This is a genomic window from Stenotrophomonas sp. SKA14, from assembly GCF_000158575.1.
Lineage (GTDB): Bacteria > Pseudomonadota > Gammaproteobacteria > Xanthomonadales > Xanthomonadaceae > Stenotrophomonas > Stenotrophomonas forensis.
Genome location: NZ_DS999412.1, coordinates 340537 through 397343 on the forward strand (window position 1 = coordinate 340537; position 56807 = coordinate 397343).

The 56807-nt window shown below is 62.0% G+C and carries 49 protein-coding genes and 2 pseudogenes (2 of these 51 only partly in view); 18 read left to right on the forward strand and 33 right to left on the reverse strand.

The annotated features are described in order from the left end of the window. A protein-coding gene (locus tag SSKA14_RS01745; protein WP_008268209.1) for a DUF4785 domain-containing protein crosses the window boundary here: on the reverse strand, positions 1 to 603 show its beginning. Its footprint begins 606 nt before the window's first position; the window shows 603 of its 1209 coding nt (coding positions 1-603); it begins with the start codon at positions 601 to 603; the stop codon falls past the left edge of the window. A gap of 11 nt (positions 604 to 614) precedes the next feature. Continuing rightward, positions 615 to 1493, reverse strand: a complete 879-nt coding sequence (locus SSKA14_RS01750) for a hypothetical protein (protein ID WP_008265695.1) — start codon at positions 1491 to 1493, stop codon at positions 615 to 617. 261 nt (positions 1494 to 1754) lie between these two features. Between SSKA14_RS01750 and SSKA14_RS01755 the strand changes: the two genes are divergently transcribed. Further along, positions 1755 to 2594 carry a phosphatase PAP2 family protein gene (locus tag SSKA14_RS01755; protein ID WP_008265685.1) on the forward strand — a complete coding sequence of 280 codons (840 nt, stop codon included), beginning with the start codon at positions 1755 to 1757 and terminating at the stop codon, positions 2592 to 2594. A gap of 112 nt (positions 2595 to 2706) precedes the next feature. Here the strand turns inward: SSKA14_RS01755 and SSKA14_RS01760 are convergent, their stop codons facing one another. Next, on the reverse strand, positions 2707 to 4977 hold the full coding sequence (locus SSKA14_RS01760; protein WP_008268576.1) for a TonB-dependent receptor: 2271 nt from the start codon (positions 4975 to 4977) through the stop codon (positions 2707 to 2709). A 159-nt stretch (positions 4978 to 5136) separates the two neighbouring features. On the opposite strand from SSKA14_RS01760, the gene SSKA14_RS01765 reads away from it, so the two are divergent. Both SSKA14_RS01765 and SSKA14_RS01770 read left to right on the forward strand, forming a co-directional pair. Then, the gene (locus tag SSKA14_RS01765) at positions 5137 to 6150 is read left to right on the forward strand and encodes a TIGR00266 family protein (RefSeq protein WP_008267259.1); all 1014 of its coding nucleotides are present in this window, start codon (positions 5137 to 5139) and stop codon (positions 6148 to 6150) included. Positions 6151 to 6333: 183 nt separating this feature from the next. Beyond that, the gene (locus SSKA14_RS01770; RefSeq protein WP_040006761.1) at positions 6334 to 7326 is read left to right on the forward strand and encodes a patatin-like phospholipase family protein; all 993 of its coding nucleotides are present in this window, start codon (positions 6334 to 6336) and stop codon (positions 7324 to 7326) included. Between the two features lie 46 nt (positions 7327 to 7372). Here SSKA14_RS01770 and SSKA14_RS01775 read toward each other — a convergent pair whose 3' ends face one another. Beyond that, entirely contained in the window at positions 7373 to 8116 is a 744-nt protein-coding gene (locus SSKA14_RS01775) for a hypothetical protein (RefSeq protein WP_008264887.1), read from the reverse strand. Positions 8117 to 8272: 156 nt separating this feature from the next. After that, on the reverse strand, positions 8273 to 8758 hold the full coding sequence (locus SSKA14_RS01780; RefSeq protein ID WP_008267464.1) for an Lrp/AsnC family transcriptional regulator: 486 nt from the start codon (positions 8756 to 8758) through the stop codon (positions 8273 to 8275). A 125-nt stretch (positions 8759 to 8883) separates the two neighbouring features. Between SSKA14_RS01780 and phhA the strand changes: the two genes are divergently transcribed. Then, positions 8884 to 9777 (forward strand): phenylalanine 4-monooxygenase, encoded by an 894-nt coding sequence (gene phhA / locus SSKA14_RS01785; RefSeq protein ID WP_008268674.1) that lies wholly within the window; start codon positions 8884 to 8886, stop codon positions 9775 to 9777. Between the two features lie 101 nt (positions 9778 to 9878). On the opposite strand, the gene SSKA14_RS01790 is transcribed toward phhA, so the two are convergent. Then, positions 9879 to 10934: a LacI family DNA-binding transcriptional regulator gene (locus SSKA14_RS01790; RefSeq protein WP_008265855.1), complete on the reverse strand. Its 1056-nt coding sequence runs from the start codon at positions 10932 to 10934 to the stop codon at positions 9879 to 9881. A 238-nt stretch (positions 10935 to 11172) separates the two neighbouring features. Here SSKA14_RS01790 and SSKA14_RS01795 point away from each other — a divergent pair, with 238 nt between their 5' ends. From SSKA14_RS01795 to SSKA14_RS01810, 4 genes are all read left to right on the forward strand, one after another. Continuing rightward, positions 11173 to 11763 (forward strand): cysteine dioxygenase family protein, encoded by a 591-nt coding sequence (locus tag SSKA14_RS01795; protein ID WP_008268540.1) that lies wholly within the window; start codon positions 11173 to 11175, stop codon positions 11761 to 11763. Positions 11764 to 11880: 117 nt separating this feature from the next. Continuing rightward, positions 11881 to 12519 (forward strand): bifunctional 4-hydroxy-2-oxoglutarate aldolase/2-dehydro-3-deoxy-phosphogluconate aldolase, encoded by a 639-nt coding sequence (gene eda / locus SSKA14_RS01800; RefSeq protein ID WP_008266379.1) that lies wholly within the window; start codon positions 11881 to 11883, stop codon positions 12517 to 12519. Positions 12520 to 12615: 96 nt separating this feature from the next. Continuing rightward, positions 12616 to 13644: an alcohol dehydrogenase AdhP gene (gene adhP / locus SSKA14_RS01805; protein ID WP_008267156.1), complete on the forward strand. Its 1029-nt coding sequence runs from the start codon at positions 12616 to 12618 to the stop codon at positions 13642 to 13644. Positions 13645 to 13771: 127 nt separating this feature from the next. Continuing rightward, positions 13772 to 14164 carry a hypothetical protein gene (locus SSKA14_RS01810; RefSeq protein ID WP_008267223.1) on the forward strand — a complete coding sequence of 131 codons (393 nt, stop codon included), beginning with the start codon at positions 13772 to 13774 and terminating at the stop codon, positions 14162 to 14164. Positions 14165 to 14235: 71 nt separating this feature from the next. Here the strand turns inward: SSKA14_RS01810 and ligD are convergent, their stop codons facing one another. The 3 genes from ligD to SSKA14_RS01825 form a co-directional block, all read right to left on the reverse strand. Then, entirely contained in the window at positions 14236 to 16722 is a 2487-nt protein-coding gene (gene ligD / locus SSKA14_RS01815; protein WP_008266796.1) for a DNA ligase D, read from the reverse strand. Between the two features lie 3 nt (positions 16723 to 16725). Beyond that, on the reverse strand, positions 16726 to 17646 hold the full coding sequence (locus SSKA14_RS01820; RefSeq protein WP_008267665.1) for a Ku protein: 921 nt from the start codon (positions 17644 to 17646) through the stop codon (positions 16726 to 16728). A 166-nt stretch (positions 17647 to 17812) separates the two neighbouring features. Further along, on the reverse strand, positions 17813 to 18211 hold the full coding sequence (locus SSKA14_RS01825) for a hypothetical protein (protein WP_040006764.1): 399 nt from the start codon (positions 18209 to 18211) through the stop codon (positions 17813 to 17815). Between the two features lie 147 nt (positions 18212 to 18358). Between SSKA14_RS01825 and SSKA14_RS01830 the strand changes: the two genes are divergently transcribed. After that, the gene (locus SSKA14_RS01830) at positions 18359 to 18703 is read left to right on the forward strand and encodes a hypothetical protein (RefSeq protein ID WP_008267970.1); all 345 of its coding nucleotides are present in this window, start codon (positions 18359 to 18361) and stop codon (positions 18701 to 18703) included. Positions 18704 to 18814: 111 nt separating this feature from the next. On the opposite strand, the gene SSKA14_RS01835 is transcribed toward SSKA14_RS01830, so the two are convergent. Beyond that, positions 18815 to 20905 (reverse strand): TonB-dependent receptor, encoded by a 2091-nt coding sequence (locus tag SSKA14_RS01835; RefSeq protein WP_008265147.1) that lies wholly within the window; start codon positions 20903 to 20905, stop codon positions 18815 to 18817. A gap of 171 nt (positions 20906 to 21076) precedes the next feature. Here SSKA14_RS01835 and SSKA14_RS01840 point away from each other — a divergent pair, with 171 nt between their 5' ends. The 3 genes from SSKA14_RS01840 to SSKA14_RS01850 all read left to right on the forward strand — a co-directional run bounded on the left by SSKA14_RS01840 (position 21077) and on the right by SSKA14_RS01850 (position 24449). After that, the gene (locus SSKA14_RS01840; protein ID WP_008268265.1) at positions 21077 to 22279 is read left to right on the forward strand and encodes an amino acid aminotransferase; all 1203 of its coding nucleotides are present in this window, start codon (positions 21077 to 21079) and stop codon (positions 22277 to 22279) included. Between the two features lie 338 nt (positions 22280 to 22617). Next, positions 22618 to 23634 carry a class 1 fructose-bisphosphatase gene (locus SSKA14_RS01845; protein ID WP_008265475.1) on the forward strand — a complete coding sequence of 339 codons (1017 nt, stop codon included), beginning with the start codon at positions 22618 to 22620 and terminating at the stop codon, positions 23632 to 23634. A gap of 107 nt (positions 23635 to 23741) precedes the next feature. Next, positions 23742 to 24449, forward strand: coding sequence for a 2OG-Fe(II) oxygenase (locus tag SSKA14_RS01850; RefSeq protein WP_008265923.1), 708 nt, complete (start codon positions 23742 to 23744; stop codon positions 24447 to 24449). Positions 24450 to 24539: 90 nt separating this feature from the next. On the opposite strand, the pseudogene SSKA14_RS01855 reads toward SSKA14_RS01850, so the two are convergent. After that, positions 24540 to 25394: pseudogene (locus SSKA14_RS01855) on the reverse strand (PA0069 family radical SAM protein); the annotation flags it as partial. 137 nt (positions 25395 to 25531) lie between these two features. Then, entirely contained in the window at positions 25532 to 25990 is a 459-nt protein-coding gene (locus SSKA14_RS01860) for a protein-tyrosine phosphatase family protein (protein ID WP_232281424.1), read from the reverse strand. A 988-nt stretch (positions 25991 to 26978) separates the two neighbouring features. Between SSKA14_RS01860 and SSKA14_RS01865 the strand changes: the two genes are divergently transcribed. The 4 genes from SSKA14_RS01865 (at position 26979) to SSKA14_RS01875 (ending at position 31314) form a co-directional block, all read left to right on the forward strand. Then, positions 26979 to 28166: a DUF262 domain-containing protein gene (locus SSKA14_RS01865; protein ID WP_198283594.1), complete on the forward strand. Its 1188-nt coding sequence runs from the start codon at positions 26979 to 26981 to the stop codon at positions 28164 to 28166. 15 nt (positions 28167 to 28181) lie between these two features. Then, a complete protein-coding gene (locus SSKA14_RS23705; RefSeq protein ID WP_143567687.1) occupies positions 28182 to 29219 on the forward strand; it encodes an MAE_28990/MAE_18760 family HEPN-like nuclease in 1038 nt (345 codons plus the stop codon). 321 nt (positions 29220 to 29540) lie between these two features. Further along, positions 29541 to 30287: a serine protease gene (locus SSKA14_RS23210; protein ID WP_157635904.1), complete on the forward strand. Its 747-nt coding sequence runs from the start codon at positions 29541 to 29543 to the stop codon at positions 30285 to 30287. Between the two features lie 136 nt (positions 30288 to 30423). Further along, positions 30424 to 31314 (forward strand): hypothetical protein, encoded by an 891-nt coding sequence (locus SSKA14_RS01875; protein ID WP_050413326.1) that lies wholly within the window; start codon positions 30424 to 30426, stop codon positions 31312 to 31314. Positions 31315 to 31707: 393 nt separating this feature from the next. Here SSKA14_RS01875 and SSKA14_RS01880 read toward each other — a convergent pair whose 3' ends face one another. The 5 genes from SSKA14_RS01880 to SSKA14_RS01895 all read right to left on the reverse strand — a co-directional run bounded on the left by SSKA14_RS01880 (position 31708) and on the right by SSKA14_RS01895 (position 39442). Next, on the reverse strand, positions 31708 to 32178 hold the full coding sequence (locus tag SSKA14_RS01880; RefSeq protein WP_040006772.1) for an NIF family HAD-type phosphatase: 471 nt from the start codon (positions 32176 to 32178) through the stop codon (positions 31708 to 31710). 813 nt (positions 32179 to 32991) lie between these two features. After that, the gene (locus SSKA14_RS01885; protein WP_008267343.1) at positions 32992 to 35019 is read right to left on the reverse strand and encodes an integrase; all 2028 of its coding nucleotides are present in this window, start codon (positions 35017 to 35019) and stop codon (positions 32992 to 32994) included. A gap of 36 nt (positions 35020 to 35055) precedes the next feature. Beyond that, complete coding sequence (locus SSKA14_RS23215) at positions 35056 to 36885, reverse strand: hypothetical protein (RefSeq protein WP_008267958.1); 1830 nt, start codon at positions 36883 to 36885, stop codon at positions 35056 to 35058. Positions 36886 to 36908: 23 nt separating this feature from the next. Next, on the reverse strand, positions 36909 to 38228 hold the full coding sequence (locus SSKA14_RS01890) for a tyrosine-type recombinase/integrase (RefSeq protein ID WP_040006774.1): 1320 nt from the start codon (positions 38226 to 38228) through the stop codon (positions 36909 to 36911). A 323-nt stretch (positions 38229 to 38551) separates the two neighbouring features. Then, positions 38552 to 39442 (reverse strand): hypothetical protein, encoded by an 891-nt coding sequence (locus tag SSKA14_RS01895; protein ID WP_040006776.1) that lies wholly within the window; start codon positions 39440 to 39442, stop codon positions 38552 to 38554. A 164-nt stretch (positions 39443 to 39606) separates the two neighbouring features. Between SSKA14_RS01895 and SSKA14_RS01900 the strand changes: the two genes are divergently transcribed. Beyond that, positions 39607 to 40155: a 3'-5' exonuclease gene (locus SSKA14_RS01900; protein ID WP_040006778.1), complete on the forward strand. Its 549-nt coding sequence runs from the start codon at positions 39607 to 39609 to the stop codon at positions 40153 to 40155. A 491-nt stretch (positions 40156 to 40646) separates the two neighbouring features. Here the strand turns inward: SSKA14_RS01900 and SSKA14_RS01905 are convergent, their stop codons facing one another. From SSKA14_RS01905 to SSKA14_RS01920, 4 genes are all read right to left on the reverse strand, one after another. After that, positions 40647 to 42410 carry a ThiF family adenylyltransferase gene (locus SSKA14_RS01905; RefSeq protein ID WP_232281357.1) on the reverse strand — a complete coding sequence of 588 codons (1764 nt, stop codon included), beginning with the start codon at positions 42408 to 42410 and terminating at the stop codon, positions 40647 to 40649. Then, the gene (locus SSKA14_RS01910; RefSeq protein ID WP_008267594.1) at positions 42403 to 43662 is read right to left on the reverse strand and encodes a nucleotidyltransferase; all 1260 of its coding nucleotides are present in this window, start codon (positions 43660 to 43662) and stop codon (positions 42403 to 42405) included. Before SSKA14_RS01910 ends, SSKA14_RS01905 begins: the two co-directional genes overlap by 8 nt. Continuing rightward, positions 43659 to 44861, reverse strand: a complete 1203-nt coding sequence (locus SSKA14_RS01915) for an SAVED domain-containing protein (protein ID WP_040006780.1) — start codon at positions 44859 to 44861, stop codon at positions 43659 to 43661. Before SSKA14_RS01915 ends, SSKA14_RS01910 begins: the two co-directional genes overlap by 4 nt. A 716-nt stretch (positions 44862 to 45577) precedes the next feature. Continuing rightward, a complete protein-coding gene (locus tag SSKA14_RS01920; RefSeq protein ID WP_008264802.1) occupies positions 45578 to 46669 on the reverse strand; it encodes a PA0069 family radical SAM protein in 1092 nt (363 codons plus the stop codon). Between the two features lie 566 nt (positions 46670 to 47235). Here SSKA14_RS01920 and SSKA14_RS01930 point away from each other — a divergent pair. After that, positions 47236 to 47460, forward strand: a complete 225-nt coding sequence (locus SSKA14_RS01930) for a helix-turn-helix transcriptional regulator (RefSeq protein ID WP_040006783.1) — start codon at positions 47236 to 47238, stop codon at positions 47458 to 47460. Positions 47461 to 47611: 151 nt separating this feature from the next. Here SSKA14_RS01930 and SSKA14_RS01935 read toward each other — a convergent pair. The 12 genes and pseudogenes from SSKA14_RS01935 to gyrB all read right to left on the reverse strand — a co-directional run. Then, positions 47612 to 47857: pseudogene (locus SSKA14_RS01935) on the reverse strand (radical SAM protein); the annotation flags it as partial. 144 nt (positions 47858 to 48001) lie between these two features. Beyond that, positions 48002 to 48745, reverse strand: coding sequence for a pyridoxine 5'-phosphate synthase (locus tag SSKA14_RS01940; RefSeq protein WP_008267827.1), 744 nt, complete (start codon positions 48743 to 48745; stop codon positions 48002 to 48004). Between the two features lie 9 nt (positions 48746 to 48754). Beyond that, positions 48755 to 49024: a hypothetical protein gene (locus SSKA14_RS01945; protein ID WP_008264607.1), complete on the reverse strand. Its 270-nt coding sequence runs from the start codon at positions 49022 to 49024 to the stop codon at positions 48755 to 48757. Positions 49025 to 49064: 40 nt separating this feature from the next. Next, positions 49065 to 50525 carry a cardiolipin synthase gene (cls, locus tag SSKA14_RS01950; protein ID WP_008266629.1) on the reverse strand — a complete coding sequence of 487 codons (1461 nt, stop codon included), beginning with the start codon at positions 50523 to 50525 and terminating at the stop codon, positions 49065 to 49067. Positions 50526 to 50627: 102 nt separating this feature from the next. After that, positions 50628 to 51041, reverse strand: a complete 414-nt coding sequence (locus SSKA14_RS01955) for a biopolymer transporter ExbD (protein ID WP_004153330.1) — start codon at positions 51039 to 51041, stop codon at positions 50628 to 50630. Positions 51042 to 51044: 3 nt separating this feature from the next. Then, the gene (locus SSKA14_RS01960; RefSeq protein ID WP_040006786.1) at positions 51045 to 51470 is read right to left on the reverse strand and encodes a biopolymer transporter ExbD; all 426 of its coding nucleotides are present in this window, start codon (positions 51468 to 51470) and stop codon (positions 51045 to 51047) included. A gap of 57 nt (positions 51471 to 51527) precedes the next feature. After that, positions 51528 to 52289 carry a TonB-system energizer ExbB gene (gene exbB / locus SSKA14_RS01965; protein ID WP_008265438.1) on the reverse strand — a complete coding sequence of 254 codons (762 nt, stop codon included), beginning with the start codon at positions 52287 to 52289 and terminating at the stop codon, positions 51528 to 51530. A gap of 93 nt (positions 52290 to 52382) precedes the next feature. Beyond that, on the reverse strand, positions 52383 to 52940 hold the full coding sequence (locus tag SSKA14_RS01970; RefSeq protein ID WP_170871767.1) for an energy transducer TonB: 558 nt from the start codon (positions 52938 to 52940) through the stop codon (positions 52383 to 52385). 254 nt (positions 52941 to 53194) lie between these two features. Continuing rightward, positions 53195 to 54385, reverse strand: coding sequence for a tetratricopeptide repeat protein (locus SSKA14_RS01975; protein ID WP_040006789.1), 1191 nt, complete (start codon positions 54383 to 54385; stop codon positions 53195 to 53197). Positions 54386 to 54517: 132 nt separating this feature from the next. Beyond that, positions 54518 to 55324 (reverse strand): M48 family metallopeptidase, encoded by an 807-nt coding sequence (locus SSKA14_RS01980; protein WP_006479406.1) that lies wholly within the window; start codon positions 55322 to 55324, stop codon positions 54518 to 54520. A 71-nt stretch (positions 55325 to 55395) separates the two neighbouring features. Further along, a complete protein-coding gene (locus SSKA14_RS01985) occupies positions 55396 to 56241 on the reverse strand; it encodes a CPBP family intramembrane glutamic endopeptidase (protein WP_040006793.1) in 846 nt (281 codons plus the stop codon). Between the two features lie 67 nt (positions 56242 to 56308). Continuing rightward, positions 56309 to 56807, reverse strand: partial view of a DNA topoisomerase (ATP-hydrolyzing) subunit B gene (gene gyrB / locus SSKA14_RS01990; RefSeq protein WP_008266199.1) — the 3' portion only. Its footprint extends 1961 nt past the window's final position; the window shows 499 of its 2460 coding nt (coding positions 1962-2460); its start codon lies off the right edge, out of view; its stop codon occupies positions 56309 to 56311.

Below are 56807 nucleotides of genomic sequence, written 5' to 3' on the forward strand. Positions count from 1 at the left end.
CAGCACCTGCGCCTGGTTGGCCTGCACTTCCAGCCGCAGCGGGCTGTTCGGTTCCAGCACCTGCACCACGTAGCGGCCCTGCGCCTGTGCACTCTGCAACGTGTACGCACCGGCCGCACTGGTCGCGCCGGTACGCAGCATGCTGCTGCCATCACGCACCGGCATCCCGGCCTCCTGCAGTGCGCGTGCATCGACACTGCGCGCCACGCTGCTGCGGCCAGCCGGGTCGCGCACCTGCAGGGTGTTGGCCGGCACTGCACGGGCACCTTCGGCCGGGCTCAGCTGGATCACCGCATCGGGCGCCGTCAGCGGCAGGTCCAGGCCGCGTTGCAGCTGCGCGCCATCGACCTGCTGCCAGTAGCTGCGACTGACTGCGGCATACGGCGTGGCGGCCTGCAGCGGTTGTGCCGGGTCCAGCACCCAGGCAAACGACAACGGCGCGTGTTCGCTTTCATCAGCAGGCAGCGGCGCGGCCACCAGTGCGGAAGGCACCTGATCGCCTGCGCGGGCGGCTTGCAGCGGCTGTGCGGCCTGCGCCGGGGACAGGGAAAGGGACAGCACCGCCAGCACCGCGCTGGCCAGCAAGGTGGAATGGATCGTCATGGTCGTCTCCCTCACTGGGTCAGGTCGTTGCGCAGGATCGTGCCGAGGCCGAAGCACTCGCGGCGGCTCTGGTTGTGGCTGAGCGGCTCGGCATCCTTGGTGCGCTGCGTGTCGGTGAACCAGGTGGTGCCGGCGGCCTTCTGGCTGCTGCACTCCAGGAAACCATCGGAGCAGGACGACAGCCAGTTCTGGGTGAACTCCAGGCCGACATTGGCGGCATAGCCGCCGCAGTAGCTGTTGCTGTCCCACACCGCCGATTCGACATCACTGCCGACCACCGCGCGGAAGGGTTTGGGCAATGCAGGGCGGCCGGCAGTGCCGTACAGGTTCTGCGCGTTGTAGGTGGCCATGCTCGCCACCTGTTGCTGGCGCACCGCGTCGTTCTTGTAGCCCAGCAACCAGCCCAGCGAGGTTTCGAAGGTGTTGCCGTTGAGCACCGCATCGGCCAGCGGCGTGCCCGCCGAAGACGGTGCCAGTGCGTTGACCTTGCGCACCGTGCGGATGATCTTCGGATAGCGGCTGTCGTAGGTCGGGTTGGACAGGATCCAGCGCATCACGTTGCCGCCGTTGGAATGGGTGATCACCACCAGCTGGGTGATGCCACGGCTGTCGATGAAGCTGGTCAATTGATTGGCCAGGCACCCGGCGGCCTCCGGCTTCCACATGTACTGGGTGAAGTCGCAGTTGATGACGACGTAGTTGCTGCTGTTCGGCAGGCCCTGGCGCACGGTATCGATGATGGCCGGCTGCCAGTAGTCCTGGGTGGCATTGGTCTGCGCGCCGGTACCATGCACGAAGGCCACGCCAACCACATCGGCGGCCTGTGCCGGCAGTGTTGCCAGCCCAACGAGCAGGGCCAGGACGGTACTTCCTGTTGCGGTGCTGCGCATCGCTTCTCTCCCTCTGTCAGCGGATCCCCCCGACCCGGCTGTAACTGGACGGCCCTGGTGCCTGCCGTTGTGCCGATGCTCGCGGCGCAGGCGCGTGAAAGTCCGTGCGCTGCGCCCGGATTCAGGAGACTGACGTCAAACGATGACGCTTTTCATATCGCTGCAATGACCGTGCCGGGTCTGGCGGTATGACCGATGGCCACTGCGGTGTCGTCTGGGGGCTGCGATCATGGCGCGAAGTTTTCTCCCCGGAGCCTGTCCATGTCGCTGATTTCCCCCTCCGCCCGCCCGTTGCTTGGCCTCGCCGTTGCGGTGGCCCTGGCCGGTTGCGCCGCCACCGCCGCCAAGCCGACTGCCGTCGAAGCCAACATCACCACCAAGGCGGTGGGTTACCTGGACAAGAGCGCGGTACCGGCCAGCCTGGACCTGGTGCCGGCGCCGCCGGCGGCCGGTTCGGCTGCCCTCGCCCTCGACGAACAGGTCAGCCGTGAAGCCCGCGCGCTGCGTGGCAGCCCGCGCTTCGCCCAGGCCGGCATCGATGCCGAACTCGGCTTCCCCGAAGGCGCCAACCACTTCTCCTGTGCCGCCGACATCGACGTCGATGCGGTGAAGACCCCGGCCCTGTACCGCCTGCTCGAGCGCAGCCGGATCGACGCCAGCGCCGCCACCAAAGCCGCCAAGAACCACTACCAGCGCCCGCGCCCGTTCATGGTCAACGGTGAGCCGACCTGCTCGCCGAAAGACGAGGACGGCCTGCGCAAGAACGGCTCCTACCCGTCGGGCCACACCTCGATCGGCTGGGCCTGGGCGTTGATCCTGTCTGAGATCGCGCCGGATCGCGCCGATGCCATCCAGGCCCGTGGCCGCAACTACGGCGAGAGCCGCCTGGTGTGCAACGTGCACTGGCAGAGCGACATCCTCGAAGGCCGCTTCATGGGCGCCGCCGCCGTTGCACGCCTGCACGACAATGCCGCGTTCCAGAAGGATCTGCTGGCCGCACGCAGGGAGATTGCCGCCGCACGCAAGGCCGGCCTGCACTCCAGCCGCGACTGCGCCACCGAGAATGCGGTGCTGAAGGTGCGCCCGCAGAGCGCGCTGTAAGCGCGCGCCGGATCAACCGGTGCCGGCCAGCGGCCGGCACTACCGGTGGGGTTGAAACAGAAGGGCCGGCATTGCGCCGGCCCTTCTTCATTGCACTATCGCAACAACCGCATCAGAACTTTGCGGTGAACTCCACGCCCCAGGTACGCGGCTCGTTGAGGAAGCCGGTCAGGTTGTTGAAGTCGATCGCACCGACCACGCGGGTCTGGTTGGTCAGGTTGCGGCCGAACACGGCCACGTCGTACTGGCCGTAATCCCAGTTGTAGCCCAGGCGCAGGCCGCCCTCCAGCGTGCTACGGCCGCGGAATTCCGGCGACTCGTAGATGAAGAAGTTCACCGCGCTGCGGTAGGCCCAGTCGGTGTAGGCATACAGCTCGCTGCCATCGCTGAGCGGGAAGCCGACGCGCAGGGTCGCGTTGTGGATCCACTTCGGCGCCTGTGGCAGCGGGTTGCCGTTGACCAGCGCATAGGTCTGGCCACCGATCACGGTGGTCGGGTCGGTGATGGTGCAGCCACCGCCACAGATCGCCACCGCCAGGTTCTTGTCCTTGATCTCGGTATCGTTGTAGCTGCTGCCGAAGGTCAGCAGGACGTTGTCGGCCAGGTAGGCCTCCAGGTCCAGCTCCACGCCCTGGCCGATGGTCTTGTCGGCGTTGAGCAGGGTGGCAGTGTTGTTGCTGCCGCCCACCGCGATCAGCTGCTGGCCATCGACGTTGTAGCGGAACACGCTCAGGCCCAGGCGTGCACGACGCTCGAACAGGTCGGCCTTGATGCCGGCTTCATACGAGATCACCTTCTCCGAATCGGCCTGCGACAGGCCCGGGGCGAAGGCCAGGCGGCCCTGGATCGACGGCGCGCGGAAGCCCTTGGCCACGCGGGCGTAGGCGTTGATGTCGTCGGTCAGCTTGTACACGCCGCTGACATCCCAGCTGACGTCGTTGACGTCGGTGTTGGCCAGGTACGGGCCGCTGACCGGGGTACCGAACGGAACGGCCTGCAGCACACTGGCGCTGAAGTCCTTCTTGTCCTGGGTGTAGCGCACGCCGGCACGCAGCTTGAAGCGGTCGGTGACGTCGAAGTCACCCGAGGCGAACACCGCCCAGGCCTTGTTGCGCTGGTTCTGCACCACGTGACCGGTCTGCGGATTGCCCGGGGTCAGCGAGTCGTAGTTGAAGTTGTTGATGGTCACGTCTTCATCGAAGTAGAAGACGCCGGCCTGCCAGTCGAAGCGGCCCCACTCGTTGGACTCGATGCGGACTTCCTGCGTCCACTGGCGGTGGTGCGGCAGGCCGTCGGCAGACTCGGACGAGAACGGGATGAAGCCCGGGCCGTAGTTGCCGGCACCCAGGAACGCTGCACCGTAGCCACCGTCGATGTCGCCACGGTTGAGCGATTCGGCGGTTTCATAACCGGTGATCGAGTGCAGGGTCACCGAGCCGAGGTTCCACTGCAGGCGCGCGCTGCCGCCCCAGGTCTTCAGGTCGGAGAAGTTGACGCCGTCGTTGGCCACCTTGTCGCGGTCGAAGTCCTCGACCAGCGAATTGCCACCCTTCTGGATGATGTTGGCGCGGAACAGGCGGGCGGTGCCGTTGAGCTTGCGCTTGTGCAGGTTGAACAGCGCTTCGAAGTCATCGCCTTCGTACAGGAACTGCACGCGGCCGGCGGCTTCGTCGTAGCCTTCGAAGCCGCTGTTGGGCGCGCCGACGCGGGTGTTGTCGACCCAGTCATCGCGACGCTGGTAGATCGCCGAGACGCGCGCCGACCAGCGGTCGGTCAGCGGGCCACCGTAGGCGCCCTGCACGTTCCAGCTGTTGTAGCTGCCGTAGCCGACGCGGATGTAGCCATCGGCATCCTGCGACGGACGCGCCGAATCGAACTTGACCACGCCGGCCGGGGTGTTGCGGCCGAACAGCGTGCCCTGCGGGCCGCGCAGCACTTCCACGTTGGCCAGGTCGAACAGCGGGAAGCCCTTCAGCAGCGGGCTTTCCTGCACCACGTCGTCATACACCAGCGACACCGGCTGCGAGGCATTGAGGTCGAAGTCGGTGTTGCCCAGGCCGCGGATGTAGAAGCGCGGGAAGGCACGGCCGTAGGACGACTCGATGTTGAGGCTGGGCACGCGCGCGGCCAGGAAGCGGATGTCATCGCCGGCCGAGCCGAGCACATCCAGCTTCTCGCCCTGGATCGCGCTCAGTGCGACCGGTACGTCCTTGGCGTTCTCGACGCGGCGCTGCGCGGTCACCTGCAGGGCATCGAGGGCAACCGGATCCTTGGCAGCGGGGGTTTCCTGGGCGGCTGCTACCAACGGCAGCAGGGCGGAAAGAGCGGCAACGAGGGGGCGCGCGACCGGAAATCGGCCACGGGAAGTGCGGGTCGGGGACATGGCGGTAGGCTGTGTTTGGAGGGGTGGTAAAACGGCGCTACCAGATAATTGTTGCAATACAGCACCTGCCTCGCAAATGCCTGCCGTTCATGGCGCCGTCGCCCGCGCCCCGGCGCGCTCGCTAGACTCGGGGTTTTCCAGCCCCGCCGAGCCGTCGCGATGACCCAGTGGTACTTCCATGCCTCCGCCCAGGCCGACCGCGTCGGCCCGCTCGATGACACGGCCGCGCGCCGCTATGCACAGGCCAACCCGCGCGCGCTGGCCTGGTGCCAGGGCATGAGCGGATGGACCCCCATCCCCGATGTGGCCGAGCTGCAGGTACCGGCGCCGGGCATGCCCACGACCCCACCGCCAGTCCCCGCCGTCTCCAGCGGCCGCGCCGACGACATCGACTTCCGCATCGTCGGCCATGAAATGCAGTTCGTGGAGATCGAGCTCGACCCCGGCGAGAGCGCCATCGCCGAGGCCGGCGCGCTGATGTTCAAGGACGCCACCGTGCAGATGGACACCGTGTTCGGCGCTGCAAACGGCGACCAGGGCGGCTTCATGGGCAAGGTGATGGCCGCCGGCAAGCGCGTGCTGACCGGCGAGAGCCTGTTCGCCACCGTCTACACCCAGAGCGGGCATGGCAAAGGCAAGGTCGCCTTCGCCGCGCCCTACCCCGGCACCGTGCTGGCGATGAAGCTGGACCAGCATGGCGGCCGCCTGATCTGCCAGAAGGACAGCTTCCTGGCCGGCGCGCGCGGCGTGCAGATCGGCGTGCAGTTCCAGCGCAGGATCATGACCGGGCTGTTCGGCGGCGAGGGCTTCATCATGCAGAAGCTGGAGGGCGACGGCTGGGTGTTCATCCACGCTGGCGGCTGCGTGATCGAGCGCGAGCTGGCCGCCGGCGAGCGCCTGGACGTGGATACCGGCTGCGTGGTGGCCTACCACCCGACCGTGGACATGGATGTGCGCCGTGTCACCGGCGTCAAGAGCATGCTGTTCGGTGGCGAGGGCGTGTTCCTGGCCACGTTGACCGGCCCGGGCAAGGTCTGGCTGCAATCGCTGCCGTTCTCGCGCCTGGCCGGACGCATGTGGATGGCTGCGCCGCAGGGCGGTGGCCAGAGCCGTGGCGAGGGCTCGGTGCTCGGCGGGCTGGGCCGGATGCTGGACGGCGACAACCGGTTCTGACCGACTCCGGTAGTGCCGGCCGCTGGCCGGCAACCTCATGGACCTCTGCCGGCATCCCAGCAATTGCCGGCCAGCGGCCGGCACTACCTTTATGAATAGGTAACTCCCCCACCCTGCCCGCCCCGCCAGCGCTTCGGTATGCTGGCGCCCTTTCCAGAATCCGGCGCCGCGAGCGCACTGCCGATGAGCCTGTTCCGCCCCCGCATGCTGCTGTCCGTCGCCCTGATCGGCCTGCTGGCCGGCTGCGGCGGCGATCCGGTCCGCCCCACGCCGCCGCCGGCACCGACCGTGGTGCCGCAGGCCAAGCCGGTGAAGATCGGCATCGCGCTGGGTGGCGGCGCGGCCAAGGGCTTCGCTCACATCGGCGTGATCAAGATGCTGGAAGCCAACGGCTTTGAACCGGTGGTGGTGTCCGGCACCAGCGCCGGCAGCGTGGTCGGCGCGCTGTATGCCAGCGGCATGGACGCGTTCCAGATGCAGAGCAAGGCGGTGGCGCTGGACGAAGCCAGCATCCGCGACGTGCGTCTGTTCTCCGGCGGCCTGGTGCAGGGCCAGAAGCTGCAGGACTACGTCAACGAACAGGTGGCCAACCGCCCGGCCGAACGCCTGAAGAAGCCGTTCGCCGCGGTCGCCACGCAGCTGGAAACCGGTGAGCGCGCGATCTTCGTGCGCGGCAACGTCGGCCAGGCCGTGCGCGCGTCGAGCAGCATCCCCGGCGTATTCGAGCCGGTGAAGATCGGTGGCCACAACTACATCGATGGCGGCGTGGTCAGTCCGGTGCCGGTGGATGCCGCGCGCCAGCTCGGCGCCGACTTCGTGATCGCCGTAGACATCTCCAGCAAGGCCAGTGGCAAGGCGCCCACCGGCATGCTCGGCATCGTCAACCAGTCGATCTCCATCATGGGCCAGCGCCTGGGCGAGCAGGAACTGGCGCGCGCCGACATCGTGATCCGACCCAAGGTATTGGACATCGGCGCCGCCGATTTCAGCCAGCGCGGCACTGCGATCCTGGAAGGCGAAAAGGCCGCGATGGCGGCGATGCCGCAGATCCGCGCGAAGATCCAGCAGCTGCAGAAGGCACGTGCCGCGGCAGCTGCTCCCGCGCCGGTGGCTGCGCCCAAGTGCGAAGAGGCTTCGCGCCTGGGCAGGTTGATGGGCCGCAAGGAAAAGTGCTGACGGCGATCCGCTCGAGGCGGGTCGCCATCAAAGGCCCTACGCCAGGTCAGGCGCCGATCTGGGCCAGTGCATCATTGGCCGCGGCAGTCACCGAGCTGCCATAGCCCAGGATGAGCGATCCGTTGCAGGTCAGCGGGGCCTTGAGAATGACACCATTGATCTCGGCCCTGTCGAAGCTGCAGCTTTGCCCGGTGGCTGTCGAGAAGCGCATCAGGCGCATCGCAATGGTGTTGGCATCGTCGATGCTGGCGCCAAGTCCGCTGATCGACCAGGTCATCAGGGTGCGGGTGTTGCCACAGTCATAGTGGTAGCGGAAACCATAGCTTTCCGGATAGTAGGAGCCGCTCAATGGCGCCCGGCAATGGGTGCCGGTTGCCGCCATTTCGGTGGCGATCGCCAGCGAGTTGCGCGCGGCCGTGGTGGGACTGTTGCCCACGCCCGCAATCGGCCAGCCATTGCACACGAAGCTGGCGAAGACACCCTTGCCATAGGCGCCCGTCTGGATGCTGGTGGCATCCGCGCTGCAGCTGACCCCGGCCTGCAGCACAGCCATGAAGCCATTGAGGTTCTCCACGGCCTCGTTGACCGAGACGCCGATTCCGTAGACGTAGCCGCCGTTGCATTGACGCGAAGCCAGCGTCGACGAGTTGCTGGTCATGCCGACGAATTCGGTGGCACCGCAGCTCAATGCCAGAGGTTGGGCGTTGGCGGTCTGGGGGGAAGCACCCGCAGCGGCCGGTATCAGGCCAGCGGCAAGCAGCGCAATGACAGGAGCAAGGCGGACGTTCATGTCGATCTCTCCGGACAGGGTTGTCCAGTGAGTCTAGGAAGGCCGATCCCGTCACTCCGTCAGTGATCCACCCCCTACTTCGTAGGAAAACCCCTCGCGACGCTCGAGCTGCTTAGCGGATCACGCTCCGCCACATGCACTTGCCCGCGTCGTCGCTCAGGACTCCAGCTGCGACAACGGCAGCGCCTGGAAGCCCTTCACCGTGCGCAGCACGAAGCTGGAATTGGCATCGGCCACGCCCCCGGCGTTGAGCAGCCGATCCAGCAGGAAGTGCGAGAAGTGTTCCAGGTCGCGTACGTAGACATGCAGCAGATAGTCCATGTCGCCGGTCAGCGCATGGCAGGCCACCACTTCATCCCAGCCCTGCACGCTGTCCACGAAGTGGCCGATGGCGGCCTGGTCGTGCTTTTCCAGCTGCACGCGCACGAAAGCCTGCAGGCCCAGCCGTAGCTGCCGTGGCTCCAGCCGCGCGCCATAGCCGACGATCACGCCCTCGCTTTCCAGCCGCTGCAGGCGGCGCAGGCAGGCCGAGGGTGAGAGGTTCACCCGCGTCGCCAGCTCGGCATTGGTGGCGCGCCCATCCTTCTGGATTTCAGCCAACAGGCGTATATCCGTGCGATCGAACTGGACTTCTCCGGCCATTGTTGCCCCGCAACATGGTGAGTACGCAAGGATATTGCGCCAACAAGGCCAATCGACGCAACTTTTGCAACCCTGTTGCGCGCGCCCTGCCCTAGCATCGTGGGTATCCCTTCAAGGAGTGCCCCATGGATCTCGCCCAGCCCCGCCGCGTCGAACACCAGCAGACCGACAAGGGCTACGTGCCGGTGTACACCACCGCGCTCGTCGAGCAGCCGTGGGACACCTACAGCGCCGATGACCACGCCACCTGGAGCACGCTGTACCAGCGCCAGCGCGAGCTGCTGGTCGGCCGCGCCTGCCAGGAGTTCCTGGACGCACAGGACGAGATGGGCATGAGCGCGCACATGATTCCGCGCTTCGACCAGCTCAACGAAGTGCTCGGCGCCGCCACCGGCTGGACCCTGGTCGGCGTCGAAGGCCTGCTGCCGGAACTGGATTTCTTCGACCACCTGGCCAACCGTCGTTTCCCGGTGACCTGGTGGATCCGTCGCCCGGACCAGATCGACTACATCGCCGAGCCGGACCTGTTCCACGATCTGTTCGGCCATGTACCGCTGCTGATGAACCCGGTGTTCGCCGACTACATGGAAGCCTACGGCCGCGGTGGCGTCAAAGCCCACGCAATCGGCCCGGATGCACTGCAGAACCTCACGCGCCTGTACTGGTACACGGTGGAATTCGGCCTGATCGACACGTCCGACGGCCTGCGCATCTACGGTGCCGGCATCGTGTCGTCGAAGGGCGAATCGCTGTACTCGCTGGAATCGGCCGCGCCCAACCGCATCGGCTTCGACCTGCAGCGGATCATGCGCACGAAGTACCGCATCGATACCTTCCAGAAGACCTACTTCGTCATCGACAGCTTCGAACAGCTGATGCAGGCGACGTCGCCGGACTTCACGCCGATCTATGCAGCACTGGCTGATCAGGCGCATCTGCCGGCCGGCGACGTGCAGGACGACGACCGCGTGTTCCAGGCCGGCACCGGCGAAGGCTGGGCCGACGGCGGCGACGTGTAAGCGCTCCACACACGCCGCTTCGCACTGAAAACGGCGCACTCCGGTGCGCCGTTTCCGTTGTTGCCTGCACCGTTCTGTTGCGACGGCGCAGGCGAGGGCACTCAGCCGTCCACGGCCCGGCAGGAGCCACGCACCATCAACTGCGGATGCACGCTGGCCGCCGTCGGTGCGTCCGGCACGCCGGTCTGCACCAGCATCGCCGCGGCCATGCGGCCGATGTCGGAGACGTGGCGGCGCACCGAGGTCAGCGGCGGCCACAAGCGCGACGCCAGCGGGCTGTCGTCGTAGCTGACGATCGACAGCTGCTGCGGCACCGCGATGCCCGCGCGCAGGGCCACCTGGTAGACGCCGGCAGCCATCTCGTCGTTGCCGGCGAAGATCGCGCTGGGCCGGCCTTCGCCCAGCAGCAGGCGCTCGGCGGCATGCACGCCGGACTCGAAGGTATCGCCCGCTTCCAGCACGCGTTCGCCCGGCAGGGTCAGCCCCACCTGCGCCAGCCGGTCAAGGAAGCCATGGGTGCGTTCGCGTGCGGCACGACGCGCCTCCGGGCCGGTGATCACCGCGATATCGCGGTGGCCGAGCGAGAGCAGGTAACCCGCCGCCGCGGCAGCGCCATCGCGATCATGGGTGACCACGGCCTGCGCCTCATCGTCGGACACATGCGCGTTGATGCGGACGTAGCGGCAGTCGATCGCGTCCAGCACCTGCGCCAACGCAGCCGACTCGGACGCGCGTGGGCCAAGGATCACGCCGTGCAGCTTCTGCTGCTGCACGAAGCGGCGCACGCCCTGTGCGCACTCTGGATCCTCGCTGTCGCACGGATGCACCACCAGCTCGTAGCCGGTGCCGCGCAGCGCTTCCAGCGCGCCATGCTGCAGGTCCACGATGCATTGGGCGCCCGGGTCGTCATACACCAGGCCGATCAGGAAGGAGCGGCGGAACGCGAGTCCGCGTGCCAGCGGGTCGGGCACGTAACCGACCTCGCGCATCAACGCCTCGACCTTGTCGCGGGTGTCCTTGCGCACCAGCGGCGAGTTGTTGATGATTCTTGAAACCGTTTTCTTGGAAACTCCCGACAGTCGTGCGATGTCGTTGATCGTGGCAGCCTTGCCCTTCGATGCCGGCAATGCAGCATCGCTAATAATTCGCACTGACATGTATAGAACCAGGTAAGTCGGAAAACTCTAGCCTTGCGCCCGTCGGGCGCGAAGTTGCGGAGTGTCGCAGCGGATGGGGAACGCGTCCTGTTCGACCACGCATGCTGCACAGGGTTCCATTGTGATCGTTCTACCCACTTCGCATCTGAACCGTTTTTCACGCGCTCGTGTCATCAATGCGGGCGCGACGCGTGCGAACGCCAACATTCCCTTAACCATGCTCCGCTACATTCGGGGCATGGACCTGCAGACTTCTCCGTTTCCGCTGTTCCGTGGCCGCGACCGGTTGATCGCCGCAGTCGATGCGGCGATGACCTCCGGTGAGGCCGAACGCATCACCGCCGACCTGCAGCTGGCGCTGCAGGAAGCCATCGCCGACAGCCGCATCGAATTGCCCGAGTGCGTGCACCGTCCGGTCAGTGATCATTACGCTCGACGCCCGCTGTACCACAGCCGCGAACACGGCTACAGCGTGATTGCCATGAGCTGGGGCCCAGGGCAGGGCACGCCGCTGCACGACCACGATGCCATGTGGTGTGTGGAGGGCGTGTGGTTGGGCGAGCTGGAGATCACCCGCTATGAACTGCTGGAATGCGCCGGCGAGCGTTGGCGCTTCCGTCGCCACGCGGCGCTGCGCGGAGGCTGCGGCAGTGCCGGCAGCCTGATTCCGCCGCACGAGTACCACACCCTGCGCAATGCCAGCGACCAGTCACTGGCGATCTCGGTGCACGTGTACGAGGCACCGATGGAGCGATCTGCCGTATTCGACCCGCTCGGCGGCGACTGGTACCAGCGCCGCATCCAGGCATTGCAGGCCGACCCGGCCTGAACCCGGCGCGCAGCACAGCGCGCTGCGGCACCTTCGCGATCCACGTGGCATCATGCGCCGCTGCGCTGCCGGGCCCGGCAGCGATCCGCGATGCCCCGTCGGGCAAGGAGCAAGACCATGTCCAGCACTGATCCGCGCCTGCGCGCGCTGCTGAAGCTGGCACCGGTGATTCCGGTGTACACCCCCGAAGATGTGAATGAAGCGGTCAACGTGGCCCAGGCGCTGTTCCGCGGCGGCCTGCCGGTGATCGAGGTGACCCTGCGCACGCCGCAGGCACTGGACGCCATCAAGGCGATGGTCGAGGCCGTGCCGGATGCGGTGATCGGTGCCGGCACCGTGCTCAACGCCGCGCAGATGCAGGCGGCCAGGCAGGCCGGCGCGCGTTTCGCGGTATCGCCGGGTGCCACGCCAGCGCTGTATGCCGCCGCGCGTGATGCCGACCTGCCGTACCTGCCTGGCGCTGCCACGGCCTCGGACCTGATCCTGGGCCTGGAGCACGGCCGCGACACCTTCAAGTTCTTCCCGGCAGTGCAGGCCGGCGGTGCCGCGCTGCTGGCGGCCTGGCACGGCCCGTTCGCCGACGTGCGCTTCTGCCCGACCGGCGGCATCAGCGCGCAGACCGCGCCGCAGTTCCTGCACCTGCCCAACGTGCTGTGCGTGGGCGGTTCGTGGCTGACCACGCCGGCGCTGCTGCAGACCCGTGACTGGGACACCATCGAGCGCCTGGCCCGCGAGGCCTCGGTGCTGGCCAGCTGAACCAGCGGCACGAATCGTCAAAGGTTTGATCGTGATCAAAGCGCCGGCCCCGGGCCGGCGTCATTCTGTGGGCAAGCGCACTACGGAGATCCGGACATGAATCCAACCATGAAGGCCGCTGTCGTGCGTGAGTTCGGCAAACCACTGGTGATCGAGGAAGTCTCGGTACCGCGCCCGGGGGCGGGCGAGGTACTGGTCAAGATCGAGGCCTGTGGCGTCTGCCACACCGACCTGCACGCCGCCGAGGGCGACTGGCCGGTGAAACCGAACCCGCCATTCATCCCCGGCCACGAGGGCGTGGGGCACGTCGTGGCCGTGGGAGGCGGGGTAGGGCACGTCAGGGAAGGCGACAGGGTCGGCATCCCCTGGTTGTACTCGGCGTGTGGCCATTGCGAACACTGCCTGGGTGGCTGGGAAACGCTGTGCGAGACGCAGCGCAACACCGGTTACTCGGTCAACGGCGGCTTCGCCGAGTACGCACTGGCCGATGCCAACTATGTCGGCCTGCTTCCGAAGGAAGTGGGCTTCGTCGAGATCGCGCCGGTACTGTGCGCCGGCGTGACCGTCTACAAGGGGCTGAAGGTCACCGACACCAAACCCGGTGACTGGGTGGCGATCTCCGGCATCGGCGGCCTCGGCCACATGGCCGTGCAGTACGCCCGTGCGATGGGCCTGAACGTGGCCGCGGTGGATGTGGACGACAACAAGCTGGCATTGGCCCGGCAGCTGGGTGCCCAGGTCACCGTGAACGCGCGCACCACCGATCCGGCCGCATTCCTGAAGAGGGAGATCGGCGGTGCCCACGGTGCGCTGGTCACCGCCGTTTCGCCGAAGGCATTCGAGCAGGCGCTGGGCATGGTCCGCCGTGGCGGTACCGTCTCGCTCAATGGCCTGCCGCCGGGCAACTTCCCGCTGGATATCTTCGGCATGGTGCTCAACGGCATCACGGTGCGTGGCTCGATCGTCGGCACCCGGCTGGACCTGCAGGAGTCGCTGCAGTTTGCCGCCGAGGGCAAGGTCGCCGCCACGGTCAGCACCGATCGCCTGGAAAACATCAACGACGTGTTCGCGCGCATGCACGCGGGCACCATCGAAGGCCGCGTGGTGCTCGACTTCGCCGCCTGACTGCCTGTGCATGGCCGCCGTTGCACCGTACCCCTCTCCCACGGGCACGGCGGCCATGCCGATCCACCGGTAGCGCTGGCCGCTGGCCGGCAACCGCAGGCGCTTCGCGCAGCCGTACAATGCGCGCATGCCCGGCCTGCTCAAGACCCTGTTCCTGTCCATCGTCGCCCTGATCGGTGGCGTACTGTCGCTCGCGCTGGTCAGCAGCGTCGCCAGCTGGCTGCCACCGCTGCTGGGCCTGTCGCCAGGCAACAACAGCGTGCAGCTGGGCTGGGACCTGGCGTTCAGCGTGCTCGGTGGCGTCGCCGGCATCTCCTTCGCCACTTATTACGCGCCCTGCTGGCCGCGCTCGCATGGCTTCTCGATCTGGTCGCTGATCGCGCTGGGCTGCGGCTACGCGGTGTGGAGCGTGGGCGCGGATTTCCCGCTGTGGTTCGTCGTTTCCCTGCTGGTCTCGCTGCCGCTGCAGCTGCTGGTGGGCTGGTGGTTCGGTCGCCGCGCATCGCGCGATCCGGGCTGAGCACATGCAGGTAGTGTCGGCCGCTGGCCGGCAACCTCAACCATCCTACCGTTGCCGGCCAGCGGCCGGCACTACCGCTTCAGCGGCGGCAACGTCTGCTTCAACCGTTCAATGCCCTGCCAGGGGTCACCCTTCAGCCGCTTCGCACGCGCCAGCGCCCTGGTCATCGGGAACGCATCGGCGGCGGTCACCTTTGCCAGTTCCTCCCAGCGTAGCGGCACCGCCACACCGGCGGTATCGCGCGCCCGCAGCGACCACGAGCACACGCTGGTGGCACCGCGCGTGTTGCGCAGCCAATCGATGAAGATCACACCGCTGCGCTTCGCCTTGCTCATCGTCGCCACGTAGCGGTCAGGCTGCTGCAGTGCCATCGCCTGCGCGAACGCCTCGCAGAACGCCTTGGCCTGCTCCCAGTCCGCCTTCGGCTGCAGCGGCACCACCACGTGCACGCCCTTGCCGCCAGACAGCCGCACGAAGCTCTGCAGGCCGATCTGCAGCAGGCGGTCACGCACATCGCGCGCGCCGGCTTTCACCTGTGCCCAGCTCACGCCGTCGCCGGGGTCGAGATCGAACACCAGACGGTCCGGATGCTCCGGGTCGTCTACCGTCGCACCCCACGGATGCAGCTCCAGCGTGTTCATCTGCACCAGCTGGAGCAGCCCACGCGCGTCGTCGATGTAGACGTAGTCCTCGCGACCACTTTTCTGCTGCAGTGGCACCGCATGCACGGCGTCACCCAGCCCGGGGCCATGATGCTTCTGGAAGAAGCAGGCCTTGCCGGCACCGTCGGGGCAACGCAGCAGCGACAACGGCCTGCGCGCGACCTCCGGCAAGATCCAGCGCGCCATGCGGCGGTAGTAGTCGGCCACGTCACCCTTGCTCAGCTTCTGCCTCGGATAGACGATGCGCTCGGGATGGGTGAGCTGGACCTGAGCATCTGCCTCAGCATCTGTCATGTTCACTTCCAGGTCCTCTTTGCGCTTGTCTTCGCGCAGCCGCTTGAAGCTGGCCTGGCGCAGCAGGCCTTCCTTGCCCCAGCCACGGAAGGCCACCTCGGCCACCGCGACCGGTTTCACCCAGCGCACGCTGGCGGCGCTGAACGGCACATGCGCCGGCAGCGGCAGCACGGGGGTCTTCACCGCCAGCGGTTGCAGTGCCTTGTGCAGCGCGCGCAGGCTTTCATCGTCGAAGCCGGTGCCTACGCGACCGACATAGCGCAGGCCGGCCTTGTCCTGCGCGGCCAGAAGCAACGAGCCGAATCCCACCCGCGAACCCTTTGGTGCCGTGTGACCGACGATCACGAACTCGTCGGTGTCCTCGTGCTTGACCTTGACCCAGCTGCGCGCACGGGCATTCACGTACGGAGCATCCACCTGCTTGCTCACGATGCCCTCGAAACCCGCCTTGCCACTGGCAGCGAACACCTGTGGCCCGTGATCGATCACATGCTCGCTGAAGGCGAGGATGCCGGGTACATTGCCCAGCAGCGCTTTCAGCAGCGCCTTGCGTTCCAGCAAGGGGGCGTGGCTGATGTCGGCACCGGCAACACCTGGCAGGTCGAAGACGATGTAGCGCAGCGGCTGTTTCGAACTGCCGTCGATCACCCGTTGCAGTGCCGCGAAGTCACTGCGGCCCTGCCCATCCAGCACCACCAGTTCACCGTCCAGGCGCGCGTCGCGCACCGGCAGTGCCCGGATGGCCTGCGCGACTTCGGGAAAATCGGCCGTCCAGTCCAGGCCATTGCGCGAACGCAGTTTCACTTCGCCATCGTGCAGGTCTGCCAGCAGGCGATAGCCATCCCACTTGATCTCATGCAGCCACTGCTGGCCATCCGGCGCGGTGTCGCGGTGGTCGGTCAACTGTGGCTTGAAGGCGCGAGGGTAGGGCGTGTCGCGTGCGCCGTCCAGTTTCAGCGCGCGCGCATGCCAGCGTGCATCGGCCTTGCGGGTCGCCCTGCGTGCGGCCGGTGTAGCGCGCCCTGTGCTTCCCGCCGTGCGCGTCTTCACCGCCGATGAGCGTTTCGGAACGGGCGCTTCCAATAGATCGTCCGCTTCGGCATCGCGCGCTTCCTCATCATCGCGCTTGATCAGCAGCCATTGCACCTGACGCCCCTTCATCGCTGTGCGCACCAGCTTCCAACCGCCGGCCAACCGCTGCCCGTGCAGCACGAAGTCGATCTTGCCCGCCGCCAGCGCCTGCAATGGATCCCCTTCGCAGGCCCAGGTGCCGTGATCGAAGACCTCCACATGGCCCGCACCGTAATGACCTTCGGGGATGTCGCCCTCGAAGCCGGCGTAAGACAGCGGATGGTCTTCCACTTCCACCGCCAGCCGCTTCTCGCCGACGCGCAGCGAAGGACCCTTGGGCACTGCCCAGCTCTTCAGTACACCGTCCATTTCCAGGCGGAAATCGTAGTGTCGCGAACTGGCATGGTGCAGCTGGATGACGAACGTTGGCCGTCGCTTCGGATCACCGCGGGAAGACGCGTCGTCGGGTTCCGGTGTGCGTCCCGCGCCACCGCCAAGGCGGCGCTTGCGCCGGTACTGGTGCAGCGACACGGCTCAACCTGCCTTGCGCCGCGGTGCGGTCTTCTTGGTGGCCTTCTTGGTGGCCTTCCGCGCGGCCTTCCTCGCAGGTTTCTGCGCAGGTGCCTTGCGCGTCGCAGTCTTCTTCGCCGGCGTGCGCGTGTTCGCATCCAGGCTCTTCTGCAGCAGCGCCATGAAGTCGACCACGTTGGTGGCAGCATCCTCATGCGGTGCCGGCTCCTCTTCCACCCGGGTGGTGCCGCCCTTGGACTTGATGCGCTTGTTCAGCACCTGCTGCAGGCGCTCGCGGAACTCATCGTGGTACTGCGAGGGGTCCCAATCACCGGCCATGGACTCGATCAGTTGCTCGGCCATCGCCGTTTCCTTGCTGGTGATGCGGTAGTCGGACAATTTCCCGCTGGGCAGCGCGTAGTCGTCCGGATCCACCAGTTCCTGCGGATAGCGCAGGATCATCAGCACCAGCGCGTCTTCCTGCGGCATCACCGCGCACAGATACTCACGCGTGCGTACCACCACCCGCGCGATGCCCACCTTGCCGGTTTTGCGCAGCGTCTCGCGCAGCAGCACATAGCCCTTCTCGGCTTTCTTGCCTGGTACCAGCAGATACGGCTTCTCGTAGTAGCGCGGATCGATCTGCGCTGCATCCACGAACGATTCCACTTCCACCGCCTCGTGGCTTTCCGGCGCGGCCGAGCGGATATCGCCTTCCTCAAGCACGACATAGCTGCCCTTGTCGTACTCGTAGGCTTTGACGATGTCTTTCCAGGGCACCTCTTCGCCGGTATCGGCGTTGACGCGCTCGAAGCGGATCGGTTTGCGATCACGCGAATCGAGCATGCGGAACTGCAGATCGACCTTGCGTTCGCCGGACATCAGCGACACCGGCACGTTGAGAAGACCGAACGACAGCGTGCCGGTCCAGATGGGGCGGGCCATGGGGATACCTGTGACGGGGCAGGGGACAACCAGCTTCAGCCCGGCGATGTAAACCACCCGTGTCGGTGCCGTGCACGTGGGTTCTACGGAAAACGGTAGTGCCGGCCGCTGGCCGGCAGAGGCTCGCGGCCTGAAGCTTCCTGGGGTTGCCGGCCAGCGGCCGGCACTACTGCAGCAGCGGTTTCACCGCCGCCGCAGGAATGTGATCCAGCGCGCGCCATGCGTCTTCCACCACCGGCCGTGCCTGCGACCAGTTCAGCCGCGACTGTCCGCGCATCTGTTCCCAGTGCTCGGCCAGTTCCTCGCAGGTATCGGCGGCGTCACCACGCGGCCAGTCGGCGGCGTGGGTGGTCAGCGCGAAGGCATAGACCGGGCACAGGTCACGCCAGTTGCGATGACCGGGCCCGCGACGCTCCTCGTAATCGCTGAGCATGTACTGCAGGTAGTCCTGCGCCACCGCCTGCGGGTCTTCATGGCGACGCGTGCGGCGCTGCGCGGTGCGCTGGCCGAGCGGATCGAGCAGGGCGTTGAACACGGACGGTGCGGGTCGTTCAAGACGGGGCATGGCCGGCTCCTGCAGCGGGGGCGGGTGGGCAGGAATACGCGCGGTGCCGTTACCAGCGGGTGAGCGAGATGTTCATGACGCCAGGTTCGCGGCGGCTTTACCTGCGCCGCGGTGTAGTAGAAGCCCCCGAGCGCAGGCAACCAGACCATGAGCCGAGAGACCTCCAGAGATCCGCTGCGGGAAAATCACCCGCCCATTCCCGGCGAGCAGCGCGGCAAGCACGATGCCGACAGCGCGGACTACCGTGGCAGCGGCGCACCGTTTTTCGACGCCGGGCAGGCCGGCGAACACCTGCCGGTGAAGCATGAGGCTGAACAGGCGGCCCAGGACCGCAAGGACGGCGGCGACCGCCATCGTGGCGGCCAGGAAAGCCCGCTCAAGCGCCGCGAGCGCAAACAACACGCCAGCGACAACCAGGACCAGGCGTTGGAAGAGACGTTCCCGGCCAGCGATCCGACCTCGCCGTTCGTGCCGGCCAAGGCCCCCGATTGATCGGTAGTGCCGGCCGCTGGCCGGCAACCTCCTGAGATCCCGAACGGCGCGATGCCGGCCAGCGGCCGGCACTACCGGGGAGCTTCCCGGCAAACAGCCGGCACGGCCGCTTCAGCGCCACGACCACTGCAGGCCCACACTGGCGCGCCGCCCCGGGCCCGGCTCGTAGTAGCGGCCATTGCCATCGTTGACGATCACCGAGCCGATGTAGGCCTGGTCCAGCACGTTCTCCAGCCGCGCGAACGCACGCAGCTCGCCGCCCGGCAGGGTCCAGCGGCGGCCACCTTCCAGATGCAGCAGGGCGAAGCCCGGCGCTCGCTCGGTGGCCACGTCGTTCACCACCGTGTCGCTGCTGGCATTGGCTTCCAGCGCCCACTGCCAGTCGCCCGGCGTCCACTGCAGCCGCGCGAACGCCTGCTGGCGCGGCACGCCGGGTAGACGACTGCCGGCGGCAACCACGGCATTCGAAGTCACGTAGGGCGAGCGCACCTGTGCCTGCAGCCAGGTCCAGGCCAGCTGCAGTTCCAGTTGCTCGGCCAGCGGCTGGCGGTACTGCAGCTCCAGCCCCTGGCGACGGGTGCGGCCGATGTTGCGGTAGGTACTGCGTCCACCGATGTTGCTGGCAACGGCCAGCTCATCGTCTGTATCTGCACGGAACAGGCTGACATCAAGCTGGGTTCCATCCTGCGGGTGCCACTTGCTGCCCACTTCCACGGAGCGGCTGCGCGCGGCCGCAAGATCCAGTGCCAGTCCCGCCTGGCCGTCGGCGCGATAGCCCAGTTCGTTGAAGGTGGGCGTCTCGAAGCCCCGGCCAACGGCAGCGTGCAGGCGCCACTGCGGGCTGGCCTCGAAGCTGATGCCGGCCACCGGCGTGGTCGCCCGGTAGCGGCGATGGCCGCTGTCGTCCGGGTTGCGACCGGTGATGTAGCGATCGTCCGATTCGAAGCGCACGCTGCTGTGGCGCGCGCCCGCCAGCAACGACCAGCGCGGGCTCCATTGCCACCAGGCCTGCGCGAACTGGTCCACGTTCTGCACGATGTCGATCTGGTCGCGGCGCAGCTGCCCGCGTACGCCCAGCGTGCTGCCGATGAAGTTCTCGTAGCCGGTGCGGTGCTGGCGCTGGCGGTCGGCGCTGAGCCCGGCCACCAGGTCCAGCGGCCGTCCGGCGAGATCGCCGTGCCAGCCCCAGCGCGCGTCCAGCCCGCCATAGCCTCCGTCCAGGTCGATCACCCCGCCCGCATGCAGGGGATTGGCCTGGGCCGCCGGCGGAATCGGCAGGTACTGACGCACCGCGCGCTGGCCGGCATAACCCATCAGCTGCCAGCGCTGCGCGCCGGTCTCGCGGGTCCAGCGCAGCCCGGCCTGCTGCTGGCGCACCGATTTGCGGGTGTTGTACTGGTGTGCCACGGCGGTGGCCTGGCGCGGGTCCGCCGCCACCTGCGCACGGGTCAGGCCCAGCGGGTCCTGCGCATCGGGCGCATCCAGCGCATTGAGCAGCAGCTCCAGCCGCCCACCGCCCAGATCACCGCCGATACGCGCGTTGAGCGATTCACGGCGCGCCCGGCTGTGATCTCGCCAGCCATCGGTACGGTAGTGGTTGGCGGCGATGTTGTAATCCAGCGCGTGGCCTGCACCCTTCAGTTGGGCACCGACACTGAGCGTGTTGTCGGCGCCGGCATTGAGGCGCAGCCGCCACGGGTCGCCGGCCTGGCCCTGTGCGCTCCACACCTGCAGCACGCCGCCGGAGGAGTTGCCATACAGCGCCGAGAAGGGCCCACGCAGCACGTCGATGCGCTCGGCGCCGAGCAGGCTGGCATGCGACAACTGACCCTGGCCGTCGGGCATGGTCGCCGGTACGCCGTCGATCAGCACCCGCACTCCGCGCACACCGAAGGTCGAGCGCGCGCCGAAACCGCGGATCGACAGCTGCGTGTCCTGCGCGAAGTTCTGCCGGTCGCGCGCGACCAGGCCCGGCACCCCGCCCAACGCCTCGGACAGCTGTGCGCCGGCGCCAGCGCGGCCGGCGTCGATCCAGACCGTGTCCAGGCTGGCGGGCAGGGCGAACGGGTCGATGCCGGGTACGCGTGCGGCCTGCACCTGCACGGCAGCCAGGGCGGTGGGGGCAGGCTCGGCCATGCTGGCAAATGGCGACAGCAGCAGGGCGGAGAGCGGCAGGCAATGGCGTCGTGCGGCGGGATTCATGATTCAGGTTGATGGATCGGGCGGCAACGCACGCCATGGTACGGGCCCGGGGATGACGATGGCGGCGGCCAGCCCCGGCAGGCTTTGTTACGATGGGCTGTTTCCGGCTGGAAAGCCGCAAGCCGCGTGGCGCAATTCCTCCCCCTTTCCGTCTACCGAACGAGTACCGCCGTGTCCTTCTTTGCAAACGTGGAACTGGTCCCAGGCGACCCGATCCTGGGCCTGACCGAGGCGTACAACGCCGACAGCCGCCCGACCAAGGTCAACCTGGGTGTGGGCATCTACTACGACGAGAGTGGCCGCATTCCGCTGCTGCGCGCCGTCAAGCAGATCGAGCAGCAGCTCGCCGCTGAAGCCAAACCGCGCGGCTACCTGCCGATCGATGGCCTGCCGGCGTACACGCAGGCCACGCGCGAACTGGTGTTCGGCAAGGACTCGCCGCTGCTGGCCGCCGGCCGCGTCACCACCGCACAGACCGTCGGTGGCAGCGGTGCGCTGCGCGTCGGCGCCGACGTGCTGAAGAAGCTGCTGCCGCACGCGACCGTTGCGCTGAGCAACCCGAGCTGGGAAAACCACCGCGCCGTGTTCAGTGCGGCCGGCTTCGAGGTGGTGGATTACACCTACTTCGACCCGAGCACCCATGGCGTCGATTTCGACGGCATGCTGGCCGACCTGGGCAAGCTGCAGGCCGGCACCGTGGTGCTGCTGCACGCTTGCTGCCACAACCCCACCGGCGCCGACCTCACCGTCACCCAGTGGAAGCAGGTCGCGCAGCTGCTGAAGGACAAGCAGCTGTTCCCCTTCATCGACATGGCCTACCAGGGCTTCGACAAGGGCATCGAGCAGGACGGCGCCGCCGTGCGCATCATCGCCGAGGCAGGCATCGACAGCTTCATCGTCGCCAACTCGTACTCCAAGTCGTTCTCGTTGTACGGCGAGCGCGTGGGTGCGCTGTCGATGGTCGCCCCGACCGCCGCGGACGCCAAGGCCGTGCAGTCGCAGGTCAAGCGCGTGATCCGCACGATCTACTCCAGCCCGTCCACCCATGGTGCCGCGCTGGTGGCCGGCGTGCTGACCAATCCGGACCTGCGCGCGATGTGGGAGCAGGAGCTGACCGAGATGCGCGAGCGTATCCATGCCCTGCGCCAGGGCCTGGTCGAGAAGCTGGCCGCTGCCGGTGCACCGCAGTTCGGCTTCATCAACGAGCAGGCCGGCATGTTCTCCTACTCCGGCCTGAGCCGTGAGCAGGTCGAACGCCTGCGCGACGAGTTCGGCATCTACGCCGTCGGCACCGGCCGCATCTGCGTGGCCGCGCTGAACCAGAACAACCTGGAATACGTCGCCAAGGCGGTGGCCACCGTCGCCAAGGGCTGAAGCGACGCTCCAGTGGTTTGATCACAAAGGCGCCGCGAGGCGCCTTTGTTTTTGCTCCTGCCTCTGCCTTTGCTACCCCCACCGCGCTCGCGGCGAACCCTGAAGCGCGCGGCAGGGGGAGGCGATGCAGGACCGTTGGCGCCATGGATGGCGCCATCGAGCTTACATGGAGGTACTTGCAGCGTGTCCTGCATCGCCTCTCCCTCCCGCGAGCCTCGATAAAAGGAGGCGCCACCAGCGCAACGCCTCTGGAAACGATTACGCCTTCCCGCGGTCACGCACGCCCCCGCCAGACCGGCGACAATAGGCGTTTTCCCGCTGCCGAGACCTGCCCGCTCATGTCCCGTACTTCGTTGACCCGCTTCCTGATCCAGGAGCAGCACGCCGGCCGCATCAATGCCGACCTGCGCCAGCTGATCGCGGTCGTCGCCCGCGCCTGCACCAGCATCTCCATCGCCGTCAGCAAGGGCGCCCTCGGCGGCGTGCTCGGCGAGGCGGGTACCGGCAACGTGCAGGGCGAAGCGCAGAAGAAGCTGGACGTCATCAGCAATGAGATCCTGCTCGAAGCCAACGCCTGGGGCGGCCACCTCGCCGCCTGTGCCTCGGAAGAAATGGACCACAGCCAGCCGGTGCCGGACATCTATCCGCGTGGCGATTTCCTGCTGCTGTTCGATCCCCTCGATGGCAGCTCCAACATCGACGTCAATGTCTCGGTCGGCACCATCTTCTCGGTGCTGCGCTGCCCGACCAACGTCGAACTGCCTGGCGATGACGCGTTCCTGCAGCCGGGCAGCAAGCAGATCGCCGCCGGTTACTGCATCTACGGGCCCAGCACCCAGCTGGTGCTGACCGTCGGTCACGGCACCCACGCCTTCACCCTGGACCGCGAGAAGGGCGAATTTGTGCTGACCACCGAGAACATGCAGATTCCGGCGGCCACCCAGGAATTCGCCATCAACATGTCCAACCAGCGTCATTGGGAAGCGCCGATGCAGGCCTACGTCGGCGACCTGCTGGCCGGCAAGGAAGGCGCACGCGGCAAGAACTTCAACATGCGCTGGATCGCCAGCATGGTCGCCGACGTGCATCGCATCCTGACCCGCGGCGGCATCTTCATCTACCCGTGGGACAAGAAGGACCCGTCCAAGGCCGGCAAGCTGCGCCTGATGTACGAAGCCAACCCGATGGGCCTGCTGGTCGAGCAGGCCGGTGGCGCCGCCTCGACCGGCCGCGAGCGCATCCTCGATATCCAGCCCGACCAGCTGCACCAGCGCGTGCCGGTGTTCCTCGGCTCGCGCGAGGAAGTGGCCGAAGCCGTGCGCTACCACCACGCGCACGACGGCGCGCAGGGCTGAGGGGCCTTCACCGACAGCGGTCATGGCAGAGCGATGACATGACCGTGGGGTGACACCACGGGCGGCAAACGGCACCATCGAGCCATTGCCGCCTAAGGAATGCACGCATGCACGAGCAGGGCCCGGTCGATTTCATCGAAGTCATCCACAATGCCGTCCCCAGCGACGTCTGCGCGGCGATCGTCGAGCGCATGCGTGCAACGCGTGGACTGCTGCCCGGTGCGGTCGGCAGTGGTGTGTTCCCGGAACTCAAGCACAGCAAGGATCTGCGCATCAGTGGACTGGACGGCTGGCAGGATGTCGACCAGCAGCTGCAGATCGCGGTGTTCAACGGCCTGCTGACTTATCTACGCCGTTATCCACAGGCGTTGATCGCTCCACTGATGTTGCAGATCCAGGACAGCAATGGCCAGCCGCGACGCCTGTCTGCCGAGGACTTCCCCGACATGCCGCCGCAGCAGCTGGCCGACCTGGCCCGCACCTGCCTGCGCCCGGGCGCGATCAACCTGCAGTGGTACGCGGCGGGCGAGGGCGGCTACCCGTACTGGCACTGCGAGCTATACCCGAAGGATGCCCAGGCCGAGACCCTGCACCGGCACGTGTTGTGGACGCTGTACCTCAACGATGACTTCGAGGAAGGCGAAACCGAGTTCCTGTTCCAGGGCCGCAAGATCGCACCACGCACCGGCAGCCTGCTGATAGCCCCGACCGCGTTCACCCACACCCATCGCGGCAATCGGCCGCAGGGCGGCGACAAGTTCATCGCCACCAGCTGGATCCTGTTCCAGAGCGCGCAGAAGTTGTTTGGGGCATAGCGTCGAGCTTGCTCGACTGCGTTGCATCCCCCGTAGAGTCGAGCTTGCTCGACTGCTTTTCCGTCGCCAGTCGAGCGAGCTCGACGCTACTCAGAACAACGAGCCCTGCGGCGAATCCTTCTTCGGCGGCAGCGGCTTCTGGAACCGGCTGCACTCCAGCTTCGGCCAGTGGCTGTTCTGTGCATTGAAGCCCAGCCGCTTGCGCGCCAGCTTGAAGCGGTTGTTCAACAGATCCGCATACACGCCTTCGCCGCGCATGCGCGTGCCGAACTGGCTGTCGTAGTCCTTGCCACCGCGCAGCTGCTGGATGGTACTCATCACGTGCGCGGCGCGATCCGGGTGATGGGTGTCCAACCAGTCGCGGAACAGCGGTGCCACTTCCAGTGGCAGGCGCAGCAGCACGTAACCCGCGGTGCTGGCGCCTGCGTCGTGTGCGGCTTCCAGCACGGCCTCCAGTTCGCTGTCGTTGATCCATGGGATCACCGGCGCCACCATCACCCCGACCGGAACACCGGCCTCATGCAGCCGCTTCATCGCGCGCAGCCGCGCATGCGGTGCCGACGCGCGCGGTTCGAGCTTTGCGGAAAGATGCGGGTCCAGCGAGGTCACCGAGAAGTGCACGCTGACCAGGTTCTCCGCGGCCAGCGGCGCGAGCAGGTCGATATCCCTCTCGACCAGCGCGTTCTTGGTGATCAACGAGAACGGATGTTTCGTCTCCAGCATCACTTCGATCAGCTGACGGGTCAGCTTGAACTTGCGCTCGATCGGTTGGTACGCATCGGTGTTGATGCCCAGCGCGATCGGCTGCGGCACGTAACCCGGTTTCGACAGCTCCTTGCGCAGCAGTTGCGGCGCATTGGTCTTGGCGAACAGCTTGGTCTCGAAATCCAGGCCCGGCGACAGGTTCAGATAGGCATGCGAGGGGCGCGCAAAGCAGTACGAGCAGCAGCACTTTATGTGTTTGAAGAAAAGTGTTTAGCACTACGTCCTATTCGGGTGCCCTTTCTCCAGACTAACTGCCGAATGCCGCCACCTTGTATGCCAACTCAAGGCAACGAAGGGTAGGTTAGCGTCCATTGCGGCTATCCGAGACTCGGCGCCATGCGCTCGGGCCAGCTAAGAATGAACTCCTCCTGCTCCACAGTCTCCACCGCACCAGGCCGCACTGAGCGCACCTTAGCAATTGCATCGATCCCATCCGAAACGCAACGTGTTTCAATGAGTAGCATCGACGCCACGGTCCCGGCTCGACCCAGTCCCCCCTTGCAGTGCACGACGATTCTGCTTCCAGACAAGAGCGCGGCTGCGAACTGTGGTCCTAGATATCGCCATGGCTCAAGCAGTCGCGCATCAGGAGCCTCGCCATCCGTAATCGGCAGGCCATGCCACATCAAACCGTGCGCTCCGGAACGTTCGGCCAAAGAGGCGATTCGCAGCTCCTCGAACTCCCACGGTTCAATCAACGTGATCAGGTGCTGTGCTCCCCAGGCGACGATCGACGCTAGATCGAGGTCCAGGTCCCGAGCCCAAGACCCTGTCATCGCGACGTCCTGATGCTTTCCCGGTGCAAAGGTGACACCGATTGCACCGCCGCTCACCCCGACGGGCAAGGTCGCAATCTGCAGTGGATGGGAGACGCTTGTTCTGCTCACCTGAGCTCTCCGAAATCAATAGGCTTTGGGGCGAGAAGGAAACGCTGCGCCCTTTTCATCTGAATGTCCAACTGTGAGCTTACTGGTGCGACCAACGTCTTGCCGAACGGCAGAGGCAGCGCGGCATCGCCGGTTACTTGAGAGGTCGCTCCAAGCCGAAGTCGAGGTTGGAGCGGGCCTACTCACTTGCCCGAGCAGTACTTTATCGACTTTGTCGCGAGAGCCTACCAGCGCTTTCAACGGAGCGTTGCAGCCAATGCGATGGATGCCAAGCATCCGGCATATGGCGTAGAGACACAACTGGTCTAAGTGTCGCTTCGTTAAGGCAGATTTTGCTCTTAGCCCTTCGCAAAGGACGTGGCGGCTATACTTAGTTAGAATGCCTCGCTCTTGAGTGATCTGGCAAAGCCCCCCCTCGAGGCGGAGCACTTCCGCCTTCTGGTCCTGCTGTACGATCTAGCACACGTCACGGTTGACATGCTGCCGCTTCCAACCGTAAAGACTGTGGATCGATCGCCCAGTCGATAGCTTACCTACCTCCGCTACTGGACTGACGCACTCAACGATCTGCCGTACCGTCTCGATCTTGAACTCATTGGTCTACCGCATCGTGCCCATGATCACCTCCGCCTAAGCCATAGTTTTTAGCTGCGACGTGTCTACGAAACCCAGGGCGGTCAAGTGTGCAAATCTGGGCCGTCGATGGTCGATAGGATCAGCAGAGCGGTATGTTACTAGTGATAGGCCTGCTTGGACCTGTCAGATGCTGCGTCGACGGCCATGCACCGAGCCGAGTAGGCGGCGCGAGCTTTCTGCCGTTCTTGCTATAGTGGCGCTCCGTGCGGCCTGCAGTACTCGCAGCAAAAGGAGACATAGCGTGCCATTTTCCCCGAGTGAGCAGACCATGTGGCTGGACGAGCCAGTCGCACGGACCCGCAAACCGACAGATGAAGAGATCAACAGCAAATACTCAGCTCGAGAGCTTCGCATTGTTACGGAATCGAATCGCGAGCAACTCCCAAATTTCGTAGCTGCACTCAAGCGCGCGGATTGGATGCGGCTGCAGCCGTTCTACCAACGCCGGAAACGTTGGGATGTCAAGCGAAAGTCTAAGCTAATTGAGTCTCTCATCATGAACATCCCTGTTCCTCCGTGTTTCCTTTTCGAGTCGGATTTTGCCCGATACGAGGTAATGGACGGGCAACAACGTATCTCGACTATTAGCGAATTCTACGAGAACAGTTTCAAGCTCCGCGGTCTAGAGCAGTGGCCAGAGCTTAACGGTCGACAGTACAGCACGCTGCCCAGCGAGATCCGTAAAGGATTGGATCGTCGATCAATTTCCTACATCGTACTGCTTAAGGAATCTGCCACCACCGGGGAGCACGAGATGCTTCTACGGCAGCAGGTTTTTGAACGCCTTAACACTGGCGGCGTGCACCTTGAGAACCAAGAGATCCGCCACTGCATTTATCACAATGAGTTCGACGATCTTCTTCTGGAGCTCTCTCGACACCCGAGGATGAGGGCGGCGTGGGGTCTGCCGAAGTACAGCGAGGAAGAGGAACAGAACCCATCAGATTCTTTGCTTAATAACCCTCATTTCAGCAAGATGAGAGACGTTGAATTCGTCCTTCGATTCTTCTCTCTTCGCCATCGCAATCAGTATCGTGGGGGACTTCAGCAGTTCCTTGATAGGTACATGGTTCGAAGCCGGAAGTTCAATGCGGCTGATATAAGCGAGCTGCGTGCGATCTTCAGTGAAACTATTGAGCTGGCGGCTGAAGTTTACGGCGCGGAGTTGTTTAAGCCATGGGTGCAGAAGCAAGGCCGAATTGCCCGCCAGCCTCAGATTGCCTTCGCCGACGCTGTAATGGTTGGGCTGAGCGAGAATCTCGGCAATCGCGAGAAGTTGCTCCATCGTTCAAAGGAGGTCGTTCAGGCGACGCATCGACTGGTTGCTACCGCTCGTCCTGGCACCTTCACTGGCCAAGGAAACACCGCAAAGGCAATCCAAGAGAGGATGGACGCTTTCAAAGACATGTTAACTGCTGTTTTGGCATAAGCTGCGGCTGCTCTCATGTTCAACTCGCAACCAGCGGCACTATCTCGCCAATTGGCTGACTTAAGGGCAGCTGTCCTATGGCAAGAAAGCCTACGGCAGACCTTGAATGCTGCTACGCCGAATATTGCCCCCCTTGGGCTGGACCAAGCGGCTGTCGATATTCTCAGGAGTGGGGCACCGGACAAACTGGCTTGGCAGATCCTTGATTCCTCGGCAGCCGTGACCCGAACTTACGCATTATGGGAACAGGCAATTTGCGATCTTGTTGAAGAATACGTAGATGAGATATCAAAACTCCATCCTACCTATAACGGATTAGCGGAGGCTGTACGGATAAATCATCGGGTCGGCGTCGGTTACATACTTTCGAAATGGGCGCCGACCAACACTCTTTTTTCAACGTTGTCTGAGGACGCGATTGCAAATGGATTGGTTGATGGCCTCCGGGGGAACGCTTACAAGCTGCTGGCCGATGCATTTCTTACCGACTCTGACAATTATCGCGCGGATGTCGTGAACAGGATTTTTGCCAAGCTGGGTGTCGAGAACGCCTTCGCTCGAGCGTGTACCGTGCCGGAAGGAAAGCCACTATTTGACCGTATCATCTGGGATGAAGATACCCCTGCGAACTACCTGAAGAGAATTATTACGGAACGTAATGAGGCATCGCACGGAGCCGTATCGAACATCAGTGGATCGAATCAGCTAGTCGCTTACGCAGACTTCGTTGAGACTCTATGCCTATGCCTTGCCACATTGTTGCGGACTCAGATAATCGAAGCAGGTCGCTCAACCGGCGCGACTAAGGAGGTGGCGGTAGCAGTGAAGAAGTACACAGGCAAAATTTTCGGTTCGCGTGCGTCTCAACGAATTAGGTTGGAACCCGGCCTTTCGTTCTTCGCTGGAAAGGGATTGATTTACGAGATCACGATCGAGGAACTGAGGATTGGAAACACTGTAGTGGCGGAAATCAATGCTGAAGCAGGGACTGAGTTCGGCATGAGACTAAACCGAGATTTGCCGGAGGGCGCTTCGCTATTAGTTCTCTCATAGGTGATTTTGGGAAGCGGCCTAGAATCTAGCTAGGCGTGCTGCAGCTTGAGCTAATGAATTGAATGACGAATCAGTCGTGCACTTTCAGATAAGAAACTAGAGGTGCTACATGGGCCTTTAATTTCTCGTCGAGACAAAGGGTATACCGCAATGGGAGAGGCTAATAGAAGAGGGGATCGCAGTACACGCATTGCTCTCGCACTTAGAGAAGCGATGCCGCTCAAACTAGATGTACGCAGGGAAGCACAGGAAGGAATATCCTCCACTTCATACTCGACTATTGCGGAATCTGGTCGCGAAATATCTCCCATGGAAGGCGTAATGCCTATCGTTGTAAAGGGACCGAGTGGAGACGACTTGAGGGTCGTTGGGACGGGATTCTTTGTCGGCCCAAACATGATACTTACAGCAAAACATGTTTTTGATGAAGGAGAATTACCTAGATTTGCTTGCGTTCAGATAAAGGATGCCACTAACGAATTCTATTTTCGACAGTTCAGGCAAGTTATAAGGCACCCTGTATCGGACGTGGCACTTTGTGAGCTCCACCCACTGCTGCACGCTGAGCACGAAGTAGCGCTTCCAAACTATGTACTTCCAGTCGGCGGACCTGTTCCATCGCCCGGATTGAAGCTGACCACTTACGCATTCCCCGATACAGTTGTTGCACGCCATAACGGGGTGCTTCACATGGGCATTGCGGGGCACCATTACGATGGCGCTGTTTTGGATGTCTTCCCAGTACAGCGAGATCGCGTGATGTTGAATTTTCCTTGCATGCGAACCTCAATTCATTTGCACGGCGGCGCGAGCGGAGGCCCTGTGATCAACCCAGAAACGGGGATTGTGGTGGCAATCAACACCTCAAGCTTCCAGGGCGCCACCGATGAGTCACACGTCACGCTCATTCACCCAATTCTGGATTTTCCGATCTATAAAACACATTACGTTGGTAACGTGTCTCTGGGCATTACGTTGCGCGGGCTGTCCTCCCGTGGTGCTGCGAGAGTTTTCCCTGAGAACTCACTTGTTCGGCACACAGCCGCGCCGACCATCATGGAGTTGTAGCGGTGACTATACCAACCACCATCTGCGCTCAAATCAGAACGGCCTAGCCAGAAAATATTGTCGTAATACACCTCTCAGTTGCCTCGGACTATCGGTCTACATGAGTGTTAGTCTGTTATAGAAAGGAGATATGGCTATGGATTCTTTTGCCAGCTCAGCCGAAATAGGGAAAGCGGAGACTTCGTGGGCGCTGACGAACCAGACCAAGCAGAGCGAGCTAGAGCAGATATTTGAGCGTGGCCGGATAGACTTCAATACGGCAGGGTTTTATGACTCTGTAGAGTTCCTCAAGCAGGAGCAGCGTGATCCTGGCTATCTTGAGTTCTATGCGAGGTACGTTGAAGCGAAGAAGTACGATGAGAGCTATCTAGCGAACGCGAGACAGAAGATTGCTATCGTGACGGAAGCGGTGCGCGCATCGGTCGAGAGAGATGGTAGGTTAGGAGCGTGTGTAGACGCCTCGGGCATGATTGGGCGAATGCTGGACAGGCTAGGAATCTGGAACTACGTAGCAAAGGCAACTCTCACTATCGAATTCCCATCAGCGTCAGCTCTTTCGCCTCGCCACTTCTGGGCCATCGACCACGGTCAATTCACTGCACCGCACGCCATAGTTGTTGCACCCCCATATTATCTAGTAGACGCTACCGTAAAACATCAACCCTACGATGCTCGAAGAGCGAATCTCATCCCAGATTTAGTTCTTTCTGATAATTTTGAGCCTGCACGGTGGCGTCCTGAGGATCTTGCGAATCCTATGCTATTGCAATTACTCAAGCAACGGCGACTCAAGTTCAAAGATTACATCGCAAGATATGCTCCGAGCATGGCAGAACTCATGAACCAGCTGCCTGCTCGATCGTTTTCTCTCAACGGCACATCGCTTCGCTATGTGATTGTTGCAATTGGAGGCACAGTCGAGCCCCTTGAGGAGATTACCGGCTATAAGCCGAGCGGCCGTACCGCACAGGAAATTTTTGATCAGGATGTGTTACCGAAGCTCGCGTCGACCGATCAATCGACATGACTAGCCAATGAGTTAGCTTACAAAGGTGCACGCGGCGCAACGCTCCTCAGGTGGCGCGACCTCTGCGGATGGATGCACCCGCTACCAATCACAGCCGTAGTTGTGGCCGGAATAGGCTTGTAGAAGCGCTTCGTGAAGGCGCGGTTGGGATACGTGCGACCTTTCCGGCCCGCGCCATTCCCTATCGCAGCTATCGGCAGACATGCCGATCTTGGCACCACACCAACCACCGCCTCGATAGTTTTCAACCAGCGCATAGAGCTCGATCAGCGCTGTGTCAGTCGCTCCGGATAGAAGCGCGTGAGTTCACGACGAATCGTTTGTCTTCAACGCCTCCTGATCTGGGGGGTCACCCTTTTCCTTTAGTCATGCGAAACTCAAGTAGCGGGACGATTAGCGAAGCTCTGGTCTCAGCTTGTCGGATATCGATTTTTCCAGAAGTGAGAGTCTCTCGAGCAACCTCGCAGAGGCAATCTTCAGCCCCTTGTCGTCTTCCGAGTACGGCGATTCGTACAGCGGGATCTCAACCCAGAACTGCTCCTGTCCGGGGTGCACGTAAGGGCCATGGTCGTCTAAGAGAAGAGCCCCCCCAAGTCGAGGGCAGACGTACGACAGATCCTTGGTCTTGCCCGACCACTGAACGTACGGGAGTTGAGTGAACCACTCTGGCGCGCTCCCTTCGCGAACCAAGAGCCCAGCAATATTTCGCGTAAGAGGCTCCGGCACGGTCGTGAACATGACGAGCTCTTCAAACTGAGAACGTACGCTCTCCAGAAACTGAAAGAGTCCGGGCCTGGGAATCTGGCTTATGGCGTTGGAGATCAGCGTTCCTTCCAGGTCCAATGCCAAGATGGTCGGCTTCATGGGACTCTCTTTGATAATTACGTATGCCTACATTGCCGTTTCCAAGCACATCTGTCCATTGCGTGAGCCTACTGGTACGGGCAAGCCGCGAGCTCGTGATACGTTATCTCCCTCGCAGTTGAAACCCCCGGTTATGAGTCGTCGGATCGACTGAAAATCTCTAGCCCTCTTCATCCTTGCCCTGTGTACAGAGCGATTGCCGGTACGGGAGCACACATATTGATCAGGTAGAAATTCCGATAGGGATTGGAGGCCAGTGCACGAGGTAAGTTTCGGAGTATTGCGCAACCCAGCGTTGCTTTCTCCCTCGAGTGAGCGCACATTTGCCATTGTGTGAGCCGCTACTGCGATTTCTGAATCATGTACCTACAAGCGTACTGAGCCATAGGTTCCTGCTTGGTCAACGGCCTTGGGGAGTTCAAATGAAGAATGGTCTTTCCACCGAAGCACGAATCAAGGCCGGTCTCGCGCGGCTAGTGCAGAAGAAGCCTGAGCACCCAGCGAATGTCGCAAAACTGTTGGCTGGGCAACGCCTTGTCTCCGTCAAGGGTGTTGAGAGGGAATCAGGGGTTAGCAGATCCAATTTTGGATCTTCCAGTTCTCGCTATTCAGAACAATGGGAGGCAATTAGGGAGGCATCGAAGGCCGAAGCCAATCGCGGCCTGAGCGCACAGCTTGTTGAAGAGAAGGCGGAGAGCCGTCGGCTGAGACGACTGCTCCATCTGACGCAAGTGCACAATGCGTCACTACAGCTTCGGCTTAGCAAGCTGAAGGCTCGATCGGAAGAGGACGATACGGTTACGCCCTTCCGGATCAATCGTCGGAGTCGGAAGCGGTAGCCTTTCGTAGGTGCTTGAGTATCGAGTGGCTCTGCGCAACCCGACGCTCCGCAATTGACCGCCCAGACCTCGTACCGCCCAGTCGTTTCTCCTCAGCAACGATCGCCTGATTCTCCTCCAGGCGACGTTGCCAGAACTCGCGGTGTTCGGGAAGGATCAAACAACAGCGACACGAGGCGCACAGTGTCGGAGATCGAATTCCAAAGTCTGGTTGACGCCAACCTGTCAGCAAGTCCGCATGCGGATTGCAGGCAGACTCAGCCGGAAGGATGTTGATCAGGCAGCTAGCGTAGGTCCCCGTCCACATCTCAAAGCCCGAAATTTTGACGAGCGCTAGTGCCTTGTCTATGGCCGTATCGCCATCCATACTGTTGATCGAGCTTGCCAGCTCGTTTGCATGCTTGGCGATTAGCTTCTTTGCAGGGCCAGCCGCCACAGCATGCCCTGTCATGACCTCAAGGAAGAATTGCGCTGCCTCCAGCGTCCGCTCCCCCTGCAGGTCTTCAAGCAGTGCTGCATCGCTTCCAATGTAGCCCGACTCGGTGATTCGCTCGCTCATATGGCGGTAGTGATCGCGAAGCGCACCGAGCAGCGCAGGCTTTGTCCTGTAGATGTAATGGGCAAACGTTTTCCTCCAGCGAAGAGGCCGAATGCTCCTAGTTCTATGCCATGCATCCTGTGCGCTCAGCCCGTACTTTGACACTAGTAGCTCAGCCGCAAACTCTCTCTGCAATGCAGCGATGCGCATTGCCGTGAACCGACCCAGATGCTTCGCATGCGAAGGCAATGACTTGGCTTCGGAGAAGCTGAGCAGAAGGTCTTTGGTTCCTTCACCCTTGAGCAGTCTCCATGGCTCAAGCACACGACACAGCGCCTTAAGCGCCGCTATTGGTATGGGTTCATAGTCCGTACCGCAGGGCCTCAGACCTGCGGTCCAGGCGTGATCAGTCTTCTTCCCCTTTGCCGACACCCCATTGATCATGAAGATGTCCATCAGTCCGTCAGAAGACTGATGGATCGTAACGATGCCATCAAGCGGGTCGTTCACATGACTGATCTTTAGGCCAATCAGCTCATGCGATCTCAGGCCAACGCAACCCTGGATGCAGATTGTGGCGGCGGCAATGGTGTTCATGACGAGCCGGCGCACACTCTGCACTGTGCTAACTTCAACTACTGCTCCTTCCTCATCGACTCTTGTCCGTGGATGAAGCGGTGCATGCCATGGCTGGCCCGTATCGGGCACGATGGCCATTTTGTAGTCGCGAAGTTCTTCGCTTAGCTGCTCGAAAGCTTTCACCCTCGCTGGTCCTCTTTCAGGCATCTGGGACCTTCTCTGGAGGAAGTGGTTCTGGATCTTAATCACATCATCAAGACCATAGCGAATCCATTCCCAAGCTCTGCTTAGCAACGGAACGGCAACGTCATCTGGAATTGGTGCGAGGCCGCCCCCCTTCTTCAGACCCAGGTCAATCTCGACTACTCGATTGGCGGACTTCCCGTCGAAGGGCGGCTCCGGCAGGCAGTCGATTCCGGCTTCTTTGTACTTGGCCTTAAGCTCATAGATCTGCGCGAGCGGTCGCAGCAGCTTGTAGGCCGTGGCGTAGCTCCAGTCCCTAGGTCTCCCTTCATCGAAGCTACCTTCCAAGTACTGGTTTTCCAGGTGATCAATGAAGTCCCAGCTGTGGAGTGAGGTGAGGCTTATCAATGAGTCTATCTTTCGCCGGATCATGTAAACGGCAATCTCTCTGATGCTCATCATCGTCGCCGGAAGTGACCCAACGGAGAGCACACCATTGTCGAGGGCTGACCGCAGGTAGAAGGTCATCTGCTGATGAAGTGTTGCGTGCGCTTGATCGGTGAAGCGGCCACCTCCAGGGAGCTCGAAGCTCCAGTCCAGGATGACCTTCTCGTTCTGCTGGCCCTCTATGTCTCTCGCGAAGGTCCAGTCACCGGAGGCGACCTCATCATCAGGCTTTTTGGACTTCCGAATTGTTACCATGATCAGACTCCAGTTTTGGCTAGCTAATCGCTGTCGCTACTCGAGAGCGGGCAACGCACTCAGCGTCACAAGGAGAGCCTGTTTTCGGTTCTCGGTTGAGTCGAGGTTGGGGATCCAGCGAGTGAGAAGGGCATCGTATGGGCGTTGGAACTTGCACCTCCAAATCCCGAGCCCCAACCGTCCTCGGGCGCGTTCGTACTCTTCCTTAAGCTGAAGCGCTCTAGCAAACGCGTAAGCTTCATCGGTATCTGAGCCTGCCAGAGGACAGGATGGGCACAGGCCATAGGCGGTGCATAGGCGTCCTTCGACCTGGCCACCAATAGGGCTGTGAAAGGCATCAAGGCAGGTGAATCCTGGTGTGGCTGCGGTGGAGTCTCTGTTGCTGGGCTTTGAGCGCGTGTCAACCTTCCCTTGAGAGGTAATCCATCGCTGGTGCGTGGCTATTGCACCTGCCATGTTCTCCTTACTTCGCTGCAGCATGGCCACTGTTCTGTAGTGGTCCTGCCCGGTGTCTATGAGTCGGTGGCCCAGGAGGTTCTTAAGCAGGACCGCATCTCCGTTTGTAGCTTTGTCAATTAACTCTGCCATTCCCATTCTGAGCGCTGATGCGCCGCAGTACGGACTTCCTTTGCTCTGGCAATACACCATGATGTAGTTGGTGATCCGAGTTGGGACGTTGTCGAGCCGTCCCGCATAGGAGTCAATGCGAAGTCCTGAAACTTCGTTGCGCCCACCTTCTGACACCGCGTGGAGGAACAGATCCCTACTTAGAGGCTCGGCAGCGTAGTCTCGTAGAAGCATTGTCCATTCGAGCAGGAAGCTGATGATGTTGTTGACGGACAGCGAGTTGTCACTAGTGTTTGCGGCCCACCGGATGATACTGCTAGTACCTGGCCGGCCCCTGGAACCTCCACGACGCTTCACTGACTGCAAGTGGATCCTCCTAGCTCCCAGCACCTCCACAAACTGAATACCACCTAGTTCCAGACAGTTCAGTACTTGGCCATTCCACCCCGTATGCGAAAGGAGCAACAGATAGAGTGGCGTCAACTCACCTCCGAGCGGGTAGGCGAGGCTCCGATAGGCTTGGTACGTCCTGTATTCTTTGCTCCAGCTGCCGGCATTCCTACCGAGATTCGTTGGTGCGGGGAAGTTGCCTTTGTTGTCGAAGAGCACGCGAGCTACTCGCGCCTCAGGGCTATTGATCGGCACGTGCTTGCCAGCTTTCAGGTCTGATAGCGCTTTTCGCACAGTTGCCAGCCTAGGCCAGACCTCCTTCATAAGTCGCACGCAGTCCTTCGCGGCGACTAGGAGTGTCTCGGTCATGCCATCCGCATCCAAAGTCTTTGACGCTGAGCTGCTTTTTGTTCTAGCAACCGCGTACCGCGGGACCTCAATGTGACTCCACCGGCTGTCGAGGCGAATGAGTTCTGGTACCAAGAGCACGATTGCCTTCAGGTAGTTGGTTCTGGTGCTCTGGCTTAGGACCTTGTTTGTTATGGGATCAGGCTTATCAAGATTTTGCTTTATTTGAGTGATGAAGTTTGCTGGCACCTCATCGGGCGTGCTAAAGCGCGTTTCTTGCGACCGAAAGTACTTTAGTGCCGCCTGCTTGAAGTTTCCCGCAGCGGAGTACCTGCCAGCCTGCTGCTTGTTGGCTTGTGTGTTGGCAAATGCCGTTGCGAGAGGAACACACAGTGGGCCAATGGCTAGCCAACTTGAGAGATTGACCTTGGTCCTTGATCCGTCTCTGTTCTCGAAGTGAACTTCCAGCACTCCTGGCGCTCTTTTGAACCACCAGTTGTTCTTCTCACCCGGTACTTCTGGTTGCTTTGCTGGTCGAATTCTCTTCTTGCGTCGGTCCATCATTGAGCCTCTCCCAAGTGGACTTAGGTGCCAGGATGAGCTTTAGGCTGACCGAGCTGCATGTGAGGCCTTTGCTCGTTGAGCATCCGGATGCGCTCGCGAATCTTGCTCTCGTATGTCACAGCACTGTTCAGATAGATGTTTTCGGTGGTCTCGACCGAAGCATGTCCGAGGATGGAGGCAACGTACTTGCTCGGTTGCGTGTCGCCGCTGAGCCTTCTGCTGATGTACTTGATGATTGCAAACGTGTGCCGAAGCGCATGAACTGTGATTGCTTCTGCCACAGCCATCCTGTAGTAGGCATTGTTCTCAAGTTTTGCCAGCTTCATTAGGAACCGCTCACGGCCTTGGGCAAAGTGCCGATCAAATGTCTGCTCGGACACGCGGCTGCCGATGTAGCGTGCATTTCCGACCTGGTGGACGAACACGTAGCCATGATCAGGTTCGGACATCAACGCTTGCCTTTTCGCCATGGCAATCACTCGCGCTGTATTGACGTATAGGTTGATCGCGCCGAGCAGCCAGACAGGAAACGGGACGTTTCTCGCCTTGTTCCCTTTGCCCACTATCACCACCGGAAGCTCCGACACTGGGTCCAGCTGGTCGAGCGGCATGGTCTCAACATCGGTTAGCTTTAGATTGCAGACTTCGGCCCGCCTGAGGCCCGTATGCAAGCAGAGCTCAGCCATAAGTCGGTCAGTGGTTGCGCCCTCGCAGAGCACGACTGTTTGATCAATGATCTCCTTCACAGGAGGCCCCAACTCCTCAAGCAAGAGGTCCAAGGTTTGAGGGTCGAGCGCAGTGATAAGCAGGTTGCTGCCTGATCCAGAGATATCTGCGTCAATGTCGAGATAGGTGACCTTTCCGCGTTTGGTGTCTCGCTCGGCGGTAGGGATCACGTTCTTCAGATATCCACGCCGCATGCAGTAGAGGATGAACTTGGTAAGCGTCGACCAGCGACGATTGACTGTGCTCGCCGACAAGTTCTTTCCTGTAGCTGCGGACTTGGAGTGACAGAGGTCTGTGGCATAGCCCCTTAAGTGTGCGGACGTGATATCGGCCACCCTGATGCCCGAGGCGTCCATGTAGTGATGGAAGTCGGCCATGTCAGCTAGGATGGTTGGCGCAGTGTTCCTCCCCCCTTTCAGGCACGGCTTCGCCGCCCTGGTTAGATAGGTGGCACACATGAAGTCGAACGCCGGCTCTATGACTTTCCCGTCAGTTCGGCTGGTCAAGAAGCAGAAGTGATTCGGTAAAGGAGTACCCCAGAGTCCCCCGTTTGAACCAGGACTCTTGCCCTCGTTGTTCCTGACCACCCTGATTTCGGCGTCGTATGTGTTCATGGGCGCGGAACCTACCACTCCGAAATCGGAATGCAAGCGCGTGAGCCTACTGGTACGCTTTACATGCTAATGCTATTCAATTGCATTTATTGCACTTATAATTCAGTCACTTAGCGCGTACCTTTAAGTATGGATATTTCCGCTAAGGAAATCCTCTATTCATAATGAATAGGCATTCCAGTGCGCAAAGTTTTTGCTTGTCCGCGCTGTCCCGTGACGTTTGATGTGGGATCGCTCACGACGCCGCAGGGCCGACATCGTGAGCAGTAGGTCTAGTGGCGTTGTCCGCCTGAGACATCACCCAAGATTGACCTGGAGTGCGGTCAGCGTCGCTGAATCGCCTCTGATATTTCCAGAGACCAACGTGCCGTGTGGATGATCCTCGCCTCCTGCAGATTCTCTTGAAGGATCTCGCGCTTCGTCAGCTGTGACACTTCTTCCCACTCATTTCTAAAAATGTATGTCGCGTTCCCGACTTCTGGACTCTCGAAAACAAACCTACGCTTGCGTGTGAATCCGAAGACGATGTAGTCGCTGAATCCGCCAAGCCCAACTGCCAGGAAGTCAGGCTCGTGCCGTGTGATTGTTCGTATGCGGGCTGTGGCTGTCTCGCGATCGGTATCCGACAGCTGCTCCAGATAGCCTTCCAAGACCTCCATGGCCCTTGCGAATGGAAAGGCCCCGGGTGGAAGAATCCGCCAATTGATCTTCTGAATCCTTAGAGGTACGGCTAACTGGGGGTCAACGATGTCAAAACGGGGGAAGCACTCCAAGTAGAGGTTGAGCAAATTTACGATTGCTTCTTCCGGCTCTGTTCGATCAACTACCCTCGTTGCCATCGCGATGCCACCTGCAGACTTCACTGCCGTGAGGTACTCCCCAGGAGCGGCGATGTGCTCCCTGGGATATGTGTCATAGGATCTTGTCTGCGTCCCGTGATGGGTGTGCCCGTACCAGTCCTTCCAAGAAGTATTGATCATTCGAGACTTGCTGATCATAGGAAGATCCCTTCTTATGACCTCTCTTCCACGGGCATTGAACAGCGTAGCCGGGCCTTGGGCACTCGGCACGATGGAAGCGCCCTCTGGAGGAATTTTCTCAAACCCCAAAAGCAGTGCTTCTTGCTTTGTCACCGGTGGGCTAAGCAGCCGAAACTGCTGTAGCCGTTCAATGGTGGCTCGATAGATGGATAGCGATCTGACTTGCTTTGGCATGTTCTACTCCTGCGGTTGTTAGGAAATAGACACACAATTGGCGTGAGTCTCAGCATTTAGTACTACGCTTACCCTGTTGCCAAACGGTTGGTGCAGTGTTCCCACAATGCATGCTTTCGATTCTTTCCTTCTGATGCTCACAACGTAGATCGTGGAGTTTCCGTATGACCATTCCTGAGCTCTTTGTTTCCGTTGATGTTGAAGCTTCCGGACCCATACCCGGCGAGTTCAGCCTGCTCTCTATTGGTGCGGTTCTTGTGGACCGACCTGAGAAGACGTTCTACATTGAGCTGAAGCCAGAAGGTACGCGGCATGATCCGGAGTCACTTGCTGTCTCAGGATTTAGCATCGATGAGCTGACACTCAGTGGCATTGAACCAAGTGCAGCCATGCAAGACTTTGGAAATTGGTTGTCAGATTCCTGTACGCAAGGTCAGAAGCCGGTCTTCGTTGGCCTTAACGCAGCGTTTGACTGGTCCTTCGTTAACTACTACTTCCACAAGTACTGTGGAACAAATCCATTTGGATTTGCTGCTCTAGACATCAAGGCGCTCTACATGGGAGTAGTGGGATGCCGTTGGGACCAGGCCAAATCCAGCCAAATGGCGAAGCTACTTCATCCAGAGCTCTCTGGGACGCACAACGCCCTCGACGATGCCCGGTATCAAGCCGAACTGTTCCTTCGACTCCAAGAGCTAAGAGCTAAGAGCTAGCCAGAGTTGAATCGCCTCTCAGCAGCCGCTTCTGTGCTTGGATGAGAACTCCGTCTCGATGTATCCAGGCTTGGATTCCGTCTGGTTCCTTTGATTGCCCCACAATCACTGCCAAGGGGCTAGCGATAAGCCCATTCTTTTTTGCGAACTGCGCGACACTTCTCACATCCGTAGGCGAAATCCGAGGAACTTTTTGGGGATGTGTGTGCCAGTGTCCTACCAATCGGAGTCCTGCCTCGTTCTGGACTCGGATCTCCTGGCGGCATCGCTCGGTATCCAGCTCCAACCAAGTCCAACCAGCCCGGTCATCAGCGTGGGGAGGCGTGGCAACGGCAAGAACTAGACCACGGGCGTCGTTTGGATCCACGAATAGCTGTCCACCCCGCTCGCTATGCCATGCGCGCTGCCGGTGCATGGCCAAGGTGTTCAGTAGCTTTCCAGTTACCAGTAGCGCCCCATCAACGGAAGGCCACTCCCATTGCCACAGAGACTCAGGCATTGGGGGCAGTCCCAGGCCATGCTCGCTTCAGAGTCATCTCAGTCGCCCCACTGGATAGTTTGGGGCCAACGTACTGCCCGTCCAGTTCTGAAGCCCTCTGTGGGTTGCTGATACGGCTTATCCAAAGTGGCTCGGTCGAGCTGGATGTCAGCTGTTCGATTGCTTCGGCGGCAACCATCGAAGCGATTGCACTAACTCCAAGCCCACCGCCGGGTATGAAGCTCTGTCCACAGGCAGGTAGGGGTACGCTGTCGCCTCCGTTCCAGTTGGTGAACTTGTATCGGAATCTCCCGTTGTCCTCGAACAGCGACCTAGCATCGGCTTCAACGTCTGCAGCGATCAATGCATGACCAACAAGAGCATGCGGCTCGCTCCAGGCCTGAATCAGCCTCCAAGGGGCTCCTACGCTCTTAGCCCGCCACAGCATTTCTTCTGACTCCCAGTCCGCGCTGGTCACGATGATGAGATCCGCCTTCTGGAAGTCTGCGTGATTCTTGACGAGAGCCAGTTCAACGTATGTTGGAATTGCCTTGATAGAGACGATCGGAACGTCTGACCGTAGGCGGTCGCACATTGCTTCTGCCTTGTTCCTACCCAGATCGCTGGCACCGAGAACGTGCCGCCCAAGGTTGCTGGCGGTGAGTTCATCGGGATCGATCAGCGTTAGGTGTCCCACACCTGACCTCGCCAGATGAAGCGCGACGGGCGCTCCAAGTGAACCCTGCCCGACTACAATGACGCGCGCCTTGGAGAGCGAGTCAAGTTTCGGGGTTCGGTCGCGCGACAGGATCTCCGCACGATCAAGGATGTTGATCGCAGAGTGACTCAGAGTGATGTCTGGATTTGACGTATTTGATGTCACTCTACGCCCCGCCCGAACTCCTAATTTGACTGGCTTGTTTCTTGCGAGTGAGCGATCCCGCAGGTTCAAGCAGTAGATCGGTGCACCGGCGTCACCTGGCAGTTCAAGAGCAACCCAGCGACTGGCAATGGGACTGGTCTCACCAAACCAGAATAGCAACCGCGCGTAGTCGTCACTTGCGAGATGAGGTCGAAGCCACTTGAACAGCTCGCTTGGTGCCGGAGCTTTGATATCGGGGTAGCTTTGTAGCTTGACGTAGAATCCGGCGCGCGCAGCATCTCTTATCTTGACCCGCTGTCCGAGTACTGTTTCAAGATGGCTGGCGATTGCATTTGGGTCTTGGGCTAACCAGACGGGTTCTCCGCCAATTCTCTGATCGAGGCGCGGGTCACTTACAGCAAAGAGCGCCCCTGAGCTTGACGGTCTTTGAACCAAGTTGACACTCTGGGCGGATGCGTGATGTTGCAGCTTCCAGTATGAAGTGGACTCTTGCTCGAATTCGCGGCTTCTCGCATCAGAGCTCGATGTCGGCAGCGACAGTTGAACGATCTTTGCAAAGCGGCGCAAAGTGTCGGTGACGATCGCCTCCGGGCTACCGGAGACGGGCTTCTCCTGAAAGCCATGCAGGCACAACCCCGTCTTCATGGCGTGGGGCCAGACGAGCCAAGGCGAAGGTTCCACGCGAAGAATCAGAGAGTTGCGAGGAAATCCGATCGGGAAGGATAGCCGCAACCAGCGTTGCGCTCCCACATAGTCCACCGGAAGTGGCAGCCGAAAGCTTGCTGCCTCGCCGGGTCTCATTGGCATTGGCTGCAGGAATCCAATGCCTTCTGGACCGAGGTAGGCCTGGAGCGCGGCTATTCCGCGCTCCAGGGGCGTGACTTCCTCAACCAAGGCGTTCAGGCGATCCAGCGCCTTCTTGTGCCTGATGACCTGCGACGCCCCCGCCGAAGACCGATCCCATCGTCGATACGTTGCGAGTGAGACCAAGCTTGCGTCCTGGCAGAGTCCAGTTGGCAGGAACGTCGTTGTTCACCGAAACTACGAAGTTGCTACTGAGTGCAAAGCGTTCTTTAACCGCTTCACTGAAGGACTCGACAGATGGGAACTCTTGTAAGCCAAGAGAAATCGAGTGCTTGGCATCGTCATGCCACTTGCGGAATGCATTGACGTAGCGGATTCCCTCATCTGGCCTGTTCCATTTTTCAGCGAAGTTCTCTGCCGCGTCCTTCGGGTTGCAGACAAGGTACTTACCGCTGGCGTATTGGATGTGATTGCTCATGTTGGTCACGATCTCGATGATCGCATCCAACGGGCGCCGCGGGCGGCGGCTGGAATCGGCTGCCACCTCTTCGTAGGCTCGCGTAGCAAGCGTTGTGATGACCGCAGAGATAGGCCGATGGGACGCATCGCCGTCTCGAATCGCCCACTCGTCTCGATGCCGCTTGAGGAGCTTGATCGTAGCGCGCAACGGGTCGTTGTCGATGTACTTTTCGTAGTCTGGCAGAGGGGCCAGCGTCGCCTCGTCCATTGCGATGGCTTTTGTGGCCAGAACCTCAATGCTTTCCAGCGAGATCTGCTGCTCAGACGCTTGCTGAAGCCAACCCAGGTACGGGATAGGGCTGCTTGCCTTCCAAGCTTGAATCTCACGATCAGGCACTTCGAGCTTGCCTTCGCCGTGCGTTTCTTCGTTTCCATAGATTGCACGTGCAGGCGTGATGTCGATATGGAATCCCGGGCTTTCGTCGGCGTAGACGATCCTGACCCCTCGACGGAGCTTCTCTACTTTCGCTTCGACACGCGTTCCTTCCTCAATTCGCTTATGGATTTCATCGAGCACTGATTGCGCCGAAGCCCCACCGGCATTGGGCAGCCATACGATTGCGTCTGCATCAACTGTGCCCAGGTCGGCCGGAGCCCCGATCACTGGCTTGATGGTAGTCCGCAGTCCAATGGAGCCTTGGACGAAGATATGGGCACTTTGCAGCAATGGGCTGTCTGCAGCGTTGAGAATGCGCTCCAGCACTTTGTACCTAGCATTGATCTTCTCGTACTGAGGCTCGGACAACGATATTTCGCGGGCGGCGCGCAAGAGGAAGTACTCCCAGCTTCCACGCTTGGATTCGAAGTCGGACAGCAGGGTCATGCGCGATCTCCTGGCGTAATGGTCAATGTTTCTACAAAGCGCCCTCCGTTGTTCCGATCACGGTCGTAGAGCACATAGGTGTGCTGGTGCTCAGTAGTCATCAGAGCCCCGAGTTCAATGCAGAACGCGGCAGGCGCCGCTATGAAGAGGTGAATCGGATGAGGAGTTGAGACCTCGAGCTTGCTCAAGCGCATCTGCAAGGCATCCCTGAATGCATGAATCACGCGACGATTGCGAACTGCGGTATAGGTCGGGTCATCCATCGTGAACGTTGCAATACGTGCACGCGGCAGTCGATCCAGTACATCGCGTTCGGGGATTGCCGCGGAGATGGACACTACAAGTGCGATCTCTCCATCTCCGGCTGGCGGCTCCACGAAGCGGTACTCCGGGGGGAGTGCCTCACTGTCCGGCCACTTCAATCCGTGCTCACGATTAGATGAGAAGATGACGCGGTTAGATCGATCCCCGATCGTCTGGCCCAGGACGACGAGTGAGGGTATGTCTGCTAGGCCAACCACCGCGAGTGTGGGGATGTCGCCGTAACGACCACCACGGCGGCGGAGTTCGCGATCAATTCTGTAGCGAATGTCTTCCCGAACCTGACGCCAGTAGTCCGAGTTACGGCCTTCTTCCCCTGGTGGCCTAAGCGTATGTTTGATGATGTCCCCGAACGCGACCAAACCCTCCCCGGACATCGCCATGGCAAAGTCGCGCTCGGAGATGTCATTGATCGTTACGAAGTGATCGCTTTGAAAAATGAGGCCGACCGCTCTACCCGCATCTGGGACGGTTGCGGCTAAGCGGATTCGTTCGAGGTAAGCAAGGTGGAGCCCCGTCATGTCTGACTTGGGGTAGCCTTCTGCGTCTCTGTCAGCCTTGTCATGGCAGCCGGGACATAGCAGCATGAGGTTAGCCGGGTCATTGGTCAGCTCACTTGCCGCCTTGGCATCATGGCCAGATTCGGCTCGTGGACCTTTGGGGCTGGCTGGCATGATGTGGGCTACTTCACCCCACTGCATGTCGGCCCCGACGCGGAAGTCGCGAGTCAGATCGGTCCCGCAGAGTTCACAGTGTCCCGCCGATCTCGTCCAGACGAGCCTCTTTATTGGCTCGGACGTGTGATACCGCCCACCTTTACCTGCTACCGGCGCAGCGGTTGAGGATACGTCCTGCACTTCGTCACTTGTGGCTTCCATGTGATCGCTCCGTGATGACATGTATATCTTTTGGGCTGATTGATTGTGATTCAAGTCCCAATTTACTCTGTAACCGCTTTCATTTTCGAACCACCCCGTGTTACGGGCGCGCCAACGCCAGCACGGCCGTCCATAAAGCCCGGGCAGCAGGGCAAGTAGTCCGGGGCTTCTTTGATGCCCTTAGCGCCAAGGACTTCGAAACTTGGCTTGGCTCTTCATTTCGGTTGTGGCCCCGTTAGCTCTCAGTCGTGTGTCACAGAGCCGCGATCAGGGATTTTAATCAGCGGTAGTGGCGCTCATTTGCGTGCTTCCCACATGCCATGCAAGTCCTGTGGGGGCTGTATCTGCCGCTTTTTTCGGGACCTAGCGGCCCCCGACAATTAGGACAAATCGGTCCTGTGCCAAGTTCCGCCTGGCGAGTCCGATGGAATGTCCACAAACCATGAATGAAGGCAAATGCCAGGCCCGCAATTGGTAGCCACATGGCCATTTGATAGAAGCCTTTGGTCAAGGCGTTGTCGCCAAGGGGATGCACGACTATCGCGAATGCGAAGGAGAGACTCGCCACCAGGCCAGCAGGGTACTAGAGGCGTATCAGCTGCAGCCAACTCATTGCCATTCTCTCGGTGCAGTTGTTTCCAGCAAGGCTAGCCTTTGCTTATCTCAAGGCTTGAGACAGCTTGCCAACGCGCTTGGGGTGAGCTCCATCTTATTTCTCAGAACAGTTGGCCCTGGGGCGACAGCTCCCTTGGAGGCTGAAAGAGTTGGGTGTTCAGGGGAGGAAGCTTTTCGAATCCCAAGCTTCTGTGCGCCTTCTTGAACCTTTGGGCCAGTAGATCTGCAAAGGGGCCTGTGCCTCGCATTCTGGTACCGAATGCGGCGTCGTACTCCTTGCCAGCATGCAACTGGCGCATGAGGCTGAGAACGTGTTCTGCCCGGTCCGGATAGTGCAGTCCCAGCCACTCTTTCCAGATGTCCTTGATCTCGTTGGGTAGTCGCAGCAGCACGTAGCCTGCAGCCCGCGCTCCATGGGCGTGCGCTTCTTCGAGGATCGCCTCGAGTTCGTGGTCAGTGATGCGGGGGATGACAGGAGCCACCAGTACACCAACAGGCACGCCGGCCTTATGTAGTCTCTCCATCGCCCTCAGCCGTGCATGCGGAGCAGCAGCTCGTGGCTCGAGCTTAGCTGATAGCTTTCGATCAAGGGTGGTGACTGAGAAGTACACCGTGACCAGGCGGTCCTTAGCCATGGCCGCGAGTAGATCGATGTCACGAGTGATCAATGCACTCTTGGTCACGAAGCTCACGGGGTGGCGCGTTTCGGCCAGAAGCTCAAGGCATTGGCGAGTAATTTGGTAACTCCTTTCGATGGGCTGGTACCCATCCGTGTTGATGCCCAGGGCAATGGCGGCGCATTGGTAGTTGGGCCGACTAAGCTCATTGCGCAACCGCTCTGCGGCGTTGATTTTCGCAAAGAGCTTGGTCTCAAAATCCAGCCCTGGCGATAGGCTGAGGTAGCTGTGGGAGGGTCGGGCGAAGCAGTAGACGCATCCGTGCTCGCATCCCCTATAGGGATTGACCGACGCACTGAATCCAACGTCCGGGGAGTTGTTGCGGCTGATCACAGTCCTGGCGCGTTCTTCGGTCACCTGGGTTCTCAGCCGCGGCAACTCCTGCAGGTCTTCGTAGATCGATTCCCAGCCATCATCGACGCCGACTGTTGTCGTCGCATCGAAGCGGCTTGGCACGCGTGAGGCGGAGCCTCGGCCTTTGATAGGTACTTGAGCCTTTCGAGCATCCTGTTCCATGCCGCCCTCGGCCCCAAGTGAGTGGTTAGTATTATTGCTAACCACAGGGACTGCAAGGTGCGGGGATTCAGCTAGCTGTAGGTCTGATGCTTCATCGCGACGTGTTGTATTCCCAACCTTATCCACAGGGGGGTTGCGGCTGGGCAACCATCAGTCCCGTTGGCTAACAAGCGCTTTGGCTTCAGCCAGGAAGGTCTGCATTAGGCCCCGCGATCGACGGGTAGCTGCTGGGAGCACAATTCCCAGTTGGGCACACAGCGAGACTGCGTATGCCATCTGCGCTCCTGTCGGGGGCTTGATGTCCCAGTCGGTGAGTTCTGGGATGAGCCTCGAGAGTTCCTCCGCTAGACGGTACTCAAAGCTCCTCGACTGTCCTTCGTCTTCTTGCATTCGACGAACCTGGCTGATCACTTGTTCCCTCCCTAGGGGAGAGAAGGGCAACTCTAGAGTGAATTCCAGTTCCGGGCACACGAGATAGAAATTCATGAAAATACAGATCAGTACTTATAAGTAGACTACCTTTAAAGGCGTAGTCTTTAAAGTACTGCGGCCACAAGCTTGTTCGTATGGTCGAACATACGCATCAGGCAGCCTTGGCCGACGTCATCCGGGCAAGTCGCGTAGCTCTTGGATTCAGTCAGGAAGGCTTTGCAGACCATATCCAGATGCACCGGGCTTACTACAGCAAGATTGAGCGTGGCGAGAAGAATGTCACCCTCGCCACACTCGAACGTGTGGCTAACGGCCTTGAGAAGACCATGTCTGAGTTGCTGGCAGAGGCAGGTCTCTAGAACGTTTCGCCTAGCTCTCCCAATCTCCAATCGACCTTTCCTGGCGGAATGACGCTGTTTGGCCGATTTTCGAAGCTTTGACACCGAGAGTGTTCACTTTTTCCTTCATAAGTCGCTGATTGGTAAGTACTTTCTCAGTGAACACTTATGGGAAATTCAGACCATGCTCGCAGCCGCGATACGGATTCACCGACTGGCTGAAGCCGACATCCGGCGAGTTGTTTCGGGTGATGATGCTGCGTGCGGTTTCGGCGCGCACCTCGGTGCGCAGGCGTGGGGCGAGGAACTCTTCGCTCTCATCGACAGCCCAGCCATCATCCACCGCCTCGCTGACGGTGCTTTCAAAGCGCCCGGCAAGGTGGGACGTGGAACCTCGGCCCTTGATCGCAATACCCATGGACGAAGGGTACGCCGCGACCGTCTCAACGGCTGCGACGGCCGCCTGAAGGGTTCAGCCCCCTTGTAGAGTCGAGCCATGCTCGACTCCATTTCCCATCCGTCCCGGGGCAGTCGAGCATGGCTCGACTCTGCTGGGTAAGGGTCAGAGCAGCGCCAGGTACCCGCGCACGGTGGCATCCAGGCCGTCATACAGCGCTTCGCCGATCAGCGCGTGGCCAATCGACACCTCCAGCACATCCGGCACGTGGGCCAGGAAGTCGCGCAGGTTGTCCTGCGACAGATCGTGGCCAGCGTTGACGCCCAGGCCGACGGCCTGCGCGCGACGCGCGGCAGTGGCGAACAGCGCCAGCATCGCCTCGGCGTCGCCGGCCGCGTGCGCTTCCGCATAGGGGCCGGTGTACAGCTCGATGCGGTCTGCGCCGACTTCAGCTGCCTGCTCCAGCAGTGGGTTGCCAGCGTCAACGAACAGGCTGACCCGGCAACCCATTGCTTTCAGTTCGGCGACCAGCGGGCGCAGGCGCTCGGTGTCCCGCTCGAAGTCGAAGCCATGGTCGGAGGTGATCTGGCCGTCGCCGTCCGGCACCAGGGTGGCCTGTGCCGGGCGGGTCTGCGCGCACAGCGGCAGCAACCCCGGGTAGCCCTCGCGTGGCGGTGCGAACGGGTTGCCTTCGATGTTGAACTCGACGCCACGCGCGCGGGTCAGCGTTGACAGGGCCAGCACGTCCTCGGCGGTGATATGGCGGCGGTCCGGCCGCGGGTGCACGGTGATGCCATGCGCACCGGCATCCAGGCAGGCCTGGGCGGCACGCACCACGTCCGGTTCGGCGCCGCCACGCGAGTTGCGCAGGACGGCGATCTTGTTGACGTTGACGCTGAGCTGGGTCATGGAACGGTACTACTTGGAAAGAGGGGACGTATCGTGGTGGTTGCCGTCGTCGGCGCGGCGGGCCTGGGCCTGTTCGCGCAGACGGCGCAGTTCTTCGGCATCGACCAGGGTGGCAGGGTCGCGCTGCAGGTCGCCGAAGCGGGCCACGTAGCGGCCGCGTACCCAGGCCAGCAGGAAGGCGAGGGCCGCCAGCAGGCACACGGTCATCAGCCCGGGGCTGGGGGTCTTCAGTGCAAAGGCGAAGCAGCCCAGCGCCAGCAGCAGGTACAACCAGTACATAGTCGGGCTCCCCGGATGATCGCCGCAGTGTAACGCTGCGTCAGAGCAGCGGCGAGGCCAGCCGCGCGAACGCCTCGGGCAGGCGGTGCAGCCACAGCGAGCGGCCGGCCTGGTCGTGCACGCGGGTGGCACGATCGAATTCGCCCTGCAGCAGCTCGGCCAGCTCGGCTACGCGGTCACGGTCGCTGATCATCATCGACAGCTCGAAGTTCAGGCGGAAGCTGCGATGGTCGAAGTTGGCGCTGCCGACGATGCAGACATCGTCATCGGCGATGAAGGCCTTGGTGTGCAGCATGCGCGGGCCGTACTCGTAGATCTTCACGCCGGCGTGCAGCAGCTCGTCGAAATAGGAGCGCGCGGCCTGGGTGACGAACCAGGAGTCGCTCATCTTCGGTACCAGCAGGCGCACGTCCAGTCCGCCCAGTGCGGCCGAGGTCAGTGCCATCCGCGCCGCTTCGCCGGGCACGAAATAGGGCGTCACCAGCCACACCCGCTCGTGCGCCTCCTGGATCGCCGCCACGTGCAGGCGGTGAATGGTTTCCCAGCCGGAGTCCGGGCCGGACACCAGCACCTGCGCGTTGATCGGTCCATCCGCGCGCAGCGGCATGTCGGCGGGCCAGAGGCGCGCGATGTCGAAACGTGAGTGGTCCTGCCCGCTGGCGTACAGCCAGTCTTCGGCGAACACCAGCTGCAGGCTGCGCACTACATGCCCGCGGATGCGCATGTGCAGATCACGGTAGGCGTCGGCTCTGCGGCTCTCGTCTTCGTCGTCGGTGATGTTGATGCCGCCGGTGAAGGCCAGGCGTCCGTCCACGATCACCAGCTTGCGATGGGTGCGCAGGTTCAGCCAGGGGCGCTTGAAGGGCTTCAGCAGCTGCCGCGGGTGGAACCAGATCGCTTCGCCGCCCGCATCCAGCAGGGGTTGCAGGAAGCGGCTGGGCAGGGCGGAAGAACCCACCGCATCGAGCAGCAGGCGCACCTGCACGCCGGCGCGGGCGCGCTCGACCAGGGCATCGCGCAGCGCGGTGCCGGCGTGGTCCGGGTTGAAGATGTAGTACTCCAGGTGCACGTGGTCGCGCGCCTGTGCGACCGCTTCCAGCAGGGCCGCGTAGGTGGCGGCGCCATCCACCAGCCAGGTCACTTCGGTGGCACTGCTCGGTGCCAGCCCGGTGGTGGCCTGGGCGATCTTGGCCAGCTCGGTACAGTCCGCATCGGGTGGGCAGACGTCGCTGTAGTGCTCCATGCCCGAACGCGCACGGCCACGGCGCAGGCGCTGCCGCTTCACCTTCTGCGGGCCGAGCAGGTAGTAGATGAAGAGGCCCAGGTACGGCAGCAACGCCAGCGACAGGATCCAGCTCAGCGTCGCGACGGGCTCGCGCTTCTGCAGCATGATCCAGCCCGCCAGGGCGAACAGGTACAGCAGGTAGGCCACCGCCAGGATCGTGCCGAGGTGGGCGATGCCGTCGAGCCAGTGGCGCAGGGAGTCGAAGAGGGCGAGCATCCGCCGATCATAGCGGCCCGGGCCGTCAGGGATAAAAAAAGACGCCCCTGTTTCCAGGGGCGTCTGCAGTCGCGTCATGACTGTGGTGTTGCGGTGTAGCGATTACTGCTGCACAAAACCGATCTTCTTCATCTGAGCATTCTTCGCGGCGGCCAGGACCTTGGCCATCACGTCGTACTCGGAATCCGGGCTGGCGTCGATGCGCAGTTCCGGCTGGTTGGTCGGGTCACGCTGGACCTCCTGCTCCATCCGCTGCTGCAGCTCGCCGGTATTGATCGGGCTGTTGTTCCACGAGACCTGGTTGCTGGCGTCGATCTTCAGTTCGATCGGCGGCGGCGGTTCGACCAGCTGCGGCGGTGGGTTGAGCACGCGCTGCGGCAGGTCCACGGCGATCGGGTACGTCATGATCGGCGCGGTCACGATGAAGATGATCAGCAGAACCAGCATCACGTCCACGAGGGGCGTGACGTTGATGTCTGCCATGGGGCCCTTGCCACCACCACTACTGAATGCCATGGCTTATTGCCCCTTTTCTTTGGTCGCGACGAAGCCGACGTCCAGCATGCCCTGCTCCTGCGCGACCTTGGTCAGGTCGTTGATGACGCGCATCTTGGTGGTGCGGTCACCACGCAGGTTTAGCGGCGGCTGCGGGGTCTGCTGGGCGGCGGTCGCCAAGCGCGACTCGAGAGTCTGCTTGTTGATTTCTTCGTCGTTCCAGTAGATCGAGCCGTCTTCCTTGACTGCCAGAGTGATCGGGCCGGCACGCTTTTCAGCGTCTTCCGGCTTCTGGATCAGGTTGGCTTCCGGCAGATCCACCTTGACCTTGTGGGACATCAGGGGCGCCGTGATGATGAAGATGATCAGCAGCACCAGCATCACGTCCACGAGGGGCGTAACGTTGATGTCGGCCATGGGGCCGCCGCTGTTACCACTACTGAAAGCCATAACGGGCTCCGTCTAGATCGTGTTGACTACGTTCTCGCTGGGTACAGCGCGTCGCAATTAGCGGACGCGCGAACCGGTGGCGAAGAAGTCGTGCAGGTCGTGCGCGAAGGTATCGAACTTGCTGATGGTCGCGCTGTTGACCTTGCTGAAGAAGTTGAAGGCGAACACGGCCGGGATTGCGACGAACAGACCGATAGCGGTCATGATCAGCGCTTCACCCACCGGGCCGGCAACGGCGTCGATCGAAGCGGAGCCGGTGGCACCGATCTTGATCAGCGCGCCGTAGATGCCCCACACGGTACCCAGCAGACCGACGAACGGAGCGGTCGCACCGACGGTCGCCAGCAGGGTCATGCCCGACTGCAGCTTGTTGCTTTCGCGGGTGACGGCCTGGCGCAGGGCGCGGTCGACGAACTCCGAACGGCTCAGGTTCTCACCGACGCCGCCGGTGGCACCGCCTTCAGCGCGCTGGTGGTGGGCAGCTGCCTGGGCAGCGTCCAGGGCGATCTTCGAGAACGGCTCGGATGCCGGCTGTTCTTCCATCGCACGGATGGCGTCCTGTGCGTTCGGGGTGTCCCAGAACAGGCTGACGACGCGATCAGCAGCGCTCTTCAGACGAACCGAACGGAAGATGTTGATGACGGTCCAGTACCAGGACATGGCCGACATCACGATCAGGGTCAGCAGCACGACCCAGGAAACCGCGAAATCACCCGGCTTGGTGGTCATTTCGTGGATCAGGTGCTCGAAGCCCATCTGCGACAGGGCGTTGGACGGATTGCCCCCGGCAGCAGCGGCGATGAAAAGTTCCTGCAGCATGACGCTTACCTTTGTTGTGTGTGGTGATAAAGGGTGTAGCTAAGCTAAACAATCGAACCGTGAGCGGGGGGGGGCCGGCGGCCACCCGGCCCATCAGTTCAGCGCAAAGTTGACCGGGACGCGAACGCGACCTGCCGCCTTCTTACCGCCAGATTCAGCGGCGTTGAAGCGCCACTTGCGAGCTGCTTCCATCGCAGCACGGTCCAGGTCGCGGTTACGGCTGGACTTTTCCACCGTGACATTGGTGACGTTGCCGCTGGCATCGACATCAATGATCAGGATCACTTCGCCCTGGATACCGGCGCGGAAGGCTGCCGGCGGGTAGCGCGGCGGATTCATGGCCTTCGACGAGATGTCCACGCTGGCCTCGATCGAGGTCGGCGGTGCCGGCGGCGACGGCGGCGACGGCGGGGTGACGATGTCGTTCGGGCGCGGTTCCGGCACGTCCACGACCGGCGCCTGCGGCGGCGGCGGGACCGGCGACGGCTTCGGCGGCGACAGATTCTTCACCGGCGGCGGCGGAGTATCTGTCGGCGGCGGCGGCGGCGGCGGCGGGGGCGGCGGCGGCGGTGCGTCGACGATGGTCACCATGACGTTGCGCTCCTTCTCCGCAACGGCCTTGGGAGCCACGGCGGGAATGAGGAGCATCATGAAGGCGGCCAGATGCAGGGCAATTACAAACGCGATGCCGACGATGCGAGGCCAGCTCAGCCCCTTGTCATCGGGTTGTTCGTACCGGTGAACGACTAGTTGTTCCGTCATGCGCCAAGAGCTCAATAGTGGGGCCGGGATGCCGGGGGCGGAATCCCTGATCAGCGGTGCATGACACCGCAGGAACCTCCAAGCTTATACCAATCCTGAGCGCCTGCGCATCAATCGAGCAGGCATTCAGGCGTTATTCCTACTTACTTCAGGTTGATGATTTTCTTGGCATCAGCCTGGTTCTTCACACCCTTCGCCAGCGCCTGCTGGGCGGCCTGCTTGGCCTCCGGGATGCGACCTTCGGCATGCAGGACGCGTGCCAGGTTCAGGTAGGTCTCACCGTCCTTGGAGAGCGGGGCGGCCTTCTGCCACGCTTCGATCGCCTGCGGCACCTGGTCGGAGTAGTAGTAGGACTGGGCCAGCGCCAGGTAGACCTGGTAATCCGGCTTCAGGATGCCCTTCTGCAACCCTTCGTTGATGACCGCGATGACGTCCTTTTCCTTGTGCTCGGTGTTGGCATAGATCGAGTACAGCTGCTTGTACTCGCGCTCTTCGGTGAGCTGGCCGCTGCTGCGCAGCTTGTCCATCACCGCAGCCGCCTTGTCCATCTGGTCGGCCTGCATGTACATGCTGGCCAGGTTCAGCTGGGCCTTCTTGTCGTTCGGGTTCTTGGCCGCCAGTGCCTCGGCTACCTTGAGCGCTTCACCGGACTGGCCGGCTTCGGACAGGGCCGCCATCAGCAGCTGGTTCCAGTTGTCCTTCGGTTCGGTGGCGCCGGCGATGGCCTGCTTCAGCACCGGGATCGCTTCCTGGTAGCGCTCCAGCTGGTACAGCGCCTGGCCCTTGGCAATCAGTTCTTCCGGCTTGGTCGACTTGCTCTCGGCGAAGTACTTGTCGAGGGTGGCCAGGCCTTCAGCAGTCTTGTCGTCCTGCATCTGCAGCTGGCCCAGCATCAGCATCGACTGGAAGTGGCCGTTGTTGTCCAGGCCGTTGAACTGGATGACCTGCTTCAGATAGGCGATCGCCGCCGGGGTGTCGTCGGTCTGGTAGGCGGCCTGCGAGGCCAGCTGCGCGGCCAGCGACTTGTCGTACTCGTTCGAGGCGCTGTCGGCCAGGATCGCGTCAGCCTGTTCGCGGGTCTCCGGGAACTTTTCCTTGTTGTAGCTGTCGATCATCTTCTGCAGCTTGCTGCCCATCTTGGCCGAGGCCTTGACGGTCGGCTCCTGGCGGGTCGCATTCGGGTACAGCGCTTCGGCCTTGGCCTGCTTGCTGCCGCCGCGGTTGCCACGCTCGGACGAACGCGAGGACTGCGCGAAGGCATCGGTGACCACGGCGCCGGTCAGGGCGGTCGCGACGAGGACGGAAAGCACAGCTTTGTGGTTACGCAAAATCATCGTTCACCTCGATCGAACCGCCGGTTAGCGGCAAAGTCGGACTGTCAGAAAAATCTGAGCCGCCAAACGTATCAGAAACAGATGGCGTGAGAAATCGTTTTATGTGCTGCAATACAGCATAGAACTGCGCACTCATCCGCACTTTGGCCGCAGTCCGGCCGCCTGCGCCTGCTGATAGACCGGCGTCAGCGCCGGTGCATCGCGTCGCAACTCCTGGATCCGGTTGGCCGGGTCGGGATGGGTGGACAGCCATTGTGGGCTGCGACCGCCACTGGCGGCCATCATGTTCTGCCACAGATCGACCGCCTGCGCCGGGTTGAAACCGGCCTGGGCCATCAGTCGCTGGCCGATCACGTCGGCCTCGCTTTCCTGGGTGCGCGACCCGGGCAGCAGGAACGCAGTCTGCGCGCCCATGCCACCGAGCTGGTTCACGGTGCTGGCGGCACCCTCCCCGTAAGCGGCACCGGCCAGTGCGCCGAGCACGGCCAGGCCGGTCTGCGCGCCCATCTGGCGGGTGATGCGCTCTTCGTGGTGACGCGCGATGACGTGGCCGATTTCATGGCCGATCACGGCAGCCAGCTGGTCCTGGTTCTTCGCCACGGTGAAGATGCCGGTGTTCACGCCCACCTTGCCGCCGGGCAGGGCAAACGCGTTCGGCTCCTTGTCGACGAATACCGCCGTCTCCCACCGTACGCCACGGTATTGAGCTGGCAGCTGCGCGACCAGCGCATTGACCACGCACTGCACGTAGCCGTTCTGGCGGCCGTCAGTGCTGATCTTTTCCTTCTGCTTGGTTTCTGCGAACGCCTGTGCACCCAGCTGGTCCAGCTGTGCCTGGGATACACCGCCCACCATCTGCCGGCGCCCGGTCGGAGACGTCGTGGTCGCGCAGGCGCTGACCAGGGTGGTGATGACAAGGGCCAGCAGCAGTTGTTTCATGGAAGCTCCCCCGTGTTCATGTCCGCAGTGTGTAGCGTACCGGCTTAATCTTTCGTCAAGCGGACACGGCGTTACGTTGACCCCAGGAACACCATCGCGGCGAGCGCAACGGCGTTGTTCAGCGCATGTGCGGTGATCGCGGCCCACAACGTGCCGGTGCGCCGGTACAGCCAGCAGAACGCAGCTCCCATGCCGCCATACACCAGCCACAGCTGGAGCATGCCCGGCAGGGAATTCTTGCTCATTCCCGGCACTTCGTGGACCAGGGCGAACGCCAGGCTGCTGAGGATGATGCCCAGCCAGGGACGGCCGGCTTTCCACAGGCGCCCGAACAGCACACGGCGGAACAGCAGTTCCTCGTAGGCCGGCGCCAGCACCACGGCGAACAACACGAGGAACAGCGGGAAACGCGCGATCGCGTTCTGCATCAGTTCCACGTTGGTCGGCACCGGTTCGATGCCGAACTGCTTGGCCAGGAAGGCGATGCCATTGCTGCCGATCACGATCAGCGCAGCCACCAGCACGGTCCAGCCCCAGGTCGAAGGCCGCAGCAGCGCCTGGCGGGAGGCGGAGCGCTCGTCCGAGGTGGCCGGACGCCGCCAGAAATACACCACCAGAGCGGCGCCGCCGGTGGCGATCAAGGCCATCAGGATCTGCGCCAGTGCACCCGGCTGGCCAACCGCCGCGCCAACCGCGTCAGGCGACAGCGCGCCCCCTTGGGCCTCGGCATTGGCATGGCTGACCACGATCGCGCGGTAGAACCCCCAGAACAGCCCGGTGATCAGGCTCAAGGCGAACAGGGTGACGGTGGCGATGCCCAGGTCGATGAAGAAGCCCGCCAACGGGGAGCCCGCGCGTGGCGCAGTCGAGGCCGGCGGAATCGGGGGCGGGGCGGAAACCGGGGCGGAAGCTGACATCAGGTACCTGCGTTCAAGGGTTGAAGGCCGGCGCGACTCCCCGCGCACCGGCCATGTCCCGATTGTGTCAGATATCCAGGTTGGCGACCTTCAGCGCATTGTCCTCGATGAAATCGCGACGCGGTTCAACCACATCGCCCATCAGGGTGCTGAAGATCTGGTCGGCGGCAACGGCATCTTCGATGCGCACCTGCAGCAGCCGACGGGTTTCCGGGTTCACGGTGGTGTCCCACAGCTGCTCCGGATTCATTTCACCCAGACCCTTGAATCGCTGGATCTGGCGGCCGCGCTTGGCCTCTTCGAGCAGCCAGTTCTGCGCCTTGGCAAAGCTGTCCACTTCGATCGACTTGGCGCCGCGGGAAATGGTCGCACCTTCGCGGATCAGGCCGTGCAGCAGCTTGGAGGCCTGGTGGATCGCGCGCAGTTCGCCGCTTTCGAAGGCCGACATCGGCAACACCTGGATGTGCTGCTCGCCCATGTGGCGACGGGTCACCAGCACGGCGGCCGGGCGCTCGTCGTTGGCTTCCTGCAGTTCCAGGCTGAAGCGCGGGCTGCCCAGGCTGCCC

What these genes read in the sequence shown, in the direction of transcription:
- adhP (WP_008267156.1), top strand. Translation starts at nt 12,616, where the DNA reads ATGAATCCAACCATGAAGGCCGCTGTCGTGCGTGAGTTCGGCAAACCA.
- SSKA14_RS01830 (WP_008267970.1), top strand. Translation starts at nt 18,359, where the DNA reads ATGAGCCGAGAGACCTCCAGAGATCCGCTGCGGGAAAATCACCCGCCC.
- SSKA14_RS01775 (WP_008264887.1), bottom strand. Translation starts at nt 8,116, where the DNA reads ATGAACGTCCGCCTTGCTCCTGTCATTGCGCTGCTTGCCGCTGGCCTG.
- SSKA14_RS01750 (WP_008265695.1), bottom strand. Translation starts at nt 1,493, where the DNA reads ATGCGCAGCACCGCAACAGGAAGTACCGTCCTGGCCCTGCTCGTTGGG.
- SSKA14_RS01760 (WP_008268576.1), bottom strand. Translation starts at nt 4,977, where the DNA reads ATGTCCCCGACCCGCACTTCCCGTGGCCGATTTCCGGTCGCGCGCCCC.
- cls (WP_008266629.1), bottom strand. Translation starts at nt 50,525, where the DNA reads ATGCTCGCCCTCTTCGACTCCCTGCGCCACTGGCTCGACGGCATCGCC.
- SSKA14_RS01940 (WP_008267827.1), bottom strand. Translation starts at nt 48,745, where the DNA reads ATGACCCAGCTCAGCGTCAACGTCAACAAGATCGCCGTCCTGCGCAAC.
- SSKA14_RS01755 (WP_008265685.1), top strand. Translation starts at nt 1,755, where the DNA reads ATGTCGCTGATTTCCCCCTCCGCCCGCCCGTTGCTTGGCCTCGCCGTT.
- SSKA14_RS01860 (WP_232281424.1), bottom strand. Translation starts at nt 25,990, where the DNA reads ATGACAGGGTCTTGGGCTCGGGACCTGGACCTCGATCTAGCGTCGATC.
- SSKA14_RS01820 (WP_008267665.1), bottom strand. Translation starts at nt 17,646, where the DNA reads ATGGCCCGCCCCATCTGGACCGGCACGCTGTCGTTCGGTCTTCTCAAC.
- SSKA14_RS01945 (WP_008264607.1), bottom strand. Translation starts at nt 49,024, where the DNA reads ATGTACTGGTTGTACCTGCTGCTGGCGCTGGGCTGCTTCGCCTTTGCA.
- SSKA14_RS01810 (WP_008267223.1), top strand. Translation starts at nt 13,772, where the DNA reads ATGCCCGGCCTGCTCAAGACCCTGTTCCTGTCCATCGTCGCCCTGATC.
- SSKA14_RS01910 (WP_008267594.1), bottom strand. Translation starts at nt 43,662, where the DNA reads ATGACCCTGCTGTCCGACTTCGAATCCAAGCGTGGAAGCTGGGAGTAC.
- SSKA14_RS01985 (WP_040006793.1), bottom strand. Translation starts at nt 56,241, where the DNA reads ATGTCAGCTTCCGCCCCGGTTTCCGCCCCGCCCCCGATTCCGCCGGCC.
- SSKA14_RS01895 (WP_040006776.1), bottom strand. Translation starts at nt 39,442, where the DNA reads ATGCCAAAGCAAGTCAGATCGCTATCCATCTATCGAGCCACCATTGAA.
- SSKA14_RS01920 (WP_008264802.1), bottom strand. Translation starts at nt 46,669, where the DNA reads ATGGAACAGGATGCTCGAAAGGCTCAAGTACCTATCAAAGGCCGAGGC.
- SSKA14_RS23215 (WP_008267958.1), bottom strand. Translation starts at nt 36,885, where the DNA reads ATGGACCGACGCAAGAAGAGAATTCGACCAGCAAAGCAACCAGAAGTA.
- SSKA14_RS01845 (WP_008265475.1), top strand. Translation starts at nt 22,618, where the DNA reads ATGTCCCGTACTTCGTTGACCCGCTTCCTGATCCAGGAGCAGCACGCC.
- SSKA14_RS01795 (WP_008268540.1), top strand. Translation starts at nt 11,173, where the DNA reads ATGGACCTGCAGACTTCTCCGTTTCCGCTGTTCCGTGGCCGCGACCGG.
- SSKA14_RS01955 (WP_004153330.1), bottom strand. Translation starts at nt 51,041, where the DNA reads ATGGCATTCAGTAGTGGTGGTGGCAAGGGCCCCATGGCAGACATCAAC.
- SSKA14_RS01875 (WP_050413326.1), top strand. Translation starts at nt 30,424, where the DNA reads ATGGATTCTTTTGCCAGCTCAGCCGAAATAGGGAAAGCGGAGACTTCG.
- SSKA14_RS01835 (WP_008265147.1), bottom strand. Translation starts at nt 20,905, where the DNA reads ATGAATCCCGCCGCACGACGCCATTGCCTGCCGCTCTCCGCCCTGCTG.
- exbB (WP_008265438.1), bottom strand. Translation starts at nt 52,289, where the DNA reads ATGCTGCAGGAACTTTTCATCGCCGCTGCTGCCGGGGGCAATCCGTCC.
- SSKA14_RS23705 (WP_143567687.1), top strand. Translation starts at nt 28,182, where the DNA reads ATGTTCAACTCGCAACCAGCGGCACTATCTCGCCAATTGGCTGACTTA.
- SSKA14_RS01825 (WP_040006764.1), bottom strand. Translation starts at nt 18,211, where the DNA reads ATGCCCCGTCTTGAACGACCCGCACCGTCCGTGTTCAACGCCCTGCTC.
- SSKA14_RS01790 (WP_008265855.1), bottom strand. Translation starts at nt 10,934, where the DNA reads ATGTCAGTGCGAATTATTAGCGATGCTGCATTGCCGGCATCGAAGGGC.
- SSKA14_RS01885 (WP_008267343.1), bottom strand. Translation starts at nt 35,019, where the DNA reads ATGGTAACAATTCGGAAGTCCAAAAAGCCTGATGATGAGGTCGCCTCC.
- SSKA14_RS01770 (WP_040006761.1), top strand. Translation starts at nt 6,334, where the DNA reads ATGAGCCTGTTCCGCCCCCGCATGCTGCTGTCCGTCGCCCTGATCGGC.
- SSKA14_RS23210 (WP_157635904.1), top strand. Translation starts at nt 29,541, where the DNA reads ATGCCTATCGTTGTAAAGGGACCGAGTGGAGACGACTTGAGGGTCGTT.
- phhA (WP_008268674.1), top strand. Translation starts at nt 8,884, where the DNA reads ATGGATCTCGCCCAGCCCCGCCGCGTCGAACACCAGCAGACCGACAAG.
- SSKA14_RS01915 (WP_040006780.1), bottom strand. Translation starts at nt 44,861, where the DNA reads ATGGAAGCCACAAGTGACGAAGTGCAGGACGTATCCTCAACCGCTGCG.
- SSKA14_RS01890 (WP_040006774.1), bottom strand. Translation starts at nt 38,228, where the DNA reads ATGAACACATACGACGCCGAAATCAGGGTGGTCAGGAACAACGAGGGC.
- SSKA14_RS01780 (WP_008267464.1), bottom strand. Translation starts at nt 8,758, where the DNA reads ATGGCCGGAGAAGTCCAGTTCGATCGCACGGATATACGCCTGTTGGCT.
- SSKA14_RS01930 (WP_040006783.1), top strand. Translation starts at nt 47,236, where the DNA reads ATGGTCGAACATACGCATCAGGCAGCCTTGGCCGACGTCATCCGGGCA.
- SSKA14_RS01765 (WP_008267259.1), top strand. Translation starts at nt 5,137, where the DNA reads ATGACCCAGTGGTACTTCCATGCCTCCGCCCAGGCCGACCGCGTCGGC.
- SSKA14_RS01880 (WP_040006772.1), bottom strand. Translation starts at nt 32,178, where the DNA reads ATGAAGCCGACCATCTTGGCATTGGACCTGGAAGGAACGCTGATCTCC.
- SSKA14_RS01975 (WP_040006789.1), bottom strand. Translation starts at nt 54,385, where the DNA reads ATGATTTTGCGTAACCACAAAGCTGTGCTTTCCGTCCTCGTCGCGACC.
- eda (WP_008266379.1), top strand. Translation starts at nt 11,881, where the DNA reads ATGTCCAGCACTGATCCGCGCCTGCGCGCGCTGCTGAAGCTGGCACCG.
- SSKA14_RS01900 (WP_040006778.1), top strand. Translation starts at nt 39,607, where the DNA reads ATGACCATTCCTGAGCTCTTTGTTTCCGTTGATGTTGAAGCTTCCGGA.
- SSKA14_RS01970 (WP_170871767.1), bottom strand. Translation starts at nt 52,940, where the DNA reads ATGATGCTCCTCATTCCCGCCGTGGCTCCCAAGGCCGTTGCGGAGAAG.
- SSKA14_RS01980 (WP_006479406.1), bottom strand. Translation starts at nt 55,324, where the DNA reads ATGAAACAACTGCTGCTGGCCCTTGTCATCACCACCCTGGTCAGCGCC.
- SSKA14_RS01850 (WP_008265923.1), top strand. Translation starts at nt 23,742, where the DNA reads ATGCACGAGCAGGGCCCGGTCGATTTCATCGAAGTCATCCACAATGCC.
- SSKA14_RS01960 (WP_040006786.1), bottom strand. Translation starts at nt 51,470, where the DNA reads ATGGCTTTCAGTAGTGGTAACAGCGGCGGCCCCATGGCCGACATCAAC.